The organism is Pseudomonas sp. BE134 (assembly GCF_031456105.1).
Lineage (GTDB): Bacteria > Pseudomonadota > Gammaproteobacteria > Pseudomonadales > Pseudomonadaceae > Aquipseudomonas.
Map to the genome: position 1 here is coordinate 1 of NZ_JAVDUA010000032.1, position 57671 is coordinate 57671.

Genomic DNA, 57671 nt, shown 5'->3' on the forward strand with positions numbered 1-57671 from the left:
CGCTTCATTCGCTGTGGCCAGCTCAAGAGAGGACTTTCACCTCTAGGATGGCGCCCATGCTGGGCGCACAAGTGAGTCGCCGTAAGGGCGAAACCCTAAGCAGCCATGACCGCAGCAACGGATATACACCAAATTTTATAGACAACAAAAAGGCGCCCGAAGGCGCCTTTTCGCTTTACAGCCGTCAGGCCATTTCAGCCGTGGTCTCGAACTCGAAGGTCAACTCGCCGTCCTTCAGATCGATATGCACCACACCGCCATGGTCGGCCAGTTCGCCAAAGAGGATCTCTTCGGCCAGCGGACGCTTGATCTTGTCCTGAATCAAACGCGCCATTGGACGAGCACCCATTGCCGAGTCGTAGCCACCTGCTGCCAGCCAGCTGCGCGCCGCGTCCGTCACTTCCAGCTGCACGCGCTTGTCTTCCAGCTGCGCCTGAAGCTCGGTAAGGAACTTGTCCACCACGCTTTTGATGACCTCATGGCTGAGGCGACCAAACTGGATAATGGTGTCCAGACGGTTACGGAACTCTGGCGTGAAGCTCTTCTTGATCACTTCCATCGCATCGGACGAGTGGTCCTGATGGGTGAAACCGATCGAAGCACGCGCTGCTGTCTCGGCACCGGCGTTGGTCGTCATGATGACGATCACGTTACGGAAGTCCGCCTTGCGCCCGTTGTTATCGGTCAGCGTACCGTGATCCATGACCTGCAGCAGCAGGTTGAAGACTTCCGGATGCGCCTTCTCGATCTCATCGAGCAACAGCACGCAGTGAGGCTGCTTGGTGATGGCTTCGGTCAGTAGACCGCCCTGATCGAACCCGACGTAACCTGGAGGCGCACCGATCAGACGCGATACGGTGTGGCGCTCCATGTACTCGGACATGTCGAAGCGAACCAGCTCGATGCCCAACGCCTTGGCCAGCTGACGCGCCGCCTCGGTTTTACCGACACCGGTGGGACCGGCGAACAGGAACGAGCCGACAGGCTTGTCAGGCGACTTGAGGCCGGCACGGGACAGTTTGATCGCCGTCGACAACGAGTCGATGGCGGCATCCTGACCAAATACCGTCAGCTTCAGGTCACGCTCAAGGTTACGCAGCAGTTCTTTGTCGGAACTGGTGACGTGCTTAGGCGGAATCCGCGCGATTTTCGCGACGATGTCCTCGACTTGAGGCACTTCGATGCGCTTCACACGCTTCTCGATCGGTTGCAGACGCTGATAGGCGCCCGCTTCGTCGATAACGTCGATCGCCTTGTCCGGCATGTGCCGATCATTGATATAGCGCGAAGCCAGTTCAGCGGCCGCACGCAGCGCTTCATCACTGTATTCGATGTTGTGGTGCGCTTCGAAACGGCCTTTCAGGCCGCGCAGGATGCCAATGGTGTCTTCCACCGAGGGCTCCGACACATCAACCTTCTGGAAGCGTCGGGCCAAGGCACGATCCTTCTCGAAGATCCCGCGAAATTCCTGGAACGTGGTCGAACCGATGCAACGGATATCGCCCGAGGACAGCAGCGGCTTGAGCAGGTTCGAGGCATCCATGACGCCACCGGACGCAGCACCCGCACCGATAATGGTGTGGATTTCGTCGATGAACAGGATCGCCTGCGGACGTTTTTTCAGCTCATTGAGCAACGCCTTGAAGCGCTTCTCGAAATCGCCACGGTATTTGGTCCCGGCCAGCAAGGCGCCCAGATCGAGGGAGTACACCACGCTGTTGGCCAGCAGGTCCGGCACCTGGTTGTCGACGATACGTTTGGCCAGGCCTTCGGCAATCGCGGTTTTACCCACGCCCGCCTCGCCCACCAGCAGCGGATTGTTTTTGCGACGGCGCGCCAGAATCTGTGCAACGCGTTCGACTTCCAGCTCACGGCCTACCAATGGATCGATTCGACCCTGGCGCGCGAGTTCGTTGAGGTTGCTGGCATAAGCATCCAGAGGATTGCCTGAAGAAGAAGACTCACCGCCCTCGTCGTCCTGCATATCTTGCTCACCTTCAGAGTGATCGCCATGCCCGGGCACTTTGGAGATGCCATGAGCGATGTAGTTGACGACATCAATGCGCGCAACGCTCTGCTGTTTCAGCAGGAACACTGCCTGACTCTCTTGCTCACTGAAAATGGCGACCAGCACGTTGGCGCCAGTCACTTCACGCTTGCCCGAGCTCTGTACGTGAAAAACAGCACGCTGCAGTACACGCTGGAAGCCCAGGGTTGGCTGGGTTTCGCGATCCTCATCATGAACAGGGATCAGAGGTGTGGTGGAGTCGATGAACTCCTGCAGGTCATGCTTGAGTTTGTCGAGGTTTGCGCCGCAGGCACGCAAAACGGTGGCGGCAGCCTCATTGTCCAATAGGGCCAGCAGGAGGTGCTCGACGGTCATGAACTCATGACGCTTCGAACGGGCCTCCTTGAAGGCAAGATTGAGGGTGACTTCGAGCTCGCGGTTTAACATAGCTTCACCTCATACCCAAGTGGTCGGCGATTAACCGTCCTTCTCGATTTCACAGAGTAGCGGATGCTGGCTTTCCCTGGCGTACTGGTTGACCTGCATGGCCTTTGTCTCGGCGATGTCGCGGGTAAACACGCCACATACTGCCCGCCCTTCTGTATGGACGGCCAGCATGACCTTGGTCGCCAGCTCGCGATTCAGGTTAAAAAACACCTCGAGCACTTCGACGACGAAATCCATCGGTGTGTAGTCATCATTGAACAAAACCACCTTGTACATCGGCGGTGCCTGTAACGCAGGCTTCGCCTCCTGAACAGCAATGCCTGCGGAATCGTCGTCGTGTTCCTCCGGGCGATCTTTCTGGAGAGTCGGGCGATCCTGATTGAATGTTAGTCGAATCTGGCTGATTGCATGCATGGAAAGAAAGGTTCGTCAGTTGTGCTAATACAGTGATGGGGGCGCTCATGGACGATTTCAACACCGACCGCCCGGTCACCTTGACTATCGGGAAAACGGTGTTACAACCAATAGAGCCCACAGTGGGTAAAAAAGGTCCGCGGAGTCAATATTAATTATAGAGACCGGCTGCGGATGTACTGGATGATACTCCAGTGATGGAGTCTGTAGCAGAGGGATATGAGCATGTCAGTGGGCAAGGTGAAATGGTTCAACAATGCCAAGGGATTCGGTTTCATCAACACCGACGCCAGAGAAGGCCGTGACGAGGATGGCAAGGAAATCGATTTTTTTGCCCACTTTTCGGCCATCGAGATGGACGGCTACAGGACCCTCAAGGCCGGGCAGATCGTCAATTTCGAGATCGTTCAGGGCCCCAAAGGCTTGCATGCAGTGAAGATTACGTCTGCCACGCTCCCGAGCGAACAGACAGCGCCCGTCATCCAGCAAGAATCAGTAACGAGCTGACGCACCCCGTCATCCAGGCATGAAAAAACCGCCCGTCTCAACGTATTGAGGCGGGCGGTTTTTGTGTGGCTTCGATTTGCTTACAAACGCCACTTACATATGCGAAATGAGCGCATCACCGAACGCAGACGAAGACAGCAGTGTCGCGCCTTCCATCAAACGTTCGAAGTCATAGGTCACGGTCTTGGCGGAAATCGCGCCGTTGGTGCCCTTGATGATCAGATCGGCCGCTTCGGTCCAGCCCATGTGGCGCAGCATCATTTCAGCGGACAGAATCAGTGAACCCGGGTTGACCTGGTCCTTGCCGGCGTATTTCGGCGCGGTACCGTGGGTGGCTTCGAACATGGCCACGGTGTCGGACAGGTTCGCGCCCGGCGCAATACCGATACCGCCCACTTCTGCCGCCAGTGCGTCGGAGAGGTAGTCGCCGTTCAGGTTCAGGGTCGCGATCACATCGTATTCGGCCGGGCGCAGCAGGATCTGCTGGAGCATGGCGTCGGCGATGGCGTCCTTGACGATGACATTCTTGCCGGTTTTCGGGTTCTTGAACTGCATCCACGGACCACCATCGAGCAGGGTCGCGCCGAACTCTTCAGCGGCCACTTCGTAGGCCCATTCCTTGAAGGCACCTTCGGTGAACTTCATGATGTTGCCTTTGTGCACGATGGTCAGCGAATCGCGGTCGTTGTCGACCACATATTGCAGGGCCTTGCGTGCCAGACGCTTGGTGCCTTCCAGGGACACCGGCTTGACGCCGATACCGCAGTTTTCGTCGAAACGGATCTTGGTGACACCCATTTCTTCTTTCAGGAACTTGATGACTTTGGTCGCTTCCGGCGAACCGGCTTTCCACTCGATACCGGCGTAGATGTCTTCCGAGTTCTCGCGGAAGATCGTCATGTCGACGTCACCTGGCTTTTTCACCGGGCTCGGCACGCCTTCGAACCAGCGCACAGGGCGCAGGCACACATACAGGTCGAGTTGCTGACGCAGGGCCACATTCAGGGAACGAATGCCGCCACCGACCGGGGTGGTCAGAGGGCCCTTGATGGAAACCACGTAATCCTTGACCGCGTCCAGGGTTTCCTGAGGTAGCCAGGTGTCCTGATCGTAAACCTGAGTCGCTTTCTCCCCGGCGTAGACTTCCATCCAGGAAATTTTGCGCTCGCCGCCGTAAGCCTTCTTAACAGCAGCATCGACAACCTTGATCATGACCGGGCTGATATCAACGCCAATACCATCGCCTTCGATGAAGGGAATGATCGGGTTGTTAGGAACATTGAGAGAATGGTCCGCGTTGACGGTGATTTTGTCGCCGACGGCTGGAACCTGAATCTTCTTGTATCCCATGCTGAACTCCATTGTTTGGATTGAACATCTGGCTTCGTTCGAGCGTAACCCAGTTAAATCGGCGCGCAAACCCTATGTTCCATCCATCTGCCGCAAAGCTGCATGACTCGCGGGCTACAAGCCTGAATTCAAAGGGAAAAGCGCCAAACTCAAGCACGACGAACGACTCTACGCCCCACTCGCCCCTGCGACCTTTAGACCAATGGACGAGAATTGTCATGCATGAACCATCGGCAGATTGCCAGCTACCTATGTATAATGCCGCCGCTGACTAAAGGGTCACGAACGCTGGACGGCTCTATGATGAGCCTTTCCGCCGGAAAAGCCGGTCTGTTACCGCAGCCTGACGCTTGACGCCCTACTGATGCACCCAACATCACAGCAACGAAATCTCGATATTCGGCTCATGGATGACTTTGAACGAACGCGCTTACCCGGCGCCCCTCGAGTTTCTGCGCACGCTTTAGCAAAGAAGAGAGAGTTAATCCGAATATGCCCACCCGCTCGAAGATCATCTATACCTTCACCGACGAAGCCCCAGCCCTCGCCACCTATTCACTGTTGCCTATCGTAGAGGCGTTCACCGCCTCGGCTGATATCGCCGTTGAAACCCGCGATATCTCTCTTGCAGGACGCATTCTGGCCAGCTTCCCCGAGCAACTGGGTGACAAAGCCGTAGCCGACCACCTCGCCGAACTGGGCGACCTGGCCGTTACGCCAGAAGCCAACATCATCAAGCTGCCAAACATCAGTGCTTCTGTTCCGCAGCTGCAAGCCGCAATCAAGGAACTGCAAGCCCAAGGCTTCGCACTTCCTGACTACCCGGAAACCGTGACCAGCGACGCCGACAAGCTCGCCAAGTCGCGCTACGACAAGATCAAGGGCAGTGCCGTGAACCCGGTTCTGCGCGAAGGCAACTCCGATCGTCGTGCACCGCTGTCGGTCAAGAACTACGCGCGCAAGCACCCGCACAAAATGGGCGCCTGGGCTGCTGACTCCAAGTCCCACGTCGCTCACATGAGTACCGGCGATTTCTACGGCAGCGAAAAAGCCGCCCTGATCGACGCTGCTGACGCCGTCAAAATCGAATTGATCGCTCAAGACGGCACCACCACCGTCCTGAAAGAAAAAACCACCGTACAAGCCGGTGAGATCCTCGATTGCGCGGTCATGAGCAAAAACGCTCTGCGCAGCTTCATCGCTGCCGAAATCGAAGACGCCAAAGCCAAGGGCGTACTGCTGTCGGTTCACCTCAAAGCCACCATGATGAAGGTCTCCGACCCGATCATGTTCGGCCAGATCGTTGCCGAGTTCTATAAAGACGCACTGGCCAAGCACGCTGACGTGCTGGCACAGATCGGCTTCAACCTGAACAACGGCATCGGCGACCTGTACGCTCGCATCAAAGCCCTGCCGGCTGAACAGCAAGCCGCCATCGAAGCCGACATTCAGGCGGTCTACGCCGTTCGTCCGTCGCTGGCCATGGTCAACTCCGACAAAGGCATCACCAACCTGCACGTGCCGAGCGACGTCATCGTCGACGCCTCGATGCCGGCAATGATCCGTGACTCCGGCAAAATGTGGGGCACTGACGGCCAGCTGCACGACACCAAGGCCGTGATCCCGGACCGTTGCTACGCGACCATCTACCAGGCGGTCATCGAAGACTGCAAGGCAAACGGCGCTTTCGACCCGACCACCATGGGCAGCGTGCCAAACGTCGGTCTGATGGCGAAAAAAGCCGAAGAGTACGGTTCGCACGACAAGACCTTCCAGATCAAGGCCAACGGCGTTGTCCGCGTTACCGACAGCAAAGGCACCCTGCTGCTGGAGCAATCGGTTGAAGCCGGCGACATCTTCCGCATGTGCCAGACCAAAGACGCTCCGATCCAGGACTGGGTCAAACTGGCCGTCAACCGCGCTCGCGCAAGCAGCACCCCGGCGATTTTCTGGCTGGACCCGATGCGCGCTCACGACGGCGTAGTGATCGAGAAAGTTCAGGCTTACCTGAAGGATCACGACACTGCCGGCCTGGACATCCAGATCATGGCGCCAGTTGACGCGATGAAGTTCACCCTGGACCGCACTCGTGAAGGCAAGGACACCATCTCGGTGACCGGCAACGTATTGCGCGACTACCTGACCGACCTGTTCCCGATCATGGAACTGGGCACCAGCGCCAAGATGCTGTCGATCGTTCCGCTGATGAATGGCGGCGGTCTGTTCGAAACCGGCGCTGGCGGTTCGGCTCCGAAGCACGTTCAACAGCTGCTGGAAGAAAACTTCCTGCGCTGGGATTCCCTGGGCGAGTTCCTGGCCCTGGCCGCTTCCCTTGAACACCTGGGTGTGACCTACAACAACCCTAAGGCGCTGGTTCTGGCCAAGACCCTGGATCAGGCCACCGGCCAGTTCCTGGACAACAACAAGTCGCCATCGCGTAAAGTCGGCAACATCGACAACCGCGGCAGCCACTTCTACCTGGCGCTGTACTGGGCTCAAGCCCTGGCTGCCCAGACTGAAGACGCTGCTCTGCAAGCGCAGTTCACGACTTTGGCCAAAACCCTGACCGAGAACGAAGCAACCATCGTTGCCGAGCTCAACGCCGTTCAGGGCAAGCCAGTGGATATCGGTGGTTACTACCACGCCGATGCCGAGCTGATCAGCAAGGCCATGCGCCCTAGCGCAACCTTCAACGCGGCCGTTGCTGCGCTGGTCTAATGTTGTAAGGATGCAAAGAAGCCCCGGCCCCGTGCCGGGGTTTCTGTTTCCGGGCTTCACACAAATTTATCTATCAGAACCGGACCCTGTGGGAGCGAGCCTGCTCGCGATAGCGATATATGATTCAACATTTATTTGCCTGACCTACCGCTATCGCGAGCAGGCTCGCTCCCACAGGGAAAGTATTTCAACATTCAAAATTGAGGGCATTTCATGGATTGGCTACCCCACATCACCGTCGCCACCATCGTCGAAGACAACGGTCGCTTCCTGATGGTTGAAGAACTCAAACATGGCCGTGTCGTGCTCAATCAACCCGCCGGTCATCTGGACCCGGAGGAAACGCTGACCGAAGCCGCCATTCGCGAAACCCTCGAAGAAACCGGCTGGGACGTCGAGCCGACCGGCGTCACCGGCATTTACCTGTACACCGCCCCCAGCAACGGCGTGACTTACCAGCGAGTGTGCTTCATCGCAAAACCGCTCAAACACCACCCGGACTATCAGCTGGATGACGGCATCGTTGGCGCGAAGTGGCTGACGCGTGACGAATTGCTGGAACAGCGCGCAAACTGGCGCAGTGAGCTGATCATCCGCTGCATCGATGATTATCTGGACGGAAATCACTTCAGCCTCGAACTGATCCGCCCTTCTCTTTAGCCTTGCGGGCTCCGGCCTGTTAGAATCGCGTCCTTTTTCAAGACACTCATTGAATCCCTATGCGTGATCCAGCCCCTTCTGACACACAAAAGAAGCGCGTCATTGTCGGTATGTCCGGCGGCGTGGACTCTTCCGTTTCCGCCCTCCTGCTGATCGAGCAGGGTTACGAGGTGGAAGGCCTGTTCATGAAGAACTGGGAAGAAGACGATGGAACGGAATACTGCACCGCCATGGACGACCTGGCGGACGCTCAGGCCGTGTGCGACAAAATTGGCATCAAGCTGCACACCGCCAACTTCGCCGCCGAGTACTGGGACAATGTGTTCGAGCACTTCCTGGCCGAATACAAGGCCGGACGCACGCCGAACCCGGACATCCTGTGCAACCGCGAGATCAAGTTCAAGGCGTTCCTCGACTACGCCATGATGCTGGGCGCCGACCTGATCGCCACCGGCCACTATGTGCGCCGCCGCGATATCGACGGTCGCACTGAATTGCTCAAGGGCCTGGACGCGAACAAGGACCAGAGCTACTTCCTGCACGCCGTCGGCGGCGAACAGATCGCCAAGACCCTGTTCCCGGTCGGCGAACTGGAAAAGCCCGAAGTGCGTGCGATTGCCGAGAAATACGAGCTGGCGACCGCGAAGAAAAAAGACTCCACCGGGATCTGCTTTATTGGCGAACGCCGCTTCAGCGACTTCCTCAAGCAGTACCTGCCCGCACAGCCCGGCGAGATCAAGACCACCGAAGGCGAAGTGATCGGCCGTCACCACGGCTTGATGTACCACACCATCGGCCAGCGCCAGGGCCTGGGCATCGGCGGTTTGAAAGACGCCAGTGACGAGCCGTGGTACGTGCTGATCAAGGACCTGGAACACAACGAACTGATCGTTGGTCAGGGCAATGACCACCCGTACCTGTTCTCCCGCGCCCTGCTCGCTTCGGACATTTATTGGGTCAATCCGATTGATTTGACCGAGCCACGCAAGTTGACCGCAAAAGTCCGCTATCGCCAGAGCGACCAGCCGTGCACGCTGGAAAAAACCGCCACCGGCTACCGCGCAACCTTTGATGACCCGCAACGCGCGGTCACCCCAGGCCAGTCCGTGGTGTTTTACGACGGCGAAATCTGCCTGGGTGGCGGCGTGATCGAAATTGCCGAGCCGTGGACCAGCAAAGGCCAGCAGCAATGAGCCCGACCCAGGAGCAATTGACGGCGCTGGGCGGCGTGTTTCTCGCCGCCGTCCTCGTCGACAAGATTGCCAAGAGCGGCCAGACCTCTGAAGCCGGCCTGACTTGCATGCTCGGCAGCCTGCTGATTCGCGACCCCAAGGACACGCTGGAAGTTTACGGCGGTGATGACCTCAATCTGCGCGAAGGCTATCGCGCCCTGGTCGGCGCACTGGAACGCGACCCGAGTGCCCTTCAGCGCGAACCCTTGCGTTACGCACTGGCGATGCTGGGTCTGGAGCGTCAACTGGCCAAGCGCGGCGACATGCTGGAAGTGATTGGCAAGCGTTTGCCGCAGATCCAGTCTCAGGTCGAGCACTTCGGCCCGGCCCATGAAAACGTGATTGCCGCGTGCGGCGCGCTGTATCAGGACACCCTGAGCACCTTGCGCCAACGGATTCAGGTCCACGGCGACATGCGCAACCTTCAGCAGCCGAGTAACGCCTCGAAAATCCGCGCCCTGTTGCTGGCCGGGATTCGCTCGGCGCGCCTGTGGCGGCAGTTGGGTGGCCATCGTTGGCAGCTGGTGATCAGCCGCCGCAAGTTGCTCAAAGAGCTTTACCCCTTGATGCGTAACGAATAAGTCACGCAGACAACCATTTACTCCGTTTTACGCGTAATACGCCGGTCAGTTGGCGACGGACCGGCGGATTTTTTCATGTATGATACGCGCCCCATTTCGTTGCCCGACTGTCCGAGAACACCCCATGCAGCTTTCTTCGCTCACTGCGGTTTCCCCTGTTGACGGCCGCTACGCCGGCAAAACCCAGGCCCTGCGCCCGATTTTCAGCGAATACGGCCTGATCCGTGCTCGCGTCCTGGTTGAAGTGCGCTGGCTCCAGCGTCTGGCCGCTCACTCTGCCATCAGCGAAGTACCGGCGTTCTCCGCCGAAGCCAACGCTGTATTGAATACCTTGGCAGAAAACTTCTCTCTGGAGCACGCCGAGCGTGTCAAAGAGATCGAGCGCACCACCAACCACGACGTCAAAGCCATTGAATACCTGCTCAAAGAGCAAGCGGCCAAGCTGCCGGAACTGGCTGCCGTCAGCGAGTTCATCCACTTTGCCTGCACCAGCGAGGACATCAACAACCTGTCCCACGCCCTGATGCTGCGCGAAGGCCGTGATGACGTGATGCTGCCGCTGATGCGCCAGACCGCTGAAGCCATCCGCGAACTGGCCATCCGTTTTGCCGACGTACCGATGCTGTCGCGCACCCACGGTCAGCCGGCCTCGCCGACCACTCTGGGTAAAGAGCTGGCGAACGTGGTGTACCGCCTGGAGCGTCAAATCGCTCAGGTCGCTGCCGTTCCGCTGCTGGGCAAGATCAACGGCGCAGTCGGCAACTACAACGCTCACCTGTCGGCCTACCCTGAGATCGACTGGGAAGAAAACGCCCGCGCCTTCATCGAAGACGAGCTGGGCCTGGGTTTCAACCCGTACACCACGCAGATCGAACCGCACGACTACATTGCCGAGCTGTTTGACGCCATCGCGCGCTTCAACACCATCCTGATCGACTTTGACCGCGACATCTGGGGCTATATCTCCCTGGGTTATTTCAAGCAGCGCACCATCGCTGGTGAAATCGGTTCGTCGACCATGCCGCACAAGGTCAACCCGATCGACTTCGAAAACTCCGAAGGCAACCTGGGTATCGCCAACGCACTGTTCCAGCACCTGGCGAGCAAACTGCCAATCTCCCGCTGGCAGCGCGACCTGACCGACTCCACCGTACTGCGTAATCTTGGTGTCGGCTTCGCCCACAGCGTGATCGCGTACGAAGCGAGCCTCAAAGGCATCAGCAAGCTTGAGCTCAACGCGCAGAAAATCGCGGCTGACCTGGACGCCTGCTGGGAAGTACTGGCCGAGCCGATCCAGACCGTGATGCGCCGCTACAACATCGAAAACCCGTACGAAAAGCTGAAAGAGTTGACGCGTGGCAAGGGCATCAGCCCGCAAGCGCTGCAAACTTTCATCGACGGCCTGGACATGCCAGCCGCCGCCAAGGCCGAGCTGAAACTGCTCACCCCGGCGAACTACATCGGTAACGCTGTAGAGCAAGCCAAACGCATCTGATTGACCGCTGGACCTGTTTGAGACGCCCGGCCGCGCCGGGCGTTTTTATTCACGTCTCAAAAGTGCTTTTTTTCAATAGGTTACACATGAATCCTGATATTCCTCTTCAACTTCTGGGCGGCATCACGGCACGCGAATTCCTGCGCGACTACTGGCAGAAAAAACCGCTGCTGATCCGCCAGGCGATTCCTGATTTCGAAAGCCCGATCGACGCCGACGAACTGGCCGGCCTCGCACTGGAAGAAGAAGTCGAATCGCGCCTGGTGATCGAGCACGGCGAGCATCCTTGGGAATTGCGCCGCGGCCCGTTCGCCGAAGACGAATTCAGCAAACTGCCGGAACGCGAGTGGACGCTGCTGGTTCAAGCGGTCGATCAGTTTGTGCCTGAAGTCAGCGAACTGCTGGAACAGTTCCGCTTTCTGCCGAGCTGGCGCGTCGACGACGTGATGATCAGCTTCGCCGCCCCGGGTGGCAGCGTGGGTCCGCACTTCGATAACTACGACGTGTTCCTGTTGCAAGGCCACGGCAAGCGCAACTGGAAAATCGGCCAGATGTGCGACTCCGAGAGCCCGATGCTCAAACACGCCGACCTGCGCATCCTCGCTGACTTCGAAGCCACCGATGAGTGGGTTCTGGAACCGGGCGACATGCTGTATCTGCCACCACGCCTGGCCCACTGCGGCGTCGCGGTCGATGACTGCATGACGTACTCCGTCGGTTTCCGTGCGCCGAGCGCCGCTGAAGTGCTGACCCATTTCACGGACTTCCTCAGCCAGTTCCTGACGGACGAAGAACGCTACACCGACGCCGACGCGGTACCTGCGACGGATCCACACCAGATCCAGCGCGACGCCCTTGATCGCCTCAAAGCCCTGCTGGCCGAGCACATGAGCGACGAGCGCCTGCTGCTGACCTGGTTCGGCCAGTTCATGACGGAGCCACGCTACCCGGAACTCGTGGTAGGCCCGGAAGAAATCGAGGAAGACGACCTGCTCGCCAGCCTTGAACAAGGCGCGATCTTGATCCGCAACCCAAGCGCTCGCCTGGCCTGGTCCGAAGTCGATGACGACCTGCTGTTGTTCGCCAGCGGCCAGAGCCGTTATCTGCCGGGCAAGTTGCGCGAACTGCTGAAAATGATCTGCGCCGCCGACTCGCTGCACATCGACAACCTTGGCGAGTGGCTGGCCGACGAAGACGGTCGTGGCCTGCTGTGCGAACTGATCAAGCAAGGAAGCCTGGGGTTTGCTGATGAATAAAATTCACGTAAGTGTTGCAGACTGGCAAAAGGATAACGCCGAAATCCGGCGCATTCGCGAGACGGTGTTCATCGCCGAGCAATCCGTTCCGCCCGAGCTGGAATGGGATGCCGATGACGCCACCGCGGTGCATTTCCTGGCCTTCGAAGGCGACTTTCCAATCGGCACCGCCCGCCTGCTGCCGGACGGCCACATTGGCCGGGTATCGGTACTCAAGGACTGGCGCGGCCTCAAGGTCGGCGATGCACTGATGCAAGCATTGATCGGCGAAGCCGAGAAGCGCGGGCTGAAGCAGCAGATGCTCAGCGCACAGGTGCAGGCTACGGCGTTCTATGAGCGCCTGGGCTTTCACATTGTCAGTGAGGAATTCCTGGAAGCAGGGATACCGCATGTGGACATGGTGCGTCACTCGACCTGAGTGTCTGCCACTGATCGTTCCCACGCTCCGCGTGGTAATGCCTCCTGGGACGCTCCGCGTCCCATCGCGGCAAGTGACGCAGAGCGTCACAGGCTGCATTCCCACGCAAAGCGTGGGAACGATCACAAACACCACAAAACGCCCCGCCATTTTCGGATGCCGGGGCGTTTTGCTGTCTACGATTCAACTTGCGCCACGCCGGGCCGACAAACTGGCACTATCAAGGCACTTGAAGTCGGAGATAACGGATATGTCCCTACGCACCCTGCTCACCACCCTGCTGCTGACCTGCAGTTTTTCAGCCATGGCCGCTACCGAAATCGTGCCTCTGAACTTCCGCACCAGCGCCGACATGCTGCCCATGGCGCAAGACTTCATTGGCAAGGATGGCCAGGTCAGCGCCTATGGAAATCAACTGATCGTTAACGCGGATCAGCGCAAGATCGACGAACTTAAAGCCCTGATCAGCCAACTCGATGTCGCCGCCAAGCGCCTGCTGATCACCGTCGACACCAGCGACAACAACTACCAGAGCTCCAAGTCGAACCAAACCCGAATCATCCGTCGCAGCACGTCCAGCCGTGACGGCGGCGTCCAGCAGGTTCAGGCCAGCGAAGGTACCCCCGCATTGATTCAGGTCGGCCAGAGCGTCCCGCTTACGAGCGCGCAATCCGATTCTTACGGTGATTTGCGCAGCCAGACTGAATATCGCAACGTCACTCAAGGCTTCTATGTCACCGCCAGCGTCACCGGTGAAATCGTTCACCTGGCTATCAGCACCAATCGTGACCGCATGAGCCAGGAACGTCCCGATGTAGTGAACGTGCAAAGTACCGACACAACTGTCACAGGTCGCCTCGGCGAATGGATTACCCTCGCCGGCGTCAACCACCAGAACCTGACCGACAAACGCGCCCAAACCCGCAACTATGCTACTCAGGGCCGGGAAGACATGACCCTGCGGGTGAAAGTCGATACTTTGGACTAAAGCACCGGGAACTGACTGATTAGTCGTATTAGACCAAAGATGTAGTGGTCGAAAAAAAGCACTACAAAACGTTTGACGATCGAAAAAAGCAAAGGCATGATGGCCTCGCTCCCGCTAATCAGGGGCCCTGGCAAGGGCCTTCGAGGCGATGCTCGCACCTATCCCGCGAGCCGCTTCGTGTCTGTACCGCCCACAAGGTGTGTTTGACGAGGTTGCCGACTGGAACGAAGTTGTCCCGAGGGACGGAAGCTAATTAGGTAACCCGGCACTGCACTGAAGTTCGCACCAAGGCCCACGATGCCCGAATGCGCCCATTAGTTTGCCCTTACCTGCTCACTTCCCCTCGAGCCCATCGTTCATCCCGTCGCTACCCCGCCGAATCCGACTTGACCACCCAAGCTTCTGGTCAGCGAGCGCAGGAATTTTCCACCGCAGTACAACTTTCCGTAAAAGACGCGACGAGGTTTATCTCCATGGCACTGACACGCGAACAGCAAATTGCAGCCCTCGAAAAAGATTGGGCTGAAAACCCACGCTGGAAAGGCGTGACACGCGCTTACTCCGCTGCTGACGTCGTCCGCCTGCGTGGCTCGGTTCAACCTGAGCACACCTTTGCAAAACTGGGCGCCGAGAAGCTGTGGAACCTGGTCACCCAGGGCGCCAAGCCTTCCTTCCGTCCCGAGAAAGATTTCGTCAACTGCATGGGCGCCCTGACCGGCGGCCAGGCTGTACAACAAGTCAAAGCCGGTATCCAGGCGATCTACCTGTCGGGCTGGCAAGTGGCTGCGGACAACAACTCCGCCGAATCGATGTACCCGGACCAGTCGCTGTACCCGGTGGACTCGGTTCCAACCGTGGTCAAGCGCATCAACAACTCGTTCCGTCGTGCTGACCAGATCCAGTGGAAAGCCGGCAAAGGCCCGGGCGACGAAGGCTACATCGACTACTTCGCTCCAATCGTGGCCGACGCTGAAGCCGGTTTCGGCGGCGTACTGAACGCTTACGAGCTGATGAAGAGCATGATCGAAGCAGGCGCCGCCGGCGTTCACTTCGAAGACCAACTGGCTTCCGTGAAAAAATGCGGCCACATGGGCGGCAAGGTACTGGTTCCTACCCAGGAAGCCGTACAGAAGCTGACCGCTGCCCGTCTGGCGGCTGACGTTGCCGGTACTCCGACCATCATCCTGGCCCGTACCGACGCTAACGCAGCTGACCTGCTGACCTCCGACTGCGACCCGTACGACCAGCCATTCGTGACTGGCGAACGTACCCAGGAAGGCTTCTACAAAGTGCGCGCCGGTCTGGACCAAGCCATCGCTCGCGGCCTGGCATACGCTCCGTACGCCGACCTGATCTGGTGCGAAACTGCCAAGCCGGATCTGGACGAGGCTCGTCGCTTCGCTGAAGCGATCAAAAAGGAATACCCGGACCAACTGCTGTCGTACAACTGCTCGCCTTCCTTCAACTGGAAGAAAAACCTGGACGACGCGACCATCGCCAAGTTCCAGCGCGAACTGTCCGCCATGGGTTACAAGCACCAGTTCATTACCCTGGCCGGCATTCACAACATGTGGCACAGCATGTTCAACCTGGCGCACGACTACGCCCGCAACGACATGACTGCCTACGTGAAGCTGCAAGAGCAAGAGTTCGCTGACGCCTCGAAGGGCTACACCTTCGTGGCTCACCAGCAGGAAGTGGGCACCGGCTACTTCGACGACATGACCACTGTGATTCAAGGTGGCTCGTCTTCGGTAACCGCACTGACCGGTTCGACTGAAGAAGAACAGTTCCACTGATCTGCTTCGCTTGAGTAAACGGCCGCTGCGGACCGAGTAGAAACCGCAACGCCGCACATCTGACGCCCCGACTGGTTCGGGGCGTTTTTTTGCCTGCGATTCCTCAAACACCACAAATCCCTGTGGGAGCGAGCCTACTCGCGAAAGCGGCGGATCAGTCAACATCATCGCTGGCTGACCTACCGCTTTCGCGAGCAGGCTCGCTCCCACAAGGGTCCGTGGTGAGACAGGAAAAACATTGATCCAGCGCGGCATCAGGGTCAGAAAAATCCGTTAAAACCGTCGCCTTCACTACTTGCTGTAACGCGCACAAAAGACAACTTCGCGGCCCCAATCCGGATAACCAGTTTAAAAACCACCGCAAACAATATTGATTATCATTTGGCCAATACTATGTTCGTTACATTTCCCACAAAACTATATTGATGAAAAGCCGGCTAATGCCCGCCATGCATGGGCTGCGGGGCTTTGGAGGTGCGCTATGTCCTTATTCCTATAAATAATTTCGCTATAGGAATTTTACTTGCTGGGTGTTTAGCCATAAAATCAGCGGGATTGATTGCTGCGACATATCGTCACTGCGTTGTTACTTTTTCAAGCTCAGAGACCTTTGCTCTCTGTTAAGGATTACCAGCATGCCCGAAGCGACAGGACTCATGGCCCACAACTGGGGCTTTGCCATTTTCCTTCTGGGCGTCGTCGGCCTGTGTGCCTTCATGCTCGGCGTCTCCAGCCTCCTCGGGTCAAAAGCCTGGGGTCGCAGCAAAAACGAACCGTTTGAATCCGGCATGCTGCCTACAGGTGGCGCCCGTCTGCGGCTCTCAGCCAAATTCTATCTGGTCGCGATGCTCTTCGTGATCTTCGATATCGAAGCCCTTTTTCTCTTTGCATGGTCTGTGTCCGTCCGCGAAAGCGGCTGGACCGGATTCGTCGAAGCTCTCGTTTTCATAGCAATTCTGTTGGCAGGCCTTGTCTACCTATTCCGAGTGGGCGCCCTTGACTGGGCTCCGGAAGCTCGTCGTAAGCGGCAAGCGAAGCTGAAACAATGAGGCTTTGGCAATGCAATACAATCTCACCAGGATCGACCCCGATGCTCCTAACGAGCAGTATCCGATTGGCGAACGGGAAACCGTTTCCGATCCGTTAGAAGATCAAGTCCACAAAAACATCTTCATGGGCAAGCTCGAAGACGTGCTTAACGGCACGATCAACTGGGGGCGCAAGAACTCCCTGTGGCCGTATAACTTCGGTCTTTCGTGCTGCTACGTGGAAATGACTACCGCCTTCACGGCGCCCCACGACATCGCGCGCTTTGGCGCCGAGGTTATCCGGGCATCGCCGCGTCAGGCGGATTTCATGGTTATCGCCGGTACCTGCTTCATCAAGATGGCGCCGATCATTCAGCGTCTCTACGAGCAAATGCTCGAACCTAAATGGGTTATCTCCATGGGTTCGTGCGCCAACTCCGGTGGCATGTACGACATCTACTCTGTCGTTCAAGGGGTGGACAAGTTCCTGCCCGTGGACGTCTACGTGCCTGGCTGCCCGCCCCGTCCTGAAGCTTTCCTGCAAGGCTTGATGCTCTTGCAAGAGTCGATTGGACAGGAGCGTCGTCCGCTTTCCTGGGTCGTTGGTGATCAAGGCGTATACCGCGCCGAGATGCCTTCCGAAAAGGAAAAGCGCCGCGAACAGCGAATCGCAGTCACCAACCTGCGCAGCCCCGACGAAGTCTGATCCAGATCTGCTTCTTTAATAGAACGAGACACTGGCTTCATTCTTTACGTTGACCGAAAGCGATAAATAACCATGACTACAGGCAGTGCTCTGTACATCCCGCCTTACAAGGCAGACGACCAGGATGTGGTCGTCGAACTGAACAACCGTTTTGGCCCCGAGGCGTTCACCGCCCAGCCGACCCGCACCGGTATGCCGGTGCTTTGGGTTGCGCGTGCCAAACTCGTCGAAGTCCTGACCTTCCTGCGCAACCTGCCCAAGCCGTACGTCATGCTCTATGACCTGCACGGCGTGGACGAGCGTCTGCGCACCAAGCGTCAAGGGCTGCCAAGCGGCGCCGACTTCACTGTGTTCTATCACTTGATGTCGATCGAACGTAATAGTGACGTGATGATCAAGGTCGCCTTGTCCGAGAGCGACCTCAACGTGCCGACCGTGACCGGTCTGTGGCCGAACGCCAACTGGTACGAGCGTGAAGTGTGGGACATGTACGGCATCAACTTTGCCGGCCACCCGCACCTGACCCGCATCATGATGCCGCCGACCTGGGAAGGTCACCCGCTGCGCAAGGACTTCCCGGCCCGTGCCACCGAATTCGACCCGTTCACCCTGAACCTGGCCAAGCAACAGCTTGAGGAAGAAGCTGCGCGCTTCAAGCCTGAAGACTGGGGCATGAAGCGTTCCGGTGCGAACGAGGACTACATGTTCCTCAACCTCGGACCCAACCACCCTTCCGCGCACGGTGCGTTCCGCATCATCCTGCAGCTGGACGGTGAAGAGATCGTCGATTGCGTACCGGACGTTGGCTACCACCACCGTGGTGCCGAGAAGATGGCCGAGCGTCAATCCTGGCACAGTTTCATCCCGTACACCGACCGTATCGATTACCTCGGCGGCGTGATGAACAACCTGCCGTACGTGCTCTCGGTCGAGAAGCTGGCCGGCATCAAGGTGCCGGACAAGGTCGACGTCATCCGCATCATGATGGCCGAGTTCTTCCGGATCACCAGCCATCTGCTATTCCTGGGTACCTACATCCAGGACGTCGGCGCCATGACCCCGGTGTTCTTCACGTTCACCGACCGTCAGAAGGCGTACACGGTGATCGAAGCCATTACCGGTTTCCGTCTGCATCCGGCCTGGTACCGCATTGGTGGCGTCGCTCACGACCTGCCGCGCGGCTGGGGAAAACTGGTGAAAGACTTCGTCGAGTGGATGCCAAAGCGTCTGGACGAATACCAGAAAGCCGCCCTGGACAACAGCATCCTGCGTGGCCGCACCATCGGCGTCGCCGCCTACAACACCAAGGAAGCCCTGGAATGGGGCGTCACCGGTGCCGGCCTGCGTTCGACCGGTTGCGACTTCGACCTGCGCAAGGCTCGCCCATACTCCGGTTACGAAAACTTCGAATTCGAAGTGCCGCTGGCCGCCAATGGCGATGCCTACGATCGTTGCATCGTTCGCGTCGAAGAAATGCGCCAGAGCATCAAGATCATCGAGCAGTGCATGCGCAACATGCCGGAAGGCCCGTACAAGGCGGATCACCCGCTGACCACGCCGCCGCCGAAAGAGCGCACCCTGCAACACATCGAGACCCTGATCACGCACTTCCTGCAGGTTTCGTGGGGCCCGGTCATGCCGGCCAACGAATCCTTCCAGATGATCGAAGCGACCAAGGGCATCAACAGTTATTACCTGACGAGCGATGGCGGCACCATGAGCTACCGCACCCGGATTCGTACCCCAAGCTTCCCGCACTTGCAGCAGATCCCTTCGGTGATCAAAGGCAGCATGGTCGCGGACTTGATCGCGTACCTGGGTAGTATCGATTTCGTTATGGCCGACGTGGACCGCTAAGCATGAACAGCACGCTTATCCAGACAGACCGTTTCACCTTGAGTGAAACCGAGCGCTCGGCCATCGAGCATGAGTTGCATCACTACGAAGACCCGCGCGCGGCGTCGATCGAAGCCCTGAAGATCGTCCAGAAGGAACGTGGCTGGGTGCCGGATGGCGCTCTGTACGCCATCGGCGAGATTCTCGGCATCCCGGCCAGCGACGTAGAAGGCGTGGCGACGTTCTATAGCCAGATCTTCCGTCAGCCGGTTGGCCGTCACATCATTCGCGTCTGCGACAGCATGGTCTGCTACATCGGCGGCCACGAGTCCGTGGTCAGCGAAATCCAGAGCAATCTGGGCATCGGCCTGGGTCAGACCACCGCCGACGGTCGTTTCACCCTGCTGCCGGTCTGCTGCCTCGGCAACTGTGACAAGGCGCCGGCGTTGATGATCGACGACGACACTTTCGGTGATGTGCAGCCTGCCGGCGTTGCCAAATTGCTCGAGGGCTACGTATGACCCTGACTTCCTTCGGCCCTGCCAACCGCATCAAGCGGTCGGCCGAGACTCACCCGCTCACCTGGCGTCTGCGTGACGACGGCGAAGCCGTGTGGCTCGACGAGTACCAGGCCAAGAACGGTTACGCCGCTGCGCGCAAAGCCTTCGCCGACATGGCTCAGGACGATATCGTCCAGACCGTGAAGGATTCTGGCTTGAAAGGTCGCGGCGGTGCAGGCTTCCCCACGGGCGTTAAGTGGGGCCTGATGCCCAAAGACGAATCCATCAACATCCGCTACTTGCTGTGCAACGCGGATGAAATGGAGCCGAACACCTGGAAAGACCGCATGCTGATGGAGCAACTGCCCCATCTGCTGATCGAAGGCATGCTGATCAGTGCTCGCGCGCTGAAAACCTACCGTGGCTACATCTTCCTGCGTGGCGAGTACACCACCGCCGCCAAGCACCTCAACCGTGCCGTGGAAGAAGCCAAGGCAGCGGGCCTGCTGGGTAAAAACATCCTGGGCAGCGGCTTCGATTTCGAGCTGTTCGTCCACACCGGCGCCGGGCGTTACATCTGCGGTGAAGAAACCGCACTGATCAACTCCCTCGAAGGCCGCCGCGCCAACCCGCGCTCCAAGCCGCCCTTCCCCGCCGCCGTGGGCGTGTGGGGCAAGCCTACTTGCGTGAACAACGTTGAAACCCTGTGCAACGTGCCGGCGATCATCGCCGACGGCGTGGACTGGTACAAATCGTTGGCTCGGGTCGGCAGCGAGGATATGGGCACCAAGCTCATGGGCTTCTCCGGCAAGGTCAAGAACCCGGGCCTGTGGGAACTGCCATTCGGCGTCACCGGTCGCGAGCTGTTCGAAGACTACGCCGGCGGCATGCGCGACGGCTTCAAGCTCAAGTGCTGGCAGCCTGGCGGCGCCGGTACCGGTTTCCTGTTGCCGGAACACCTGGACGCACAAATGTATGCCGGCGGCATCGCCAAGGTTGGCACCCGTATGGGTACCGGCCTGGCCATGGCGGTGGACGACAGCGTCAACATGGTGTCCTTGCTGCGCAACATGGAAGAGTTCTTTTCCCGCGAATCCTGCGGCTTCTGCACCCCGTGCCGTGACGGTTTGCCGTGGAGCGTCAAGCTCCTGCGTGCGATCGAGAACGGTGAAGGGCAAGCCGGCGATATCGAGACCCTGCTGGGTCTGGTCGGTTTCCTCGGCCCAGGCAAGACCTTCTGTGCTCACGCACCGGGCGCCGTGGAGCCGTTGGGCAGCGCAATCAAATACTTCCGCCATGAGTTCGAAGCCGGCATCGCGCCCACCAGCGCCGTCGTCCCGCCTCTGGCAAGGCCGATCGTAGTCGGCGCGTAAACGCTTAAAAAGGCGAAGGGTCCGTGCCCTTCGCCTTCTCGTGTGATGACGCCTTTAACGGCTGTGTTGATTCACGCGAATACAAGATTCCATTAGCCACGCCCGCTGACACCGGGCCAACGAAGAACTTTGAACCATGGCCACTATCCACGTAGACGGCAAAGAGCTCGAAGTCGATGGGGCAGACAACCTGTTACAGGCGTGTCTGTCGCTAGGCCTCGATATCCCGTATTTCTGCTGGCACCCAGCCCTTGGCAGCGTTGGCGCTTGCCGCCAGTGCGCGGTCAAGCAGTACACCGACGAGAACGACACCCGTGGTCGTATCGTCATGTCCTGCATGACCCCCGCCACCGATGGCACCTGGATCTCCATCGAAGATGAAGAATCCAAGGCCTTCCGCGCCAGTGTTGTCGAATGGCTGATGACCAACCACCCTCACGACTGCCCGGTCTGTGAAGAAGGCGGTCACTGCCACCTGCAAGACATGACGGTAATGACCGGCCATAACGAGCGCCGTTACCGCTTCACCAAGCGTACCCACCAGAACCAGCAACTGGGCCCGTTCATTTCCCACGAAATGAACCGCTGCATCGCTTGCTACCGCTGCGTGCGTTTCTATAAGGACTATGCCGGCGGCACCGACCTCGGTGTGTTCGGTGCCCACGACAACGTGTACTTCGGTCGCGTTGAAGACGGCACCCTGGAAAGCGAGTTCTCCGGCAACCTCACCGAGGTCTGCCCGACCGGTGTGTTCACCGACAAGACTCACTCCGAGCGCTACAACCGCAAGTGGGACATGCAGTTCTCGCCGAGCATCTGCCATGGCTGCTCCAGCGGTTGCAACATCTCCCCGGGCGAGCGCTACGGTGAACTGCGTCGTATCGAAAACCGCTTCAACGGTTCGGTCAACCAGTACTTCCTGTGCGACCGTGGCCGTTTCGGCTATGGCTACGTCAACCGCGAAGATCGCCCGCGTCAACCTTTGCTGGCCAACGGCACCAAGCTGAGCCTCGACGAAGCGCTGGATAAAGCGGCTGACCTGCTGCGCGGTCGCAACATCGTCGGTATCGGTTCGCCGCGTGCCAGCCTCGAAAGCAACTACGCGTTGCGCGAACTGGTGGGTGCCGAGCACTTCTACACCGGTATCGAAGCCGCTGAGCTGGAACGCATTCGTCTGGTCATGCAGGTGCTGAACGACAGCCCGCTGCCGATCCCGAACATGCGCGACATCGAAGACCACGATGCAATCTTCGTCCTCGGTGAAGACCTGACCCAGACTGCGGCCCGTATGGCCCTGTCCCTGCGTCAGTCGGTCAAAGGCAAAGCCGAAGACATGGCCGACGCCATGCGCGTTCAGCCTTGGCTCGACGCCGCCGTGAAGAACATCGGTCAGCACGCGCTGAACCCGCTGTTCATCGCCAGCCTGGCTGAAACCAAGCTCGACGACATCGCTGAAGAATGCGTTCACGCAGCGCCGGACGACCTGGCCCGCATTGGTTTCGCCGTGGCTCACGCCCTCGACGCCAGTGCCCCAGCAGTTGAAGGCCTGGATGCTGAAGCCCTTGAACTGGCCAAGCGCATTGCCGACGCCCTGCTCGCGGCCAAGCGTCCATTGATCATTGCCGGTACCTCGTTGGGTTCCAAGGCGCTGATCGAAGCCGCTGCAAACATCGCCAAAGCCCTGAAGCTGCGCGAGAAGAACGGCTCCATCAGCCTGATCGTGCCAGAGGCCAACAGCCTCGGCCTGGCCATGCTCGGTGGTGACTCGGTCGACGCTGCGCTGCAAGCGGTGATCTCTGGCGGTGCTGACGCCATCGTCGTGCTGGAAAACGATCTGTACACCCGCACCGATAAAGCCAAGGTTGATGCTGCATTAACCGCCGCGAAAGTGGTGATCGTTGCCGACCATCAAAAAACCGCAACCAGCGATCGCGCGCACCTGGTTCTGCCAGCCGCCAGTTTCGCTGAAGGCGACGGTACCCTCGTTAGCCAGGAAGGCCGCGCCCAGCGCTTCTTCCAGGTCTTCGATCCGAAATACATGGACGCCAGCATCCTGGTTCACGAAGGCTGGCGCTGGCTGCATGCCCTGCGCGCCACCCTGCTGAACCAGCCGATCAACTGGACCCAGCTCGATCACGTCACCGCTGCCGTCGCTTCGAGCACGCCGCAACTGGCGCGTATCGTTGATGCCGCACCGTCCGCCGCGTTCCGCATCAAGGGCATGAAACTGGCCCGCGAACCGCTGCGTTACTCCGGTCGTACCGCCATGCGCGCTGACATCAACGTGCACGAACCGCGTACCCCGCAAGACAACGACACCGCGTTCAACTTCTCGATGGAAGGTTACTCGGGCTCGGTCGAACCGCGTCAGCAAGTGCCATTCGCCTGGTCTCCGGGCTGGAACTCGCCGCAAGCCTGGAACAAGTTCCAGGACGAAGTCGGTGGTCACATCCGCGCTGGCGACCCGGGCACCCGCCTGATCGAAAGCACCGGTGATTCGCTGAACTGGTTCGACGCTGTTCCGCGTGCGTTCAACCCGGCTCCGGGCACCTGGCAGGTTGTGCCGTTCTTCCACCTGCTCGGCAGCGAAGAGAACTCTTCGAAAGCCGCACCGGTTCAGGAACGCATCCCGGCCGCCTACGTCGCCTTGGCCAAGTCCGAAGCTGATCGTCTGGGTGTCAACGATGGCGCCATGCTCAGCTTGAACGTGGCTGGCCAGACCCTGCGTCTGCCGCTGCGCATCAATGAAGAGCTGGGTGCCGGTCTGGTTGCATTGCCTGCGGGCATCGCCGGCATTCCGCCAGCGATCTTTGGCAAATCCGTTGACGGTCTGCAGGAGGCAGCGCAATGACTTGGTTCACTCCTGAAGTGATCGACGTGATCATCGCAGTCATTCAGGCCATCGTGATTCTGCTCGCCGTGGTGGTGTGCGGCGCGTTGCTGAGCTGGGTCGAGCGTCGTTTGCTCGCCCTCTGGCAGGACCGTTACGGTCCGAACCGCGTCGGCCCGTTCGGCGCGTTCCAGATCGCCGCCGACATGATCAAGATGTTCTTCAAGGAAGACTGGACCCCGCCGTTCGCCGACAAGATGATCTTCACCCTGGCACCGGTCGTGGCCATGAGCGCCCTGCTGATTGCCTTCGCGATCATCCCGATCACCCCGACCTGGGGCGTGGCGGATCTGAACATCGGTATCCTGTTCTTCTTCGCCATGGCCGGTCTGTCGGTCTACGCGGTGTTGTTCGCCGGTTGGTCGAGTAACAACAAGTTCGCCCTGCTGGGCAGCTTGCGGGCCTCGGCACAAACCGTGTCGTACGAAGTGTTCATGGGCCTGTCGCTGATGGGCATCGTGATTCAGGTCGGCTCGTTCAACATGCGCGACATCGTTGATTACCAGGCCCAGAACCTGTGGTTCATCATTCCGCAGATCTTCGGTTTCCTGACCTTCTTCATCGCTGGCGTCGCCGTGACTCACCGTCACCCGTTCGACCAGCCGGAAGCGGAACAGGAACTGGCCGACGGTTACCACATTGAATACGCCGGCATGAAATGGGGCATGTTCTTCGTCGGCGAGTACATCGGCATCGTGCTGATTTCGGCGCTGCTGGTGACCTTGTTCTTCGGTGGCTGGCACGGTCCGTTCGGCATTCTGCCGCAGATCCCGTTCATCTGGTTCGCGATGAAAACCGCGTTCTTCATCATGATCTTCATCCTGTTGCGCGCTTCGATTCCGCGCCCACGGTATGACCAAGTGATGGATTTCAGCTGGAAGTTCTGCCTGCCGCTGACCCTCGTCAACATGCTGGTGACCGCTGCGATCGTGTTGCTCAACACGCCCGCCGTCGCGGCTCAGTGAGGATAGAGAATCATGAAGTACATATTTGACATCGTGCATGGCTTCTTCACCCAGCTTCGCAGCCTGGTGATGATTTTCGGCCACGCCTTCCGCAAGCGCGACACGCTGCAGTACCCGGAAGAAGCCGTGTACCTGCCACCGCGCTACCGTGGCCGTATCGTCCTGACCCGTGACCCTGATGGCGAAGAACGTTGTGTAGCCTGCAACCTGTGCGCCGTGGCGTGCCCGGTTGGTTGCATCTCGCTGCAGAAAGCTGAAACCGAAGACGGTCGCTGGTACCCGGACTTCTTCCGCATCAACTTCTCGCGCTGCATTTTCTGCGGCCTCTGCGAGGAAGCCTGCCCGACCACCGCGATCCAGCTGACACCGGATTTCGAAATGGCCGAGTTCAAACGTCAGGACCTGGTTTACGAGAAAGAAGATCTGCTGATCTCCGGCCCCGGCAAAAACCCTGATTACAACTTCTATCGTGTTGCAGGTATGGCGATTGCCGGGAAGCCCAAAGGCTCCGCGCAGAATGAAGCCCAGCCGATCAACGTGAAGAGCTTGCTGCCTTAAGGAAGAAAGATGGAATTCGCTTTCTATTTCGCATCGGGTATCGCTGTGGTGTCCACGCTTCGCGTGATCACCAACACCAACCCTGTGCACGCCCTGCTCTACCTGATCATTTCACTGATCGCCGTGGCCATGACGTTCTTCGCCCTCGGCGCACCGTTTGCCGGTGTACTGGAAGTGATCGCCTACGCTGGCGCCATCATGGTGCTGTTCGTGTTCGTGGTGATGATGTTGAACCTGGGGCCCGCCTCGGTTCAGCAAGAGCGCGTCTGGCTCAAGCCCGGTATCTGGCTCGGCCCCGTGATTCTCGGCGCATTGCTGCTGGGTGAACTGCTGTACGTACTGTTCGCTCATCAGAGCGGCCAGGCCATCGGCCACACCACCGTAGACGCCAAGGCCGTGGGCATCAGCCTGTTCGGTCCGTACCTGCTGGTGGTCGAACTCGCCTCGATGTTGCTGCTCGCCGCAGCCGTCACGGCGTTCCACTTGGGCCGCAACGAAGCCAAGGAGCAATGACTATGCCTGCTATCCCTATGGAGCATGGTCTGGCGGTCGCCGGCATCCTGTTCTGCCTCGGTCTGGTCGGCCTGATGGTCCGCCGCAACATTCTTTTCGTGCTGATGAGCCTGGAGGTCATGATGAATGCCTCCGCACTGGCGTTCATCGTTGCCGGTAGCCGCTGGGCGCAGCCGGATGGACAGATCATGTTCATCCTGGTGATCAGCCTGGCAGCCGCCGAGGCCAGTATCGGCCTGGCGATTCTGTTGCAGCTGTACCGCCGCTTCCACACTCTCGATATCGACGCTGCCAGCGAGATGCGCGGATGAATCTTCTCTATCTGACTTTCGTATTCCCCCTCATAGGTTTCCTGCTGCTGGCTTTCTCACGCGGCCGCCTCTCGGAAAACCTGTCGGCGCTGATCGGCGTCGGTTCCATCGGTCTGTCGGCCATCGTCACAGCCTATGTGATCTGGCAATTCAACGTCGCCCCGCCGGAAGGCGGTCACTACACCCAGGTGTTGTGGCAGTGGATGGCGGTGGAAGGCTTTAAGCCGAACTTCGCGCTGTACCTCGATGGCCTGTCCGTGACCATGCTCGGTGTGGTCGTGGGTGTCGGCTTCCTGATCCACCTGTTCGCGTCCTGGTACATGCGCGGTGAAGCCGGTTACTCGCGCTTCTTCGCCTACACCAACCTGTTTATCGCCAGCATGCTGTTCCTGGTCCTGGGCGATAACCTGTTGTTCCTGTACTTCGGCTGGGAAGGCGTGGGCCTGTGCTCGTACCTGTTGATCGGTTTCTACTACAGCAACCGCAACAACGGTAACGCGGCACTCAAGGCGTTCATCGTGACCCGTATCGGCGACGTGTTCATGGCCATCGGCCTGTTCATCCTGTTCGCTCAACTGGGTACGCTGAACGTCCAGGAACTGCTGGTGCTGGCACCGCAGAAATTCCAGGCCGGCGATTTCTGGATGGTCATGGCCACTCTGATGCTGCTGGGTGGCGCTGTCGGTAAATCCGCGCAACTGCCGCTGCAAACCTGGCTGGCGGATGCGATGGCCGGTCCTACCCCGGTTTCGGCACTGATCCACGCCGCAACCATGGTGACCGCCGGTGTGTATCTGATCGCCCGTACCCACGGCCTGTTCACCCTGGCGCCGGAAATCCTGCACCTGGTCGGCCTGGTCGGCGGTGTGACCCTGGTCCTGGCGGGCTTCGCCGCTCTGGTACAGACCGACATCAAGCGTATCCTCGCCTACTCGACCATGAGCCAGATCGGCTACATGTTCCTGGCCCTGGGCGTGGGTGCCTGGGACGGCGCGATCTTCCACCTGATGACCCACGCCTTCTTCAAGGCCCTGCTGTTCCTTGCATCCGGTGCGGTGATCGTTGCCTGCCACCACGAGCAGAACATCTTCAAGATGGGCGGTCTGTGGAAGAAACTGCCGCTGGCCTACGCCAGCTTCATCGTCGGTGGTGCCGCTCTGGCAGCCCTGCCACTGGTGACCGCAGGCTTCTACTCCAAGGACGAAATCCTCTGGGAAGCGTTCGCCAGCGGCAACCACGGTCTACTGTACGCAGGTCTGGTCGGCGCGTTCATGACGTCGCTGTACACCTTCCGCCTGATCTTCATCGCGTTCCACGGTGAAGCGAAGACCGAAGCGCACGCCGGTCACGGCATTGCTCACTGGCTGCCACTGTCGGTGCTGATCGTATTGTCCACCGCCATCGGCGCGATGATCGTTCCGCCACTGCACGGTGTGTTGCCGGAAAGCGTCGGCCATGCCGGCGGCGAAGCCAAGCACAGTCTGGAAATCGCTTCGGGTGCCATCGCCCTGGCCGGTATCCTGCTGGCCGCGCTGCTGTTCCTCGGCAAGCGTCGTTTCGTCACTGCAATCGCCAACAGCGGCATCGGCCGATTCCTTTCGGCCTGGTGGTTCGCTGCCTGGGGCTTCGACTGGATCTACGACAAACTGTTCGTCAAGCCATACCTGGCGATCAGCCACGTACTGCGCAGAGACCCGCTCGACCAGACCATCGGTCTGATCCCGCGTATGGCCAAAGGCGGTCACACCGCCCTGAGCCGTACCGAAACCGGTCAACTGCGTTGGTACGCGGCATCGATGGCAGCCGGCTCCGTGCTGGTCATCGGCGCCATCGTGCTGGTAGCGGTCTGAATATGAACCTTGCGAACTTGCGAAAGGAATTGAGCCCGTCATGATTCTGCCTTGGCTAATCCTGATCCCCTTCATCGGCGGCCTGCTGTGCTGGATGGGTGAGCGCTTCAGCTCCACCCTCCCGCGCTGGATTGCGCTGATCACCATGTCCCTGTTGCTCGCCCTCGGCCTTTGGCTGTGGGCCAACGGTGACTATTCATTAGCCCCGGCGCCTGGCGCCGATCCGACCTGGGCGCTTGAGTTCAAGCACATCTGGATCCAGCGTTTCGGCATCAGCGTGCACCTGGCCCTCGATGGCCTGTCGCTGCTGATGATCATGCTGACCGGTCTGCTGGGCGTTCTCTCGGTCCTCTGCTCGTGGAAAGAGATTCAACGTCACGTTGGCTTCTTCCACTTGAACCTGATGTGGATCCTGGGCGGTGTCGTCGGCGTGTTCCTCGCCCTCGACCTGTTCATGTTCTTCTTCTTCTGGGAAATGATGCTGGTGCCGATGTACTTCCTCATCGCGCTCTGGGGTCACAGTTCTTCGGACGGCAAGAAAACCCGGATCTATGCGGCGACCAAGTTCTTCATCTTCACTCAGGCGTCCGGCCTGATCATGTTGGTGGCGATCCTGGGTCTGGTCCTGGTCAACTTCAACGACACCGGCGTGATTACTTTCAACTACGCCGACCTGTTGAAAACCAAGATGTCGATGACCACCGAGTACATCCTGATGCTCGGCTTCTTCATCGCCTTCGCGGTGAAGCTGCCAGTCGTACCGTTCCACTCCTGGTTGCCTGACGCTCACGCCCAGGCGCCAACCGCAGGTTCGGTCGACCTGGCCGGTATCTTGTTGAAGACGGCGGCTTACGGTCTGCTGCGTTTCGCCCTGCCGCTATTCCCGAATGCCTCGGCCGAGTTCGCGCCGTTCGCCATGACCCTGGGTCTGATCGGGATCTTCTACGGTGCGTTCCTGGCCTTCGCCCAAACCGACATCAAGCGTCTGATCGCCTACTCCTCCGTTTCCCACATGGGCTTCGTGTTGATCGGTATCTACTCCGGCAGCCAACTGGCGCTGCAGGGCGCAGTGATGCAGATGCTGGCGCACGGTCTGTCGGCGGCAGCACTCTTTATCCTCAGCGGTCAGTTGTACGAGCGCACTCACACCCGCGACATGCGTGAAATGGGTGGCCTGTGGTCGAAGATCGCTTACCTTCCGGCCATCAGCCTGTTCTTCGCGGCTGCGTCCCTGGGCTTGCCGGGTACCGGTAACTTCGTCGGTGAGTTCCTGATCCTGATCGGCACCTTCCCTGCTGCGCCGTGGATCACCGTGATCGCAACGTCCGGCCTGGTGTTCGGTTCGGTCTACTCGCTGATCATGATCCACCGTGCCTACTTCGGCCCGTCCAAGTCGGACGCGGTGATGCATGGCATGGATGGTCGCGAAATGATCATGGTGGTCGGTCTGGCGGCGCTGCTGATTTACATCGGCGTGTACCCGCAACCGTTCCTCGATACCTCTGCCGCGACGATGCATGGCGTGCAGCAGTGGCTCGGCACCGCCTTCACTCAACTCGCTTCGGCCCGGTAAGAGCGCTATGGAATTCACGACTCAACACTTTATCGCGCTAGCGCCGTTGTTGATCACCAGCGCCACGATCATCGTGGTGATGCTGGCGATTGCCTGGCGCCGCAACCACTCGCAGACCTTCCTGATTTCCGTGGCGGGCCTGAACCTGGCGTTGCTGTCGATCCTGCCGGCCCTGAAAGTCGCGCCATTGGCCGTGACCCCGCTGCTGCAAATCGATAGTTTTGCCTGCTTGTACATGGCGCTGATCCTGGTCGCCACCCTCGCGTGTGTGACCCTCGCCCACGCCTACCTCGGCGATGGCGGTTCGGGTTACCCGGGCAACCGTGAAGAACTGTACCTGCTGATCCTGATGTCCGCCGCCGGTGGCCTGGTTCTGGTCAGCGCGCAGCACCTGGCCGGTTTGTTCGTCGGTCTGGAGCTGCTGTCGGTGCCGGTCTACGGTCTGGTGGCCTATGCCTTCTTCAACAAGCGTTCGCTGGAAGCCGGTATCAAGTACATGGTGCTGTCGGCCGCCGGTTCTGCCTTCCTGTTGTTCGGCATGGCGCTGCTGTATGCCGATTCGGGCAGCCTGAGCTTCAGCGGTATCGGCCACGCCCTCGCGGCCACCGGCCTGCCAAGCTCGCTGGCGCAACTGGGCCTGGGCATGATGCTGATTGGTCTGGCGTTCAAGCTGTCGCTGGTACCGTTCCACCTCTGGACCCCGGACGTGTACGAAGGTGCTCCGGCACCGGTGGCCGCGTTCCTGGCGACCGCTTCGAAAGTGGCCGTGTTCGCGGTGATGGTCCGTCTGTTCCAGATCTCGCCAGCGGCAAGCAGCGGAGTGCTGAGCGACGTACTGACAATCATCGCCATCGCGTCGATCCTGTTCGGTAACCTGCTGGCACTGACCCAAAGCAACCTCAAGCGTCTGCTGGGTTACTCGTCCATCGCCCACTTCGGTTACCTGCTGATCGCCCTCGTGGCGAGCAAGGGTCTGGCCGTGGAAGCCATTGGCGTGTACCTGGTCACCTACGTGATTACCAGCCTCGGCGCCTTCGGCGTGATCACCCTGATGTCCTCGCCATACAACGGCCGTGACGCGGATGCCCTGTACGAATACCGCGGCCTGTTCTGGCGCCGTCCGTACCTGACCGCCGTACTGACCGTGATGATGCTGTCCCTGGCCGGTATCCCGCTCACCGCGGGCTTCATCGGCAAGTTCTACATCATTGCCACCGGTGTCGAGTCGCATCAGTGGTGGCTGGTCGGCTCCCTGGTACTGGGCAGCGCCATCGGCGTTTTCTACTACCTGCGTGTGATGGTCACGCTGTTCCTGATCGAACCGAACCTGCGTCGCCACGATGCGCAACTGCACTGGGAACAACGTGCAGGCGGCGTGATGCTGCTGGCCATCGCGGCACTGGCGTTCTTCCTCGGTCTGTATCCTCAGCCATTGCTGGTGCTGGTTCAACAGGCCGGGTTGGCGGGTTGATCGCTTGAGCGGTACTCGGTAGAAAAATAGAAACGGCACCTTCGGGTGCCGTTTTTGCGTTTGGGGGATTTGTTACTGCTGCCCTGCCCTCCTTCTGCAATTCCCGAAAGCTCACGCGGGAATGTCAGGTTCGTCCTACAGCCAGAACTTGGGCAATACCTCTATCTTGAATGCCTGCGGGAACGACCGATATGAGGACGAACAATGAAACGCGATATCTTTTATGAATTGGCAGATGGATTTGAAGTCTTGGCCACTGGGCGTCGGAACGAAATTTCGCCTGCGCGCTCCAGCACCAAATCTATCCTTATGTCATACGTCTGCTCTAAGGCGTTGCGCAACTTTGCAGCCCCACAAGATTCTGGCTATATTTGTCCAGAATATGGGGAGAGGCGAATCATGATCATTGTTCCGTTAGCCGAAGCCAAAAACAATTTATCCAAACTTGTCGATGACGCTGCCGCCGGAAAAGTCATCACGATCGCCAAACACGGCCGGCCACTTGCCCGCCTGGTTCCAGTGGAAAGATCTCGCGGACAACGTATAGGAGCGATGAAAGGCAAACTCATCCTTACCGACGACTTCGACGCCGCTCTGCCGGACGATCTGCTGGATGCATTTGAAGGGCAGCAACCATGAGAGTGTTGCTCGATACCCATGTGCTGCTCTGGACACTCGCCGATGATCAGAAATTATCTGGCAAAGCCCGACAGCTCATTAATAACGCTGCTGAAGTTTATGTTAGCGCCGCGACTTTCTGGGAAATGGCGATCAAGGTCAGCATAGGAAAGCTGAGCGTTGACCTGGAGGAAATCCGGGAATATTGCGTCGAAAGTGGATTCATTGAATTACCTGTTTCATCCGAACACGCTATTGCGGTGAAAGATCTGGAACCTCACCATCGTGACCCGTTTGACCGCCTCATTGTGGCAACTGCTATGACGGAACCGATGAAACTTCTTACGGCGGATCCAATAGTGGCTAAGTACACATCATTGGCCATTTTGATTTAAAACTCGCTACGACGGTTTTGAGGATACTGGATCCTAGGCAGCACAAAAAAACGGTACCTTCGGGTGCCGTTTTTGCGTTTGTGGATCGTAGTTTTCAGACATCGATTTATGCACCGCTTCGCAGGTCAGCCCCACTGCCATCAATGACTCTCCACATTGGGAACACAGGCGAATTGAAGTCAGCAGGGCAAATAGTAAATCGCACTCCTCCCTCCTTTATCGAATGCTCTCACAGCACTGATCGACTCGTCCTACACGTGTTTTCACGACCGCGGTCTACCGTTGAAACGGGAACGAAAAGGATGGCCTGGAGGCCTTGACCGATTCGATTATCGAGACAACACTATACGTAGTTAGCGTACAGAACATGGATGCTCTTTTTATCGAATTACCTATGTTTCAAAAACACCGAGACGATTATCTGGACGACGATCTGTTTCGCAGCTTCCAGCTGGAGTTGCTGAGGAATCCGGAAGCGGGAGATCTCATTGAGGGCACTGGTGGGCTGCGCAAAATTCGCTTTCGCGATCAACGCAGAGGTAAAGGCAAGCGCGGCGGAATACGGGTGATTTATTACTGATGGTCAGGCTTCGATCAATTCTGGCTATTCACCGTGTACAGCAAAAACGAGCAAGACGACTTGTCGCCCTTCCAGAAGAAAATTTTCAGACAAGCACTAGAAAGAGAAATCAACACGAGATCCCACTATGAAACGTGACATTTTTTCCGAACTGATGGATGGCCTCGAATCGCTGGCCGATGAGCGCCAAGGCAAGATCACTCTGCGAACCCACAAGGTTGAGCTACCAAAACTGATGCCCATCACTGCCGAGGAAGTGCTAGCCATCCGCCAACAGCTCAACCTTTCCCGGTCAGTATTTGCCATGTATCTGCGCACCAACACCCGAACCCTCGAGAACTGGGAACAGGGACGGGCAACCCCAAATGCTCAGGCCACGACACTGATCCGCCTGGTTGCACGCTTTCCGCAGACAATCGAACAACTCGCAGCCTTGACCTGAACCATCGAGGTAAAACGGCACCTTCGGGTGCCGTTTTTCGTTTGTCGGAGGCCGAGAGACTAAACCGCGCGTCGCTCCATTATTCCTTCACAACTGTAGGAGCATTCGCCAAATCAAAGGCTAAAGAGAACGTTAAACACATCTATTGCAAATTGACCTCAGCCTCTGGCTGAAACTTCCCACAAGTGACTACGAATAAACCTGAGCACCCCGTCATTTAGAAATGCCGCTCCCGCCAGCTCGCAACGCATTTTCACGCGGTATTCAGTCAATACGTCAATTGTTCTGTACGTATTTCAGCATTACTTCAATACGCTTTCGATACTTTCTGACATTTTTGACGTACTCAACCCATGACTTATACATTTGATCCGTGCTCAACGAAGCACACTCAACTAAATACAAGAGGATTTAATCATGGGTTATATGGCCAGCTGGAACGCCAACAAAGTCATCGATCTTGAACAACAAGAAGCCCCGACTGCCGAACAGATCGAAGCACTTCAATTGACCGAGGAAGAACAGGCAGAACTACAGGCCGAATAAAAAACCGGGGGCAATGCCCCCGGTTTCTCGAGGGAACGAATAATGGACAAGTTCATGGTTACTGAACGGGAGCTGACTCTGGCTCAGGCCGAGCAGCGAATTCTTGCCGAACTGGAGGGATTTGGTCTTCATCTCGACATCCGCACCCTTGGTAGCAAAATCGTTGCGACCCACGTTTCTGTCAGTACCCATAATCCTCGACGCCGCGCCAGAGGTGCCGGTAAAGGCTACGCGGAGCAAGCCCGAGTCGGTGCACTCTATGAAACGCTGGAACATTATCTGAGCGATCATTGTGATACTTCCATCGCTCACTACATTGCGCCGGCCTATTTTCCCCACACACCACTTTTTCACGACGACTCAGCGCTTGCACTTATAACAAAACAAAGCACCTGCACTGCTTGCCGAACTTATATCAATACAATAGACAACTCTTCGTTTTATTACCCAATAGCCTTGTGCACACCCGACTATTCAAGCAATGTTTTTGCACCCGACACAACCAACTATCGTTCCCTGCGCCGTTATGCCAGCAACAGCGGAACCGCCATTGGTGCAACTTACAATGAGGCAGTCCTGCACGCCGTCAATGAATGCATCGAACGCGACGCGGTGTCATTGTTTCTGCTGGACCATTTTTACTACGAAAACCACCCGCCTCTGCGCCGCGTCGTCCGATTACCCGATGACGATGTCCTCGGCCGACTGTGGTCAGACGCCGAGGCAGAAATCGGCGCCGAAATTGTCCTTGTCGATATCAGCACCGAGTTTTTTCCGAAGACTTTTCTCGCCTTTTCCATCGGGCCTTGTGTAACCCCAAGAGTGTTTGGAGCAGGCTGCTCACTCATGGCCCGACATGGCGCATGGCGTGCGCTGACCGAGCTTGTTCAGTTGCATCACGGGGCCAACGAGCCCGAACTGACGCATTGCCTGAGCAACGCGGAACGCCATCTGAAGCAGTTCCCCCGGTTGTTACGCTGTTTGCGATTCGACCTCAATCCGTTGTTCAACCAGTCCGAGCAACAGTACGTGGCGTTGCCCCACGCACATGATCAAAAGCCACTGGCTGAGCAGATCGATCTGCTGGCCAAGGACCTGCAACAACAAGGACGAACGCTGGGTATTTCAACGCTGCATCAAAACAGGTTGGGAACCACTCTGGTCAATGTCGTGATACCGGGGCTGGAGCGTTTTTTTGTTGTTTCCAGCGGCAACGTGGTGGTTCCGCAAGCGCGGGGGCGACGCCTGGAACGTCCTCAAGGAGTGAGCGTATGAACCCTCGGTTCAATCCGGTCGATCCCCGACGAGAAGTATTGCTGGCTCAAACCTTCGTCCAGCCTTCCACCCCCTCGCTCGCACTCAATTGCCACGTAGAACCCTTCGGTGGCGGATTCCATCACCTCTTCTTCTTGCGCGTGAATGGCTGCCATTGGGCAGGTCGAAAAATGCTGCAGCAGGCTGAAAGCGGCGGTTGGTACATCAGCAGTCTGCTCAAGCCCTGGATGCTGCTCGGGCCGCTGGCCGAGATGCAATGGGAGAATGTCGGTATCGCACTCTATTATCACGGTGCGTCCATGGAGCAAAAGCAAGCGGCCTTCAACCTTGCACAGGCTCGACCCGACAGTGAAGTCCACTTCCCGTTTCCTGCCATCGATGCCAAGGGTCTGGAATTCGTTTGCCCGACCGATTACTGGCAGTGCGACGACACGCTCGCCACGCAGCTGGATGCTGACGAAGGCCATCTACGAGAGCATTGCGCTACCCTGCTTGAAACCCTGTCGAGCCCCGGAACCGTGATCCTGGATCCGGCCTGTTCGACGGGCGAGTTCATAACGCACCTGTCCCGTGCGCTTCCCGAGCGCCACTGCCTGGGTTCCGACCGTTCGGCCTCGATGATTGATCACGCCAGGTGCCGTCATGCCACCGGTGCGGTGGAGTTCTTTGTGGCCGATGCCCGAGACGTTGTTTCTTCCGGCCTCAAATGCGATGTGCTGATCCTGCGTTTTCTCAATGCCGAAGTGATGACTCGCGCGGATGCCCGGCAGACCTTTCACGATATTGTGGCCTGTGTGAATCCGGGGGGCACGGTTCTGGTTTTCGGTCATACCCCGGTGCTGGTGCCGGTGCCATACATGGCCCAATTGCTGAAACTGGAGCTTCTTTCAAGCGTCGCGGCCCGCCCTGAGCAAATGGAACTGTTCCAGTTCTACCGGCTGAGGGTCCCTCTGACATGACGCCTTCATTGAAAACCGGCTACTTCCCGACCTGCGACGGGCACTTGATCTATTGGGAACGACACGGCACCCCTGGCACCGAACCGATATTTTTCCTGCATGGCGGGCCGGGTGGGTGCAGCAGTCGTCATCATCTGGAGTTCTTCGATCTCCTCGGTTTCGACATCGTCCTGTATGACCAGCGCGGCTGCGGACGCTCTTACCCCCACGGTGAACTCCGGCGCAATAACACAGGGTTGTGCGTGGAAGACATCGACAGACTGCGTCAGCATTTGGGCTTCGAAAAAATCAGCCTGTTGGGGGTTTCCTGGGGAAGCTGGCTGGCGATCCAGTACCAGCAGCGTTATCCCCAAACCGTGCTGAAAACCACCTTGGTCTCAGTGTTTGTACCCTTTGCCGCCAACGTCAGTGCCTATGACCAAAAGTTAAGCGAAGGTCTGGCGGGTGTAGGTCATGGGACTGATGGCAGCAGTGCGCGGCAGATCTATCAAATACTGAGCAACGGCTGTACAGCGCAGCAGCGTCAGGCCGCCACCCACTGGTTAAAAGCCATTTTTCAGTTGAACGGTCAGTCTATGCGCCAAGGCACAATCGAAGATTTCGCCGATGAAGAAGCCGTCCACGCTATCCGCCTGGAGTTGCACTACCACCTCAATCAATACTTCTTCACCCGCAGGCAGGAAAAACTGACCCTCGATTCCAATACCCAGGTGATACAAGGCATTAAGGATACGTTTGGTATGACCAGCCTGCGCTGGCTTCGTCAACGTCTGACCATGCAGTGCCAGTTGCTGCATGCCGGACACGATGCTTTTGACAGTGCCATGCTGAAAGCCGTGCGCCGCACACTGAAACGAAGCCTGTGCCCGTAACAAAAACGGTACTTCTGTCAGAGTTGGTTCGGCTGGAAAAATCTGTGTCTGGAAAGACCCCATCGCGAGCAGGCTCGCTCCCACAATGGACTGCGAGTGCCCATGCAACACCAATCTCCTGTGGGAGCGAGCCTGCTCGCGATAGCGGACTATCAGGCACAAACAAAAACGCGGTCCTTCTAGCGCCGCGTTTTTTTTGTGCCGCTCAGTCTCATTGGTCAGCCAGCGGGGTCGACGTTATCCAACGCCTTGTTCACTGCCAGTTCGCCCAACATCACCACCTGCGCAATCCCCAACAGAGTCTTGCGATGCGTGCCTTCCAGCAGCGCGGCAAAGTCACCGAGCATGACCGTGGCCGAGGCCAGGGATTCGCAGGCATTGGCCAGCAAGGATTCGGTGTCGGCTTGGGGGTTGACGAAGAACATCTCGTTGGGGGTGTATGGCGTGGCCATGATGTGGGCACCGGGGTTGAGGTAGTCGTCGAGGGCGCGGTCGGCGGCTTCGTGGAGTTTCCGGGTGTCGATGGAGGCGTAGGGGGATGTTGGGTCTGAGTCTGAAGCGTTGTCTGCTTCGGGAGGGTTTGGTGTTGGTTTTTTCATGATGTATTTCCGGTGAGGCGGTGGAGCTGGCCCATTCGGTTCCACGCAAATGGGTGGCAGCTGTACGCAGGTTGGAACCCGGGCCACCGAAAAACCCGACAGACTCGAAGTCTCCCGCGCACAGCCGCCATAACGGAATGCACACCATCAAGGCGCGCAAGCATACGTCATGAAAGCCACTTTTGCGCTTTCGGGGTTCCGGGGTTCCAATCCCGATCGCTGAATTGGCAGCGACCAGCACAGGCTAGAGACCGAACGTCCGACGGACAACCTGAAAACATTGTGGGAAGGTTCTGCTCATCCACCTAAACGCTTAAACATCCCGAATTGAAATACGAACTGTGATGCACGGAATTGTTTGGCCAGCTCAGGCTTGCCCGCGAAGGGGCCGGCCCACCCAGCATCTTCATCGACTGACCCACCGCTATCGCGGGCAAGTCGAATCGTCGCACCGCCGCTCCCACAGGTTTGGCGGTGTACACAACCTATGCTGGCACTGCGCAATACTGTGGGAGCGTGGCTTGCCCGCGATTGCGGACTATCAAGCAATCGAGTAGGAGGCGGTTTGAGTCCTCCCGCAGAATCTCATTCATATCCAGCAAGCTGACCAGTGTCATGTCGAAGCGTTCGCAAGCAGCTTGTACATCCATGGGCATACGCACCCCTCTCTGATTACAGTGCACCAGTAAGCGTAGCGGTATGCGATTAGCTGCGGCTTTATGGCCATCAGAAATGCGATCAATTACACCTAAGGCGTAGCTGATAGTTTTGTACACACAAGCGCCCGCCATTGAGCGGGCTTTTCATATCTGTAGGATTTTGGTGTTTTAGGCCACGTTTGCACTCTGTAGGAGCGTTCACATTGCCCAGTGAAAACGAAGCCTATATTTTGTGAACGTTCTGAAGAAATCCAAGACAACAAAAAAGGGCCCACCTTTCGGTGAGCCCTTCTAGACCGCCCAGCAGAGCGGATTTTGTTTGGTAGGCGCGATTGGACTCGAACCAACGACCCCCACCATGTCAAGGTGGTGCTCTAACCAACTGAGCTACGTGCCTGCTGTGAGGCGGCATTCTACGGAATTCCGGAGGGGTGTCAACACCTTTTTTCGAGCTAACCCTATGAATATGCAAAATATTTAATTTTGCGGCTACGAAGAAGATTTTCCGGCGGCTGGCGGTCGATTTTTAACTCGAGTAGGATCGTTGCACTCGTAAAATATATTAAACAGAGGCAGCAGAATGGCGAACATTCCGTACCCAGAGTCCTATTACGCCGCATCGGCCAATGCGGCTCCGCCGCGGCCGGCCCTGCAGGGTGATGTAGAGACTGATGTCTGCGTGATCGGCGCCGGCTACACCGGTCTGTCCTCTGCCCTGTTTCTGCTAGAGAACGGTTTTAAGGTAACGGTACTGGAAGCGGCCAAGGTGGGTTTTGGCGCTTCGGGCCGTAACGGTGGTCAGATCGTCAACAGCTATAGCCGCGATATCGATGTGATCGAGCGCAGCGTCGGCCCCAAGCAGGCACAGTTGTTGGGGCAGATGGCGTTCGAGGGTGGGCGGATCATTCGCGAGCGGGTCGCCAAATATAATATCCAGTGCGACTTGAAGGACGGTGGGGTGTTCGCGGCCATCACTGCCAAGCAGATGGGCCATCTCGAATCCCAGAAGCGACTGTGGGAACGTTTTGGTAATACGCAGCTTGAACTGTTGGATCAGCGTCGCATCCGTGAAGTCGTGAACTGTGACCAGTACGTCGGCGGCATGCTCGACATGAGTGGCGGGCACATTCATCCGCTCAATCTGGCGCTGGGCGAAGCCGATGCCATTGAGTCACTGGGCGGCACTATTTATGAACAATCGCCAGCGGTGCGCATCGAGCGCGGCGCGAACCCGATGGTGCATACGCCACAAGGCAAGGTCAGGGCCAAATTCGTTATCGTCGCCGGGAATGCTTACCTGGGCAACCTGGTGCCGGAACTGGCGGCCAAGTCGATGCCCTGCGGGACTCAAGTCATCACCACCGCACCGTTGGGCGGGGAATTGGCGAACAGCCTGCTGCCGCAGGATTACTGTGTCGAGGACTGTAATTACTTGCTCGACTACTACCGCCTGACGAGCGACAAGCGCCTGATCTTCGGCGGCGGTGTGGTGTATGGCGCGCGGGATCCGGCGAACATTGAGGCGATCATTCGGCCGAAGATGCTCAAGGCGTTCCCACAGCTCAAGGATGTGAAAATTGACTACGCATGGACCGGTAATTTCCTGCTGACCCTGTCGCGTCTCCCACAAGTCGGACGACTGGGCGACAACGTCTACTACTCCCAAGGCTGCAGTGGTCATGGCGTCACTTACACGCACCTGGCAGGCAAGGTGCTGGCCGAAGCGCTGCGAGGTCAGGCCGAGCGTTTCGACGCGTTTGCCCACCTGCCCCATTACCCTTTCCCCGGCGGACAATTGCTGCGCACACCGTTCGCGGCGTTGGGCGCCTGGTATTACGGGCTACGGGACAAGTTCGGATACTGATACAAAAAAGGGACCGCTGAATGCGGTCCCTTTTTGTATCAGCCTGGCAAGGACACCACTATTCCCTGTGGTAGTGAGCCTGCTCGCGATTGCGGTGTGTCAGCCTATGAAGCACTGACTTGAAGACCGCTATCGCCGGCAAGCCGGTCTCGCTCCCACAGGGGGATAGTGGTTAGAGCCGGTCTCGTGCGATGCCGCTACGAATTCGCAGAATGTCGGCGAGTACGGCAAGTGCAATCTCGGCAGGTGTCTTGCTGCCCAGGTTCAAACCGATGGGCGCGTGAATCCGCGCCAGCTCGGCCTCGCCCAAACCACCAATCCTGCGTAAACGCTCGAAGCGTTTTTGCGACGTCTGCACGGAACCCATCACACCGATGTAAAACGCGTCGGTGCGCACTGCTTCCATCATCGCCAGATCATCAATGCGCGGATCGTGGGTCAATGCCACCACTGCTGTGTCGCTGTGACAACCGCCGTCAGCAATGAACACCGAAGGCAGTTGACGACGAATCTCGACGTTTTCCAGCACCACGCCTTCCAGCACCTCGTCACGCGGGTCGCACAGAATAACTTCGAAACCCAGCCCGACGGCAAACTCTGCACACGCCTGAGCGACTGAGGAATACCCCGCCAACAACAAGCGTTGCGCTGCGCCGATCCGAACGCGCACCCGATCAATCTCACGCTCGATTCGCACACCCTGCTCGCGATCATCGAACAGGCTGCGCGCGCCGCTGGCCAGATCGACCTCGCGAATCAGCCGACGCTGCCCTGACAGCGCCGACTCCAGCTCCCGCAGATGCGCCTGAACCTCGCAAACCGGTTCAAGCTTCTCCACCAGCACATCGAGCACGCCGCCACAGGGCAGACTCACCCGGGAGCGCGGATCGTCGCCCTCGCCATAACGAACAACGCTGACCGCTTCAAGAAACGCCCCCTCGGCGACCCGTTCGAGAAAATCCTCCTCGACACAGCCGCCCGACAGCGAACCGATCCATTGCCCGTCGGCGTTCACCGCCAGCAGCGAACCCGGCGCACGAGGCGCCGAGCCGTAGGTGGCGAGCACCGTGCAGAGCCAGAGGCGCTGGCCGGCCGTCGACCACTCCAGCGCCCGGCGCACCACTTGCAGATCGAGATGCTGCATGTCAGTGCGCCTTGTGCTCGAGCGGCGGCGCATCGGCACGCAACGTCTGCACAGCGTTCACCGACAAATCACCCGGCTGACCACCCCAGCTTTGACGCAGGTAGTTCAGCAGATCAGTGAGCTGCTCGTGACTGAGCTTCTCAGCGAACCCTGGCATCGGCTGCATGTGTTCGAATCCGGAAAACTTCTGCTCACCGATACCGTCATCAATCACCCGCACCAGATTTCGCGGATCTTCCAGGCGCAGCGTGGTATTGCCGCGCATGGCCACAGCGATGTGCGGCTTACCGTCCCCACCAACCTCATGACAACCGGCGCAGACGTTGAGGTATTCCTGACGGCCACGCTGGGCACTTGCAGTGAGTTTGTCGAACGGTACGTCAGTCAGCACTTTCGCCGCTGGTGGTTGATCGCCCAGCAGGTAAGTCGCCATCGCCGCCAGATCCGGGTCAGTCAGGCCCTGGGTGCTGTTGTGGAACACCGGGAACATCTCGTTGAACATCGTGCCCTGAGCGCTCATGCCGTGCTTGAGGAATGAACTCAGGTCTTGATGGTTCCAGCCGCGAGCCGCCAGGTCATCGGCTAACAGGCTAGGTGCCAGATAGCCATTGAGCACGCCGCCGGTCATGCGCTTGTCCTGCTGCATCGCACCCGGCAAACCGCGCGGGGTGTGGCATTCGCCGCAGTGCCCCAGCACGTCGACCATGTACTGGCCACGTTTGAAGGCTTCGCTTTTACCCTCGGTCGGCGTCAGCTTCACATCCTTGCCATAAAGCATGTTCCAGCCCATCAGGCCCAGACGCACGTTGAAGGGGAAGCTCAGGCTGGTAACCGGCGCCGCACGCTCGATCGGCTCGAACGTTTTCAGGTACGCGTGAATCGCATCGGAGTCGTCGCGTGGTATCAGGTGATACGAGGTGTACGGCATGGCCGGGTACAGGTTGGCGCCATCACGGCGCTTGCCTTCGGTCAGCGCGGCGAAAAATTCGTCATCGTTGTAGAGGCCGATGCCGTGCTCCTTGCTCGGGGTGATGTTGGTGCCGTAGATCGTGCCAAACGGCGAGACAATCGGCAGACCACCCGCGTACGGCGCGCCACCCGGCGCGGTGTGGCAAGCCATGCAGTCAGCGGCACGAGCGAGGTATTCGCCGCGCTTGACCTGATCGTCAGCATGAGCCAGCAACACCGGCGCACTCAGGCCAACCGCCAATGCCAGGCGGGAAAGTAGTTGCTTCATGCTTAACCCTCCTTGACCAGGCCGAGATCGGTCAGCACATTGCGCGTCGCGCTGTAGTAACGCACGTAGCCGGTGCAGCGGCAGATGTGGTGACCGAGGCTGTCCTCGATGACTTTTTCCAGCTGGCTTTTGACGATGGGCTGACGTTGCAGCCTTTCCACCAACACAGTCGCGGCATTCACGAAACCCGGCGCGCAGTAGCTGCACTGGAAGGCGAATTCGTCGACGAAACGCTGCTGGATCGGGTTCAGCTCAGTGACTTTGCCCTGCTCGTCGCGTTTCGCATGGCCTTCGATGGTGCGTACTTTTTTGCCTTCAAAGTAATGCGCGCCGGTGATGCAGGTGCGCACTTCTTCGCTGGTGCCGTCCGGGTTATCGACGATCACCACGCACGCATGGCAAATACCCTGTCCGCAACCCAAACGCGAGCCAGTGAGGTTTTTGTATTCGTGCAGGTAATCGATCATCGGCAGGTCATCAGGGATGTCCACCGGGCCGACGGTTTGACCGTTGAGGGTCAGTTGGAGCGGACGGTTAGCCATTGAGGGCCTCCTTGATGCGTGCAGAAGTGATAGGCAGGTCGCGGACCCGTTTGCCAATGGCGTGTGCCACGGCGTTACCGATGGCACCGACCACCGGGATCATCACCACTTCGGCAATGCCCTTCGATGGATCGCTCGGCGACAGCGGCGGCAGGATTTCAGACGTCTGCTTCCAGACCGCCACATGACGCGCCATCGGCAAACGGTAACGGTTGAAGTTCCAGTCACCCTCCCCCGGCCCGCCTTCGTACAGCGGCATCTCTTCCATCAACGCATGACCAATGCCCATGGCGATTCCGCCTTCGACCTGGCCCTTGACCAGCTCTTCCACCAGCACCCGACCGCACTCAACCCATGAATGATGGTTGAGCACTTGCACTTCGGCCGAGCCTTTGTTGACTTTCAGTTCCACCAGCGTCGCGACCGGGCTGTAGTAAGTCACTGCCGCGTTGTTCAGCTGAGTGTCGGGGTAATGCACGTTCTGGCGATCCAGCAGATGGAAACCGGCGCTGTTCATCTGCGCCTTTTTCACGCTTGGAGCGCCGTCACCGTACTTGACCGCCAGGCCATCGAGCGGCAGACGTTCGCGCACGCCGTCGATGCTGAACTCGGCAACGGCCCAGCTCCAGCGGTTGAAACCGTGCACGGTTGCGCCAGTGACCAGACCACGCTCGTGGGCGTGCTTGGCCAGTTGCTCAAAGCTCAGTGGCTGCATGCCGTTGGCGGTGAGTTTACCGTCGACCCAATGCGCATCTTCGCGACGCACCACATAAGGGTTGGCCGCACCACCATAAGGACCCTGACTCCAGATCTGCATCGCCGCCGGCCACAAGCCGTGGTTGAACAGCACGCGCGCCGCTTCACGGGTGGCGTGGCTGAAGTAGTAGGCCGAGTTGGTCGCAGACGAAGCCGAGGCGATCTTGCCGACCCAGCGAGGATTGCGCAGAAAACCGTCTTGCTCGGCCTGACTCATGATGTAAGGGTTGCCGCCACTGATCAGCTGCAACTCTTTCCATTCGGTCTCGCCGGTCTTCACTTCTGTTGCCGCAACACCGAGGAAATCCGCTACGACCAACGCTTGCGAGGTCGACATGCCCGTGCCGAGTTCGATACCGATGTGACGCAGGGTAACGTGCCCCTGCGCGGTGAACTCGACGCTCGCCATCGGCGCTTCGGAACCGGTGCCGAAGTCTTTTTGGCAAATCGCGAAACCAATGCCGTACCAGTTATCCGGATCCTGCGCTTCGCGTTGTTTTTTGATCGCGTCGCGATTTTTCCAGACGTCGTGAACGGCGGCCTTGTCGAGAATCTCGTGCAGGCGCAACGCACCCGCAGGCACTGCGCCCTGGGTGTTTTTCATGCCCGAGACCATGGCGTTTTTCTTGCGCAGATCAATGGCATCGATGCCGAGGCGATCGGCTATTTCGTCGACCATCATCTCGGTGGACGCCATGCTTTGCAGGGTGCCGTAACCTCGCATCGAGCCGGCTTCAACGGCGCGAGAATGATAGGCCGTGACCTGCAAATCGTTCTGCGGCATGTAGTAGATCGACTGCGCGGCCGTGGCGCCAACTGCCGCTACGGATGGGCTGTAGTTGACCCGGCCACCGCCGTCGACACTCATTTCGGCGCGGAAAATCTTGAAGCTGTGATCGTTCTTGTCTACCGCCAATTGGTAGCGGATGTCGAACGGGTGACGCTTGATGCCGCTCTGGAACTGCTCGTAGCGATCGTTGGCCAGACGCACTGGCACACCGGCCCCATACAACGCCGCGAGGGCTGCGTAGTAGACGAAAATGTTGTGGTCTTTGGAGCCGTAGCCGACGGTGTAACCCGGGTGCATGTTCAGGTGCGCCAGGCCGAAACGCGACGGGGCGATCATTTTCGCGGTTTCAGTCGCGGTTTCCAGCGGACACTGGGTGGCCACGACGAAATGCAGGGTCTTGGTCGCCGGGTCGTACCAGCCGTTGCCGTTGTCCGGCTCCAACGCGGCCGGCTCGATCGACGGGGTTTTGTAACGCTCGTCGAACACCAGCCAGTTGTCCGGTGGGGTGTCGATCTGTTGCTTCATGCGATCGGCGTAGAACAATCCGCGCTCGGTAAGGTTGCCGTGCAGGTTGGGCTGGGAATTCCACACCGGGCGACGGTTTTTCAGCATCGGGAACAGGATCGAGTCCTTGAGGCTGGCGAATTCATCTTCGTCCGCCGAGGTCGCACCGCCTACACGCACATAGCGGAAGCTGCCGTAGGGATCGCCCTCGTAGAACGGCACTTGGGCACCGTAACGAATAGCTTTGTCATTGAATTTGAGTTTGGCCTTGGCCTGACGGAAACGCTCGAAGTCGTTCCAGATCAGGATCGCCACCGGGTGACCGATGAACATAGGCACCTTGCCTTCCGGCAACAGCGGATCTGGCGCGTGTTCCTCCGGAAAGGCGATGCCGTCTTTCTCCAGGTCAGCAGCGGTGACGATGCGGTCAGGCTGCAACTCGGCGCCGAGCCACGCCAGGTCCATGCCCGCGTAGATGCGATCGGCCTTGATGGTTTTCAGCAGCATGGCGTGGCCTTGCTGCTGCGGCCAGCCCGGCATGTCCTTGGCGCGGATGTCGCGGGCAAAGACTTTGCTGCCGCAGACTTTCGACAAGGCATCGTTACGCGAGCGCGCCTTGCCGTTGTTGCCGAGCCATTGCTCGGACGGCACGGTCACGCTGTTTTCCATCAAGGCGGCAAGCGCCTGACTGCTGAGCGGTGTGAGCGTCACGCTCACACCTGCCACCAGCCCGCCCTGAAGGAACGAACGCCGGGATATATCACGGTTGGACATGGATCATCCTCTGAGCGGTTAGGAACCCGCCCTTTTGATTATGTACTGGGAATCTCGAGTCGTGCAGAAACCCTTATTGACGAAACAAAGGGCTGAAATAACAGTGCAAAGCTGACCGAAAGGTTAAGTTTATAGGCTTATGCGCTCGCGGCAAACAGCCCAATACAAAAAACTGACCAGCGAATCAAAATATTGTGATTTTTTATGGCACGGATAGAGGAGTTCCGCGGGGGAAAGGTATTCAGGGAAGGCCCGGCAACGGCGAGAGGATGAAAAGCCAAATTTCAGACACAAAAAACCCCGGCCTTTCGACCAGGGTCTTTGCTATCGACTCGAAGTAAACACCGGTATAACCAGCAGTTTTCTTCGTAGCTCCAAGGCGTTCAGTGGGCCTTGTAGCAGATATGGCGCAGCGGACGGGACTCGAACCCGCGACCCCCGGCGTGACAGGCCGGTATTCTAACCGACTGAACTACCGCTGCGTATCGCTTTGGACTTTCGCCCAAGTAACTCGTCTGATTGAAAACTCAGAAGCTTTTCAATCTCGAACCAGATAAATCTGATCCGGAAAATATGGCGCAGCGGACGGGACTCGAACCCGCGACCCCCGGCGTGACAGGCCGGTATTCTAACCGACTGAACTACCGCTGCGCGTCGGTGGAGGCTTTTAACAGCTTCCATCTTGCTTTCGCAAGACTCTCGGAAGTGGTGGGTGATGACGGGATCGAACCGCCGACATTCTGCTTGTAAGGCAGACGCTCTCCCAGCTGAGCTAATCACCCGTTTGCATCTCCGAGGCCGCGAAATTTACGCAGGTACCGAACCTAAGTCAATAGCAGGATTGAAGTTTTTTCAAAACAGCTTCAAGTCACAAGCTTCAAGCGGCAAGTAAAAGCAGGATTGCGTATTCGGGAGTGCACGGGCTCGCATTTACTTGCGGCTTGTAGCTTGAGACTCGCAGCTTACTTGTAGACCATCTTCTTGGTCATGCCGCCATCGACCACAAACTCCTGGCCCGTGACAAAACCGGCATTCTTCGACAGCAGCCACGCCACCATCGCCGCGACGTCCTCGACCGTCCCTACCCTGCCCGCCGGATGCTGGGCATGATCGGCATCGGTCAGTGGCTCGGCACGCCGCAAAGAAGGGTCTCGCGTGTCGATCCAACCTGGGCTGACCGCATTCACACGGATTTCCGGCCCAAGACTGATCGCCAGAGCGTGAGTCAGCGCTAACAAACCGCCCTTACTCGCAGCGTAAGCCTCCGTGTCGGGTTCCGACTGCCCGGCGCGGGTCGAGGCCAGGTTGACGATCGCACCGCTGTGCGCGCGCAGGTACGGCGCACAGTGTTTGGCCAACAGCATCGGCCCACTGAGGTTCACCGCCAACACGCGGTTCCAGTAGGCCAGATCGAGGCTTTCCAGCGTAATGTTATGCGGATCGGCCACCGCCGCGTTGCACACCAACGCATCCAGGCGCCCGAATTGTCCCAGCACCTCGGCGACACCCAGCGCCACCTGCCCTTCGTTCGAAACGTCCATGGCGATAAACCAGGCATTGTCACCCAGCACCTTCGCCACTTTCGAACCGCGCACCCGATCCAGATCGCTCAGCACCACCTGCCAGCCTTCGCTGATCAACCAGGCCGCGATCCCCAACCCAATGCCGCGTGCCGCACCGGTGACCAGTGCAACACGGCCCCTGGACCCGACTGTCGGCGTGGACAACTCGATCACAAGGCTGCCAACCCGCGCGCCAGGTCGGCTTGCAGGTCAGCCACATCTTCCAGGCCGACCGCAATGCGAATCAGACTGTCACGAATGCCCGCTGCTTCCCGCTCTTGCGGCGCCAGACGACCGTGAGAGGTGGTGCTCGGATGGGTAATGGTGGTCTTGGTATCACCCAGGTTGGCCGTGATCGAAATCAGGCGGGTCGCATCGATAAAGCGCCACGCGCCCTCTTTGCCGCCCCTGACCTCAAAACTGACCACCGCACCGAAACCTTTCTGCTGACGCTGGGCCAGCTCGTGCTGAGGATGGCTTTTCAGGCCAGCGTAATGGACTTTCTCGATGCCATCCTGCTGTTCCAGCCATTCGGCCAGTTGCTGGGCGTTGGCGCAATGCGCCTTCATCCGCAGGTTCAGGGTTTCGAGGCCCTTGAGGAAAATCCAGGCGTTGAACGGGCTGAGGGTTGGCCCGGCAGTGCGCAGGAAACCGACTACTTCTTTCATCTGCTCGCTACGACCGGCCACGACACCACCCATGCAACGGCCCTGGCCGTCGATGAACTTGGTTGCCGAGTGCACGACGATGTCCGCGCCCATTGTCAGCGGCTGCTGCAATGCCGGGGTGCAGAAGCAATTGTCGACCACCAGCATCGCGCCTTTGACGTGAGCGATTTCTGCCAGCGCGGCGATGTCTACCAGCTCGGCCAACGGGTTCGACGGCGATTCGACAAAGAGCAATTTGGTGTTGGTCTTGATTGCCGCGTCCCAACCGGACAGGTCCGCCAGAGGCACGTAATCGACTTCGATGCCGAAGCGCTTGAAGTACTTTTCGAACAGGCTGATGGTCGAACCGAACACGCTGCGCGAAACCAGCACATGATCGCCAGCGCTGCACAGGCTCATCACCACCGCCATGATCGCAGCCATGCCGGTGGCAGTGGCCACGGCTTGCTCGGCGCTTTCCAGCGCAGCAATACGCTCTTCGAACGCACGCACGGTCGGGTTGGTGTAGCGCGAGTAGACGTTGCCCGGCACTTCACCGGCAAAGCGTGCCGCCGCGTCGGCAGCGGTACGAAATACGTAGCTGGAGGTGAAGAACATCGGATCACCGTGCTCGCCTTCCGGCGTGCGGTGCTGACCGGCGCGTACGGCCAGGGTATCGAACGCTACGCCTTCAAGGTCGCTGTCCAGCCGACCGGCATCCCAATCCTGACTCATGCTCTCACTCCTTGCCTTACTCGTTTAGTAGATACAAAACCGGCCCCTCAGGGCCGGTAGAAACTCAGTTGTTGTACAGATCGATGATCGCACTGACTGCCTGCGTCTTGACCTTGGAGGCATCGTTACGTGCCTGCTCGATCTTGTTCAGGTAAGCCTCGTCGACGTCGCCGGTGACGTATTGGCCATCGAACACCGCGCAATCGAACTTGTCGATCTTGATCTTGCCGCCACCGACCGCCTCGATCAAGTCAGGCAAGTCCTGATAGATCAACCAGTCAGCGCCGATCAGGTCAGCCACGTCCTGGGTCGAACGGTTGTGGGCGATCAGCTCGTGAGCGCTCGGCATATCGATACCGTAGACGTTCGGGTAGCGAACGGCCGGTGCGGCGGAGCAGAAGTAGACGTTTTTGGCGCCAGCTTCGCGAGCCATCTGGATGATCTGTTTGCAGGTCGTGCCGCGAACGATCGAGTCATCCACCAGCATGACGTTCTTGCCACGGAATTCCAGCTCGATTGCGTTGAGCTTCTGGCGTACGGATTTTTTACGTGCTGCCTGGCCCGGCATGATGAAAGTCCGGCCGATGTAGCGGTTCTTCACGAAACCTTCGCGGAACTTGACGCCCAAGTGGTTCGCCAGCTCCAGGGCCGCGGTGCGGCTGGTGTCCGGGATCGGGATGACCACATCAATGTCGTGGTCCGGACGTTCCCGCAGGATCTTCTCGGCGAGTTTCTCGCCCATGCGCAGACGGGCTTTGTAGACCGAAACACCGTCGATGATCGAATCCGGACGCGCCAGGTAGACATGTTCGAAGATGCACGGGGTCAGGGACGGGTTGGTTGCGCACTGACGGGTGTGCAGCTTGCCATCTTCAGTGATGTAGACCGCTTCGCCCGGTGCCAGGTCGCGAATCAGGGTGAAACCGAGCACGTCCAGGGAGACGCTTTCGGAAGCGATCATGTACTCGACGCCTTCGTCGGTGTGACGCTGACCGAAGACAATCGGGCGGATGCCGTGCGGGTCACGGAAACCGACGATGCCGTAACCGGTCACCATCGCCACGACCGCGTAGCCGCCGACGCAACGGTTGTGCACGTCAGTAACAGCGGCGAAAACGTCTTCTTCTGTCGGCTGCAACTTGCCACGCTGGGCCAGTTCGTGAGCGAACACGTTCAGCAGAACTTCCGAATCGGAGTTGGTGTTGACGTGGCGCAGGTCAGATTCGTAAATCTCCTTGGCCAGCTGTTCAACGTTGGTCAGATTGCCGTTATGCGCCAAGGTGATGCCGTACGGCGAGTTGACGTAAAACGGTTGAGCTTCGGCCGAGGTCGAGCTGCCTGCGGTCGGATAACGCACATGGCCAATGCCCATGTGGCCGACCAGGCGCTGCATGTGACGTTGATGGAACACGTCACGCACAAGCCCGTTGTCCTTGCGCAGGAATAACCGGCCATCATGGCTGGTCACGATACCGGCAGCGTCCTGGCCGCGGTGCTGGAGCACGGTTAGCGCGTCATACAGCGCCTGATTGACGTTCGACTTACCGACGATACCGACGATGCCACACATGCGACGCAACCCCTACTTAATGGATCTGAACTGAACAACACTCACTGAGGCGTTTTGGCCATCGGCAAGAGTTGCTCCTTGAACGGTATCTCAGCGGGTACGCTGATACCGCTGGCAAGCCACTGACTGCTCCACCCGAGAATCAGGTTTTTGGACCAGTCTGCGACCAATAGAAATTTTGGCACGAGCTGTGACTCTTTCCACCACCCGTCCTGCTGTACCGGCCCCAGACTCAACAGCCCGACCGCCACGACCACCAGCAACACGCCACGCGCGGCACCGAAGGCCATGCCGAGGAATCGATCGGTCCCGGAAAGCCCGGTGACGCGAACCAACTCGCCGATAAGATAATTGATCATTGCGCCTACGATTAACGTGGCGACAAACATGATGGCACAGCCCGTGATCACACGAGCCGACGGTGTTTGAATGTATCCGGCGAGGTACTCGGACAATGAACCACCGAACATCCAGGCAACGGCTCCTGCAATGACCCAGGTCACTAGCGACAACGCTTCTTTGACGAAGCCGCGGCTCAGACTGATCAATGCGGAGATGGCGACGATTGCAACGATCGCCCAGTCAACCCAGGTAAATGGCACAGTGCAGCCTACAGACGGATAAGGCGGCGCATTTTAGCAGAGCCCATGCTGATCGGTAAGCGGCGATTGTCAGTGCATTTCAAATCGGGGCGATAGTTTTTAACCACGCTCAGGCTGGAAGCGCACAACAAAACCCTTGAGGTTATGTTGGCGACTCAACAAGTCGCGCAGACGATCGGCTTCGGCACGCTCGATCAGCGGCCCGACGAACACTCGATTCTTGCCATCGGCCGAGCGGATATAGGCGTTATAGCCTTGACTGCGCAGGGTTTTCTGCAAGCTTTCCGCACTTTGGCGATTCGACAGGCTGGCCAGTTGAATCGACCAGCTGATCGACAGGCCATTGGCATCGATGCGACTTTGCGTGGTATCCGGCCTGGCCGCTGCAGCCGCGATTGGCTGAGCGGGCGGCGTCGTAGACTTGGCGACTGGCGCAGGTACCGGGACGACTGGCTTGGCGACAGGCGCCGGCGCGACAGGGGCAACTGGTGCAACGGGCGTCAACGGCGCTTCCTGCTGAGCGATCTCATCATCGCTCGGCACAGGTTCTTGAGGCAGCACCTGCGGCTCAGGCACCGCTACTGGTTCAACCTGGACTTGCGGCAACTCAGGAGCATGCGGCATCGCGGGTGCATCGACCGTCACCTGACGCTGCTCATCCTGACGGGAAAACAGCATCGGCAGGAAAATCACCGCCAGCGCTACCAGCACCAGAGCGCCGACCATGCGTTGTTTGTAGGCCTTATCCAGCAATGCCATTTGCCGCTTCCTCCGTGGAGCGCCGGGCCAACCATTCAAGGGCCTCGGCGACACAATAAAATGATCCGAACAACAGTATCTCGTCGTCGCTCGTCGCCAACGCGCTCTGCCCTTCCAGGGCTGCCGCCACGCTGTCATAGGATGTTACCGACGCATCAAGGTTCTGCAGCGCAGCCTGCAAATCGGCAACCGGTCGCGCACGCGGTGAATCCAGCGGCGCGACAGCCCAATGCTGGACACTAGCACTCAATTCACTGACAACACCATCCAGATCCTTGTCAGCCAGCAAACCGAACACCGCCAGGCGCTTGCCGGTCAGCGGTCGAGTGGCCAAGCGGCGCGCCAGGTATTCGGCGGCATGCGGGTTATGTCCCACATCCAGCAAAAGGTTCAGGCGCTTGCCCTGCCAGTCGAACTGACGACGGTCGAGACGCCCCACCACCCGCGTCGATTTCAGCGCATCAATAATCTGTGCATCCACCCAAGGTAAACCGAGCAGCAGATAGGCCTGCAGGGCCAATGCGGCGTTTTCCATCGGCAGATCGAGCAACGGCAGATCGTGCAACTCGACCACTCGCCCTTGCGCGTCGAGCCCGCGCCATTGCCAGTCGTGATCAGTCACGCCGAGATCAAAATCGCGACCACGCAGGAAAAACGGACAAGCCAGCTCCCGCGCCTTGTCCAGCAGCGGTTGTGGAGGACTCAGATCACCACAGAGCGCGGGCGCGCCCTGACGGAAGATGCCGGCTTTTTCGAAGGCCACAGACTCACGGGTATCACCCAGATAATCTGCATGGTCGACGCCGATGCTGGTGACCAGCGCCATGTCGGCATCCACCACATTGACCGTATCCAGACGCCCGCCCAGGCCGACTTCCAGCACAACGGCATCGAGACCGGCCTGTTGAAACAGCCAGAACGCCGCCAGGGTGCCCATTTCAAAATACGTCAGGGACGCATCACCACGACCGGCCTCGACTGCGGCGAACGCCTCGCACAGCGCGGCATCCGTGGCTTCGACGCCATTGACCTGCACGCGCTCGTTGTAACGCAGCAGGTGCGGAGAATTGTAGACACCAACGCTCAGGCCCTGCGCTCGCAGCAACGAGGCCACGAATGCGCAGGTTGAACCCTTGCCGTTGGTGCCGGTGACCGTGATCACCCGAGGCGCCGGCTTGCCCAGCCCCATGCGGGACGCTACCTGTTGCGAACGCTCCAGACCCATGTCGATGGCCGAAGGGTGCAACTGTTCAAGGTAGGCGAGCCACTCGCCAAGGGTGCGCTCGGTCATAGGTTCGCAGGTACCGGCGGAACCACGATTGGCTCGATTGGCGCAGCGACGAATTTCGGCGTCGGCAACCCCATCATTTGCGCCAGCAGGCTGCCCAGACGCGGACGCAGCTCCTGACGGTGAATGATCATGTCGATGGCACCGTGCTCCAGCAGGAATTCACTGCGCTGGAAGCCTTCCGGCAGTTTTTCACGCACGGTTTGCTCGATCACGCGCGGGCCAGCGAAGCCGATCAGGGCTTTTGGCTCGCCGACGATGACATCACCCAGCATCGCCAGGCTGGCGGAAACGCCGCCGTAGACCGGGTCGGTCAGCACCGAGATAAAGGGAATGCCTTCTTCACGCAGACGCGCCAACACCGCAGAGGTCTTGGCCATTTGCATCAGGGAGATCAGGGCTTCCTGCATCCGCGCACCACCGGAAGCGGCAAAGCAGATCATCGGGCATTTCTTTTCCAGCGCGTAATTGGCGGCGCGAACAAAACGCTCACCAACGATGGCACCCATCGACCCCCCCATGAAGGAGAATTCGAAGGCCGCCACCACAACCGGCATGCCCAGCAAGGTGCCACTCATGGAGATCAGTGCGTCTTTTTCGCCGGTCTGCTTCTGCGCAGCGGTCAGGCGATCCTTGTACTTCTTGCCGTCACGGAATTTCAGACGGTCAACCGGCTCCAGGTCCGCGCCCAGTTCGGCACGGCCTTCAGCGTCGAGGAAGATATCAATGCGGGCGCGGGCGCCGATACGCATGTGATGGTTGCACTTGGGGCAAACATCCAGGGTCTTTTCCAGCTCTGGACGGTACAGCACAGCCTCGCAAGACGGGCATTTGTGCCACAGACCCTCAGGCACCGAGCTCTTCTTGACCTCGGAACGCATGATCGAAGGGATCAGTTTGTCTACTAACCAGTTGCTCATGCTTTCTTTCTCCAGTACCGGCGGCCCGAACGCTCTGGTTCGCAGCCCCGCGTATGCCCTTGAGCTAAATTCATATGTGTGGCGATGATTGATCGGGTGGCCGGGTCAGCTAAAGCGACCTGCGTACAACCCATAAATCCTCAGCCATGCCTGTGGACGGCGGCAGTCTGCCAGCCGTCACATCAAGGTATGTACCGCCTTGATGAATGCCTGAATCTTTGCGTGATCCTTGATGCCCTTGCTCGCCTCTACCCCACCACTGACATCCACGGCATACGGCCGGACCCGGGCAATCGCCCCGGCGACGTTATCGGGGGTCAAACCGCCCGCCAGAATGATCGGCTTGCTCAAGCCTTGTGGTATCAGAGACCAGTCGAATGCTTCGCCAGTTCCGCCCGGTACACCTTCTACATAGGCGTCGAGCAGGATGCCGCTGGCGCTGGGAAACGCATCGCAGGCTGCCGCAATGTCATCACCCGCCTTGACCCGCAACGCCTTGATGTACGGCCGGTGCCAGCCTTCACACTCGGCGGCCGTTTCGTCACCATGGAACTGCAGCAAGTCCAGCGGCACGGCATCGAGCAACTCGCCCAGCTCGCAACGACTGGCATTGACGAACAACCCCACGGTGGTGACGAACGGCGGCAGCGCCTTGATGATGTCGCGCGCCTGCTGAAACGTCACGGCCCGGGGGCTTTTGGCGTAGAACACAAACCCGATGGCATCGGCCCCGGCCTCGACCGCCGCCAACGCATCTTCTATGCGGGTGATCCCGCAAATCTTGCTGCGAACGGCTGACATGTCGATAAATCCTCAGCGTAAATCCCGGAAAGTCCCGGATGGTAACAAATGCGTTCGAGGGCGTCAGCCGTCAAGTTCCGTGAAACCGGTCAGGAAGTGTGGGCCAATGTAACGCTCGGGCAATTGGAACTCATCGCGATACTCGACCTGCACCAGATACAGGCCGAACGGATGCGCCGTCACACCGCCGGAACGGCGAATGCGGCTTTCCAACACCTCTTTCATCCATTCCACCGGTCGCTCGCCGGTACCGATGGTCATCAGCACACCGGCAATGTTGCGCACCATGTGGTGCAGGAACGCACTGGCGCGGATGTCCAGCACGATCATCTTGCCGTGACGCGTGACGCGCAGGTGATGCAATTCCTTGATCGGCGATTTCGCCTGGCACTGCCCGGCGCGGAACGCACTGAAATCATGGGTTCCCACCAGGTACTGCGCCGCTTCGGCCATACGTTCGACGTCCAGCGGGCGGTGATTCCAGGTGATTTCTTCGTTGAGGTGCGCCGGACGAATCTGATCGTTGTAGATCACATAGCGGTAGCGCCGCGCAATGGCTTTGAACCGCGCATGAAAATGCGCCGGCATGACCTTGGCCCAACTGACGCTGACGTCGTGGGGCAAATTGATATTGGCGCCCATGACCCAGGCCTTCATCGAACGCTCGACCTGCGTATCGAAATGCACCACCTGGCCACACGCATGAACACCGGCGTCCGTTCGTCCGGCGCACAGCAACGATACCGGCGAATCGGCGACTTTGGACAAAGCTTTCTCAAGGGTTTCCTGCACGGTGAGCACGCCGGAGGCCTGGCGTTGCCAGCCACGGTATCGCGAGCCTTTGTATTCAACGCCCAATGCGATCCGGAAAAAGCCCTCGGCCGCCATTTCGGCAGCCGGATTATCTATATTTGCCAAGGGGTGACAGCCTGCTGATGTGCGCAAAGGCGGGCATTATAAGGCCGATGGACCGGGATGCCAGAGGCCTGTGTCTTTTGTTGATTGCCCCCCCACATTGAAATGCATACCCCTGTGGGAGTGAGCCCGCTCGCGATGGCATTAGACAGAACACCGCCGACTCACCGCGAAAACAAAAACGGCAGCCTCAATGGGCTGCCGTTTTGTTTACTGCCGAGGGATCACTCAAGCCAGATGCGAAAGCATTTCCTTGGCTTCTGTCCTTTGCCCGTCATCGCCCTCGGTCAGCACCTCTTTGAGAATGTCCCGAGCACCGTCGTTGTCGCCCATGTCGATGTAGGCCTGGGCCAGATCGAGCTTGGTCGCGACTTCATCCGTACCTGAGAGGAAGTCGAAGTCCGGCTCGTCAGCCGCCGAAGCCATGGCGTCTTCTGCGGTAAAACTCGGCTCGCCAATGCTCTGGGACAAACGATCCAGTTCGGCGTTGACGTCATCCAGCTCAGCTTCAAAGTCGTCCGGAATGTCAGCAACCCGAGGCTCGGTCGGAATCACGTCCATTTCATCAGCCAGCGACAGATCAAAATCGGCAGGCAGCTCCAGATCGTCTTGTAGCACTTCAGGCACGACAGGCAAATCCTTCACGCCTTCGTCCAGATCCAGCAAGAAGTCGTCTTCAGCGAGGATGGCCGGTGACGGCTCTGCGCCCAGATCCATATCCAGATCGAAATCCGCCAGGTCGTCGAGGTTTTCCTTGATTTCGGTTTGCTGCTGCAACACCGATTCAAAGCTCAAATCGTCATCCAGCGGGAACTCGTCCAGTTCGGTCGACGTGTCTGCCTCTGGCGCAACCGCAGCCGGCGAAGCGGCTTCCAGATCGTCCAGGCTCAAGTCGAACGCGCTGTCGAAGTCGTCATCGGCAGGCGCCGGGGCTTGCGGCTCGTCCAGCAGCAGGTCTTTGACGTACTGAGCGTCCAGTTCTGCGGCAATGGCCGCAGCGCCCAGACCACTTGCAGCGACCACGACCATGGCCGGAAAGCGCGCCTTGAGTTTTTCGACCTGGGCGAAGTTGTCGCCGTTGGCGACCAGCTGGCGCTCCTGGCCCACGAACGCATCACGATCGCCCTGCTGACCGTAAACCTCCATCAGCTTCAAACGTAGCTCACTGCGTTGTGGTTCTTGCTTGATGCCGTCTTCCAGCAACGCGGCAGCCTGGTTCAGGCGACCGGCCGTGATGTGCGACTGCGCTTTGCTCAAGACATCCTCATCACGCTCGGCGGCAGGTGACACCAGGGGCGCCGCTATTGGCGCAGTCACTACAACCGGCGCAATCACGGGTGCTGGCGCTGGCGCAGGTGCTGGAGCCGGCGCAGTGGCGAGTTTTACGCTCGGAGGTGGCACTTCCAGGCCGTCGAAGCTGGTTTCCGGCAGGTCGCTGTCAAAGGAAAAATCCTGCCCTTCGGACAAGGCACGGGCCATGCGCAGGTGCTTCTCGGCTTCTTGCTGAGCTTTGCGGCGACGTGCCAGCAACAGCAGCAAGAGCGCCAGAACCACCGCACCGCCACCGATCAATCCCACCAGGATCGGGTTGGACAGCAGCTCGTTGAATTTCTGGTCGTCGGAGACCGCCGGTGCTGGCTCGGTTGTCGGGTCGACAGGCGCCGCGGCTGCTTCTGGCGCCGGTGCTGCCGGAGCCGGTGCTGCGTCAGCCGGAGCCGTCGCAGGGTTGGCGGCCAACTCAGCCGATAGAGCCGGAGCAGCCGTTGCAGCAGGTGCTCCCGCCGCCCCTTCGGCCTGCAACTTGGCCAATTGATTGTTCTTCAGTTCGATCAGGCGTTGCAGCTTGTCCATCTGACTTTGCAAATCAGT

General features: G+C 58.7%; 49 protein-coding genes, 4 tRNA genes and 1 pseudogene (1 of these 54 running past the window's edge). 32 read left to right on the forward strand and 22 right to left on the reverse strand.

Annotated features, from left to right (window positions below; genetic code table 11):
* Positions 1–184 precede the first annotated feature (184 nt).
* Together clpA and clpS are read right to left on the reverse strand one after the other, a co-directional pair.
* Positions 185–2455 (reverse strand): ATP-dependent Clp protease ATP-binding subunit ClpA, encoded by a 2271-nt coding sequence (gene clpA, locus J2Y56_RS23270; protein ID WP_007946437.1) that lies wholly within the window; start codon positions 2453–2455, stop codon positions 185–187.
* A gap of 30 nt (positions 2456–2485) precedes the next feature.
* Positions 2486–2869 (reverse strand): ATP-dependent Clp protease adapter ClpS, encoded by a 384-nt coding sequence (gene clpS, locus J2Y56_RS23275; protein WP_020799529.1) that lies wholly within the window; start codon positions 2867–2869, stop codon positions 2486–2488.
* A 225-nt stretch (positions 2870–3094) separates the two neighbouring features.
* Between clpS and J2Y56_RS23280 the strand changes: the two genes are divergently transcribed.
* Entirely contained in the window at positions 3095–3376 is a 282-nt protein-coding gene (locus tag J2Y56_RS23280) for a cold shock domain-containing protein (protein WP_007946436.1), read from the forward strand.
* Positions 3377–3469: 93 nt separating this feature from the next.
* Here the strand turns inward: J2Y56_RS23280 and icd are convergent, their stop codons facing one another.
* Positions 3470–4726 (reverse strand): NADP-dependent isocitrate dehydrogenase, encoded by a 1257-nt coding sequence (gene icd / locus J2Y56_RS23285; protein ID WP_310352947.1) that lies wholly within the window; start codon positions 4724–4726, stop codon positions 3470–3472.
* Positions 4727–5218: 492 nt separating this feature from the next.
* Between icd and J2Y56_RS23290 the strand changes: the two genes are divergently transcribed.
* The 30 genes and pseudogenes from J2Y56_RS23290 to J2Y56_RS23440 all read left to right on the forward strand — a co-directional run bounded on the left by J2Y56_RS23290 (position 5219) and on the right by J2Y56_RS23440 (position 37134).
* Positions 5219–7444: an NADP-dependent isocitrate dehydrogenase gene (locus J2Y56_RS23290; protein ID WP_007946434.1), complete on the forward strand. Its 2226-nt coding sequence runs from the start codon at positions 5219–5221 to the stop codon at positions 7442–7444.
* Positions 7445–7657: 213 nt separating this feature from the next.
* Positions 7658–8104: an NUDIX hydrolase gene (locus tag J2Y56_RS23295; RefSeq protein ID WP_310352949.1), complete on the forward strand. Its 447-nt coding sequence runs from the start codon at positions 7658–7660 to the stop codon at positions 8102–8104.
* A 59-nt stretch (positions 8105–8163) separates the two neighbouring features.
* Complete coding sequence (gene mnmA / locus J2Y56_RS23300) at positions 8164–9297, forward strand: tRNA 2-thiouridine(34) synthase MnmA (RefSeq protein WP_007946432.1); 1134 nt, start codon at positions 8164–8166, stop codon at positions 9295–9297.
* Positions 9294–9917: a high frequency lysogenization protein HflD gene (hflD, locus tag J2Y56_RS23305; RefSeq protein WP_007946431.1), complete on the forward strand. Its 624-nt coding sequence runs from the start codon at positions 9294–9296 to the stop codon at positions 9915–9917. Before mnmA ends, hflD begins: the two co-directional genes overlap by 4 nt.
* A gap of 124 nt (positions 9918–10041) precedes the next feature.
* Positions 10042–11412: an adenylosuccinate lyase gene (gene purB / locus J2Y56_RS23310; protein ID WP_007946430.1), complete on the forward strand. Its 1371-nt coding sequence runs from the start codon at positions 10042–10044 to the stop codon at positions 11410–11412.
* 86 nt (positions 11413–11498) lie between these two features.
* Positions 11499–12668 carry a cupin domain-containing protein gene (locus J2Y56_RS23315; RefSeq protein WP_007946429.1) on the forward strand — a complete coding sequence of 390 codons (1170 nt, stop codon included), beginning with the start codon at positions 11499–11501 and terminating at the stop codon, positions 12666–12668.
* Entirely contained in the window at positions 12661–13086 is a 426-nt protein-coding gene (locus J2Y56_RS23320) for a GNAT family N-acetyltransferase (RefSeq protein WP_033049312.1), read from the forward strand. Before J2Y56_RS23315 ends, J2Y56_RS23320 begins: the two co-directional genes overlap by 8 nt.
* A 250-nt stretch (positions 13087–13336) precedes the next feature.
* Positions 13337–14074 carry a secretin N-terminal domain-containing protein gene (locus tag J2Y56_RS23325; RefSeq protein WP_007946427.1) on the forward strand — a complete coding sequence of 246 codons (738 nt, stop codon included), beginning with the start codon at positions 13337–13339 and terminating at the stop codon, positions 14072–14074.
* Positions 14075–14547: 473 nt separating this feature from the next.
* On the forward strand, positions 14548–15873 hold the full coding sequence (gene aceA / locus J2Y56_RS23330) for an isocitrate lyase (protein WP_007946425.1): 1326 nt from the start codon (positions 14548–14550) through the stop codon (positions 15871–15873).
* Between the two features lie 635 nt (positions 15874–16508).
* Complete coding sequence (locus J2Y56_RS23340; RefSeq protein WP_003223812.1) at positions 16509–16922, forward strand: NADH-quinone oxidoreductase subunit A; 414 nt, start codon at positions 16509–16511, stop codon at positions 16920–16922.
* A gap of 10 nt (positions 16923–16932) precedes the next feature.
* On the forward strand, positions 16933–17607 hold the full coding sequence (locus J2Y56_RS23345; RefSeq protein ID WP_007946424.1) for an NADH-quinone oxidoreductase subunit B family protein: 675 nt from the start codon (positions 16933–16935) through the stop codon (positions 17605–17607).
* Between the two features lie 72 nt (positions 17608–17679).
* On the forward strand, positions 17680–19464 hold the full coding sequence (gene nuoC, locus J2Y56_RS23350) for an NADH-quinone oxidoreductase subunit C/D (protein ID WP_310352955.1): 1785 nt from the start codon (positions 17680–17682) through the stop codon (positions 19462–19464).
* A gap of 2 nt (positions 19465–19466) precedes the next feature.
* Positions 19467–19964, forward strand: coding sequence for an NADH-quinone oxidoreductase subunit NuoE (nuoE, locus tag J2Y56_RS23355; protein ID WP_007946422.1), 498 nt, complete (start codon positions 19467–19469; stop codon positions 19962–19964).
* Positions 19961–21316, forward strand: coding sequence for an NADH-quinone oxidoreductase subunit NuoF (gene nuoF, locus J2Y56_RS23360; RefSeq protein WP_007946421.1), 1356 nt, complete (start codon positions 19961–19963; stop codon positions 21314–21316). Before nuoE ends, nuoF begins: the two co-directional genes overlap by 4 nt.
* Before the next feature lie 136 nt (positions 21317–21452).
* A complete protein-coding gene (gene nuoG, locus J2Y56_RS23365; protein WP_310352960.1) occupies positions 21453–24167 on the forward strand; it encodes an NADH-quinone oxidoreductase subunit NuoG in 2715 nt (904 codons plus the stop codon).
* On the forward strand, positions 24164–25171 hold the full coding sequence (gene nuoH, locus J2Y56_RS23370) for an NADH-quinone oxidoreductase subunit NuoH (protein WP_007946419.1): 1008 nt from the start codon (positions 24164–24166) through the stop codon (positions 25169–25171). The genes nuoG and nuoH overlap by 4 nt, the downstream gene beginning before the upstream one ends.
* A gap of 12 nt (positions 25172–25183) precedes the next feature.
* Positions 25184–25729 carry an NADH-quinone oxidoreductase subunit NuoI gene (nuoI, locus tag J2Y56_RS23375; protein WP_007946418.1) on the forward strand — a complete coding sequence of 182 codons (546 nt, stop codon included), beginning with the start codon at positions 25184–25186 and terminating at the stop codon, positions 25727–25729.
* A 9-nt stretch (positions 25730–25738) separates the two neighbouring features.
* Positions 25739–26242, forward strand: a complete 504-nt coding sequence (gene nuoJ / locus J2Y56_RS23380) for an NADH-quinone oxidoreductase subunit J (RefSeq protein ID WP_007946417.1) — start codon at positions 25739–25741, stop codon at positions 26240–26242.
* A 2-nt stretch (positions 26243–26244) separates the two neighbouring features.
* A complete protein-coding gene (nuoK, locus tag J2Y56_RS23385) occupies positions 26245–26553 on the forward strand; it encodes an NADH-quinone oxidoreductase subunit NuoK (RefSeq protein ID WP_007946416.1) in 309 nt (102 codons plus the stop codon).
* Positions 26550–28403: an NADH-quinone oxidoreductase subunit L gene (nuoL, locus tag J2Y56_RS23390; protein WP_310352962.1), complete on the forward strand. Its 1854-nt coding sequence runs from the start codon at positions 26550–26552 to the stop codon at positions 28401–28403. Before nuoK ends, nuoL begins: the two co-directional genes overlap by 4 nt.
* Before the next feature lie 40 nt (positions 28404–28443).
* Positions 28444–29976, forward strand: coding sequence for an NADH-quinone oxidoreductase subunit M (gene nuoM, locus J2Y56_RS23395; RefSeq protein ID WP_310337599.1), 1533 nt, complete (start codon positions 28444–28446; stop codon positions 29974–29976).
* Positions 29977–29983: 7 nt separating this feature from the next.
* A complete protein-coding gene (gene nuoN / locus J2Y56_RS23400) occupies positions 29984–31447 on the forward strand; it encodes an NADH-quinone oxidoreductase subunit NuoN (protein ID WP_007946413.1) in 1464 nt (487 codons plus the stop codon).
* Positions 31448–31756: 309 nt separating this feature from the next.
* Positions 31757–32086 (forward strand): type II toxin-antitoxin system Phd/YefM family antitoxin, encoded by a 330-nt coding sequence (locus J2Y56_RS23405; protein WP_405046881.1) that lies wholly within the window; start codon positions 31757–31759, stop codon positions 32084–32086.
* On the forward strand, positions 32083–32460 hold the full coding sequence (locus J2Y56_RS23410) for a type II toxin-antitoxin system VapC family toxin (protein WP_007946411.1): 378 nt from the start codon (positions 32083–32085) through the stop codon (positions 32458–32460). Before J2Y56_RS23405 ends, J2Y56_RS23410 begins: the two co-directional genes overlap by 4 nt.
* Positions 32461–32827: 367 nt before the next feature.
* Positions 32828–33178, forward strand: a pseudogene (locus tag J2Y56_RS23415) (toxin).
* Positions 33168–33482, forward strand: a complete 315-nt coding sequence (locus J2Y56_RS23420) for a DNA-binding transcriptional regulator (RefSeq protein ID WP_007946408.1) — start codon at positions 33168–33170, stop codon at positions 33480–33482. The pseudogene J2Y56_RS23415 and the gene J2Y56_RS23420 overlap by 11 nt, the downstream one beginning before the upstream one ends.
* A gap of 417 nt (positions 33483–33899) precedes the next feature.
* Entirely contained in the window at positions 33900–34028 is a 129-nt protein-coding gene (locus J2Y56_RS23425; protein ID WP_007946407.1) for a hypothetical protein, read from the forward strand.
* 42 nt (positions 34029–34070) lie between these two features.
* A complete protein-coding gene (locus J2Y56_RS23430; protein ID WP_310352968.1) occupies positions 34071–35303 on the forward strand; it encodes a YcaO-like family protein in 1233 nt (410 codons plus the stop codon).
* Entirely contained in the window at positions 35300–36262 is a 963-nt protein-coding gene (locus J2Y56_RS23435) for a class I SAM-dependent methyltransferase (RefSeq protein WP_310352971.1), read from the forward strand. The genes J2Y56_RS23430 and J2Y56_RS23435 overlap by 4 nt, the downstream gene beginning before the upstream one ends.
* Positions 36259–37134, forward strand: coding sequence for an alpha/beta fold hydrolase (locus J2Y56_RS23440; protein WP_007946402.1), 876 nt, complete (start codon positions 36259–36261; stop codon positions 37132–37134). Before J2Y56_RS23435 ends, J2Y56_RS23440 begins: the two co-directional genes overlap by 4 nt.
* A gap of 218 nt (positions 37135–37352) precedes the next feature.
* On the opposite strand, the gene J2Y56_RS23445 is transcribed toward J2Y56_RS23440, so the two are convergent.
* Positions 37353–37733: a DUF6124 family protein gene (locus J2Y56_RS23445; RefSeq protein ID WP_007946401.1), complete on the reverse strand. Its 381-nt coding sequence runs from the start codon at positions 37731–37733 to the stop codon at positions 37353–37355.
* 979 nt (positions 37734–38712) lie between these two features.
* Positions 38713–38789, reverse strand: a tRNA-Val gene (locus tag J2Y56_RS23450).
* Between the two features lie 183 nt (positions 38790–38972).
* Here J2Y56_RS23450 and J2Y56_RS23455 point away from each other — a divergent pair.
* Positions 38973–40256: an FAD-binding oxidoreductase gene (locus tag J2Y56_RS23455; protein WP_007946389.1), complete on the forward strand. Its 1284-nt coding sequence runs from the start codon at positions 38973–38975 to the stop codon at positions 40254–40256.
* A gap of 172 nt (positions 40257–40428) precedes the next feature.
* On the opposite strand, the gene J2Y56_RS23460 is transcribed toward J2Y56_RS23455, so the two are convergent.
* The 17 genes from J2Y56_RS23460 to J2Y56_RS23540 all read right to left on the reverse strand — a co-directional run.
* Positions 40429–41400: an XdhC family protein gene (locus tag J2Y56_RS23460; RefSeq protein WP_007946388.1), complete on the reverse strand. Its 972-nt coding sequence runs from the start codon at positions 41398–41400 to the stop codon at positions 40429–40431.
* Position 41401: 1 nt separating this feature from the next.
* On the reverse strand, positions 41402–42637 hold the full coding sequence (locus tag J2Y56_RS23465; protein ID WP_310352975.1) for a cytochrome c: 1236 nt from the start codon (positions 42635–42637) through the stop codon (positions 41402–41404).
* Positions 42638–42639: 2 nt separating this feature from the next.
* Complete coding sequence (locus J2Y56_RS23470) at positions 42640–43179, reverse strand: (2Fe-2S)-binding protein (protein WP_007946386.1); 540 nt, start codon at positions 43177–43179, stop codon at positions 42640–42642.
* Complete coding sequence (locus tag J2Y56_RS23475; RefSeq protein ID WP_310352978.1) at positions 43172–46003, reverse strand: xanthine dehydrogenase family protein molybdopterin-binding subunit; 2832 nt, start codon at positions 46001–46003, stop codon at positions 43172–43174. Before J2Y56_RS23475 ends, J2Y56_RS23470 begins: the two co-directional genes overlap by 8 nt.
* 405 nt (positions 46004–46408) lie before the next feature.
* Positions 46409–46485: transfer RNA gene (locus J2Y56_RS23480), tRNA-Asp, on the reverse strand.
* 92 nt (positions 46486–46577) lie between these two features.
* Positions 46578–46654, reverse strand: a tRNA-Asp gene (locus J2Y56_RS23485).
* 55 nt (positions 46655–46709) lie between these two features.
* Positions 46710–46785, reverse strand: a tRNA-Val gene (locus tag J2Y56_RS23490).
* Between the two features lie 180 nt (positions 46786–46965).
* Entirely contained in the window at positions 46966–47739 is a 774-nt protein-coding gene (locus J2Y56_RS23495; RefSeq protein WP_007944102.1) for an SDR family oxidoreductase, read from the reverse strand.
* A complete protein-coding gene (locus J2Y56_RS23500; RefSeq protein ID WP_007944103.1) occupies positions 47736–48947 on the reverse strand; it encodes an O-succinylhomoserine sulfhydrylase in 1212 nt (403 codons plus the stop codon). The genes J2Y56_RS23495 and J2Y56_RS23500 overlap by 4 nt, the downstream gene beginning before the upstream one ends.
* 64 nt (positions 48948–49011) lie before the next feature.
* Entirely contained in the window at positions 49012–50517 is a 1506-nt protein-coding gene (gene purF, locus J2Y56_RS23505; protein WP_007935163.1) for an amidophosphoribosyltransferase, read from the reverse strand.
* A 41-nt stretch (positions 50518–50558) separates the two neighbouring features.
* The gene (locus J2Y56_RS23510) at positions 50559–51119 is read right to left on the reverse strand and encodes a CvpA family protein (RefSeq protein ID WP_007944104.1); all 561 of its coding nucleotides are present in this window, start codon (positions 51117–51119) and stop codon (positions 50559–50561) included.
* A gap of 99 nt (positions 51120–51218) precedes the next feature.
* Positions 51219–51878, reverse strand: a complete 660-nt coding sequence (locus tag J2Y56_RS23515; RefSeq protein ID WP_310352982.1) for an SPOR domain-containing protein — start codon at positions 51876–51878, stop codon at positions 51219–51221.
* Positions 51862–53169 carry a bifunctional tetrahydrofolate synthase/dihydrofolate synthase gene (gene folC, locus J2Y56_RS23520; RefSeq protein ID WP_310352984.1) on the reverse strand — a complete coding sequence of 436 codons (1308 nt, stop codon included), beginning with the start codon at positions 53167–53169 and terminating at the stop codon, positions 51862–51864. Before folC ends, J2Y56_RS23515 begins: the two co-directional genes overlap by 17 nt.
* Positions 53166–54086 carry an acetyl-CoA carboxylase, carboxyltransferase subunit beta gene (gene accD / locus J2Y56_RS23525; protein ID WP_310352987.1) on the reverse strand — a complete coding sequence of 307 codons (921 nt, stop codon included), beginning with the start codon at positions 54084–54086 and terminating at the stop codon, positions 53166–53168. The genes folC and accD overlap by 4 nt, the downstream gene beginning before the upstream one ends.
* Positions 54087–54263: 177 nt before the next feature.
* On the reverse strand, positions 54264–54887 hold the full coding sequence (locus J2Y56_RS23530) for a phosphoribosylanthranilate isomerase (protein ID WP_007944108.1): 624 nt from the start codon (positions 54885–54887) through the stop codon (positions 54264–54266).
* A gap of 63 nt (positions 54888–54950) precedes the next feature.
* A complete protein-coding gene (truA, locus tag J2Y56_RS23535; protein ID WP_033048943.1) occupies positions 54951–55775 on the reverse strand; it encodes a tRNA pseudouridine(38-40) synthase TruA in 825 nt (274 codons plus the stop codon).
* A gap of 255 nt (positions 55776–56030) precedes the next feature.
* Positions 56031–57671 carry the 3' portion of a FimV/HubP family polar landmark protein gene (locus J2Y56_RS23540; RefSeq protein WP_310352990.1) on the reverse strand. The gene runs 975 nt beyond the window's last position, so the window shows 1641 of its 2616 coding nt (coding positions 976–2616); its start codon lies off the right edge, out of view; the stop codon is at positions 56031–56033.

Excerpts from the sequence above, each read along its gene's own strand:
- clpA (WP_007946437.1), bottom strand. The coding sequence starts at position 2,455 with ATGTTAAACCGCGAGCTCGAAGTCACCCTCAATCTTGCCTTCAAGGAG.
- clpS (WP_020799529.1), bottom strand. The coding sequence starts at position 2,869 with ATGCATGCAATCAGCCAGATTCGACTAACATTCAATCAGGATCGCCCG.
- J2Y56_RS23280 (WP_007946436.1), top strand. The coding sequence starts at position 3,095 with ATGTCAGTGGGCAAGGTGAAATGGTTCAACAATGCCAAGGGATTCGGT.
- icd (WP_310352947.1), bottom strand. The coding sequence starts at position 4,726 with ATGGGATACAAGAAGATTCAGGTTCCAGCCGTCGGCGACAAAATCACC.
- J2Y56_RS23290 (WP_007946434.1), top strand. The coding sequence starts at position 5,219 with ATGCCCACCCGCTCGAAGATCATCTATACCTTCACCGACGAAGCCCCA.
- J2Y56_RS23295 (WP_310352949.1), top strand. The coding sequence starts at position 7,658 with ATGGATTGGCTACCCCACATCACCGTCGCCACCATCGTCGAAGACAAC.
- mnmA (WP_007946432.1), top strand. The coding sequence starts at position 8,164 with ATGCGTGATCCAGCCCCTTCTGACACACAAAAGAAGCGCGTCATTGTC.
- hflD (WP_007946431.1), top strand. The coding sequence starts at position 9,294 with ATGAGCCCGACCCAGGAGCAATTGACGGCGCTGGGCGGCGTGTTTCTC.
- purB (WP_007946430.1), top strand. The coding sequence starts at position 10,042 with ATGCAGCTTTCTTCGCTCACTGCGGTTTCCCCTGTTGACGGCCGCTAC.
- J2Y56_RS23315 (WP_007946429.1), top strand. The coding sequence starts at position 11,499 with ATGAATCCTGATATTCCTCTTCAACTTCTGGGCGGCATCACGGCACGC.
- J2Y56_RS23320 (WP_033049312.1), top strand. The coding sequence starts at position 12,661 with ATGAATAAAATTCACGTAAGTGTTGCAGACTGGCAAAAGGATAACGCC.
- J2Y56_RS23325 (WP_007946427.1), top strand. The coding sequence starts at position 13,337 with ATGTCCCTACGCACCCTGCTCACCACCCTGCTGCTGACCTGCAGTTTT.
- aceA (WP_007946425.1), top strand. The coding sequence starts at position 14,548 with ATGGCACTGACACGCGAACAGCAAATTGCAGCCCTCGAAAAAGATTGG.
- J2Y56_RS23340 (WP_003223812.1), top strand. The coding sequence starts at position 16,509 with ATGCCCGAAGCGACAGGACTCATGGCCCACAACTGGGGCTTTGCCATT.
- J2Y56_RS23345 (WP_007946424.1), top strand. The coding sequence starts at position 16,933 with ATGCAATACAATCTCACCAGGATCGACCCCGATGCTCCTAACGAGCAG.
- nuoC (WP_310352955.1), top strand. The coding sequence starts at position 17,680 with ATGACTACAGGCAGTGCTCTGTACATCCCGCCTTACAAGGCAGACGAC.
- nuoE (WP_007946422.1), top strand. The coding sequence starts at position 19,467 with ATGAACAGCACGCTTATCCAGACAGACCGTTTCACCTTGAGTGAAACC.
- nuoF (WP_007946421.1), top strand. The coding sequence starts at position 19,961 with ATGACCCTGACTTCCTTCGGCCCTGCCAACCGCATCAAGCGGTCGGCC.
- nuoG (WP_310352960.1), top strand. The coding sequence starts at position 21,453 with ATGGCCACTATCCACGTAGACGGCAAAGAGCTCGAAGTCGATGGGGCA.
- nuoH (WP_007946419.1), top strand. The coding sequence starts at position 24,164 with ATGACTTGGTTCACTCCTGAAGTGATCGACGTGATCATCGCAGTCATT.
- nuoI (WP_007946418.1), top strand. The coding sequence starts at position 25,184 with ATGAAGTACATATTTGACATCGTGCATGGCTTCTTCACCCAGCTTCGC.
- nuoJ (WP_007946417.1), top strand. The coding sequence starts at position 25,739 with ATGGAATTCGCTTTCTATTTCGCATCGGGTATCGCTGTGGTGTCCACG.
- nuoK (WP_007946416.1), top strand. The coding sequence starts at position 26,245 with ATGCCTGCTATCCCTATGGAGCATGGTCTGGCGGTCGCCGGCATCCTG.
- nuoL (WP_310352962.1), top strand. The coding sequence starts at position 26,550 with ATGAATCTTCTCTATCTGACTTTCGTATTCCCCCTCATAGGTTTCCTG.
- nuoM (WP_310337599.1), top strand. The coding sequence starts at position 28,444 with ATGATTCTGCCTTGGCTAATCCTGATCCCCTTCATCGGCGGCCTGCTG.
- nuoN (WP_007946413.1), top strand. The coding sequence starts at position 29,984 with ATGGAATTCACGACTCAACACTTTATCGCGCTAGCGCCGTTGTTGATC.
- J2Y56_RS23405 (WP_405046881.1), top strand. The coding sequence starts at position 31,757 with ATGTCATACGTCTGCTCTAAGGCGTTGCGCAACTTTGCAGCCCCACAA.
- J2Y56_RS23410 (WP_007946411.1), top strand. The coding sequence starts at position 32,083 with ATGAGAGTGTTGCTCGATACCCATGTGCTGCTCTGGACACTCGCCGAT.
- J2Y56_RS23420 (WP_007946408.1), top strand. The coding sequence starts at position 33,168 with ATGAAACGTGACATTTTTTCCGAACTGATGGATGGCCTCGAATCGCTG.
- J2Y56_RS23425 (WP_007946407.1), top strand. The coding sequence starts at position 33,900 with ATGGGTTATATGGCCAGCTGGAACGCCAACAAAGTCATCGATCTTGAA.
- J2Y56_RS23430 (WP_310352968.1), top strand. The coding sequence starts at position 34,071 with ATGGACAAGTTCATGGTTACTGAACGGGAGCTGACTCTGGCTCAGGCC.
- J2Y56_RS23435 (WP_310352971.1), top strand. The coding sequence starts at position 35,300 with ATGAACCCTCGGTTCAATCCGGTCGATCCCCGACGAGAAGTATTGCTG.
- J2Y56_RS23440 (WP_007946402.1), top strand. The coding sequence starts at position 36,259 with ATGACGCCTTCATTGAAAACCGGCTACTTCCCGACCTGCGACGGGCAC.
- J2Y56_RS23445 (WP_007946401.1), bottom strand. The coding sequence starts at position 37,733 with ATGAAAAAACCAACACCAAACCCTCCCGAAGCAGACAACGCTTCAGAC.
- J2Y56_RS23455 (WP_007946389.1), top strand. The coding sequence starts at position 38,973 with ATGGCGAACATTCCGTACCCAGAGTCCTATTACGCCGCATCGGCCAAT.
- J2Y56_RS23460 (WP_007946388.1), bottom strand. The coding sequence starts at position 41,400 with ATGCAGCATCTCGATCTGCAAGTGGTGCGCCGGGCGCTGGAGTGGTCG.
- J2Y56_RS23465 (WP_310352975.1), bottom strand. The coding sequence starts at position 42,637 with ATGAAGCAACTACTTTCCCGCCTGGCATTGGCGGTTGGCCTGAGTGCG.
- J2Y56_RS23470 (WP_007946386.1), bottom strand. The coding sequence starts at position 43,179 with ATGGCTAACCGTCCGCTCCAACTGACCCTCAACGGTCAAACCGTCGGC.
- J2Y56_RS23475 (WP_310352978.1), bottom strand. The coding sequence starts at position 46,003 with ATGTCCAACCGTGATATATCCCGGCGTTCGTTCCTTCAGGGCGGGCTG.
- J2Y56_RS23500 (WP_007944103.1), bottom strand. The coding sequence starts at position 48,947 with ATGAGTCAGGATTGGGATGCCGGTCGGCTGGACAGCGACCTTGAAGGC.
- purF (WP_007935163.1), bottom strand. The coding sequence starts at position 50,517 with ATGTGTGGCATCGTCGGTATCGTCGGTAAGTCGAACGTCAATCAGGCG.
- J2Y56_RS23515 (WP_310352982.1), bottom strand. The coding sequence starts at position 51,878 with ATGGCATTGCTGGATAAGGCCTACAAACAACGCATGGTCGGCGCTCTG.
- folC (WP_310352984.1), bottom strand. The coding sequence starts at position 53,169 with ATGACCGAGCGCACCCTTGGCGAGTGGCTCGCCTACCTTGAACAGTTG.
- accD (WP_310352987.1), bottom strand. The coding sequence starts at position 54,086 with ATGAGCAACTGGTTAGTAGACAAACTGATCCCTTCGATCATGCGTTCC.
- J2Y56_RS23530 (WP_007944108.1), bottom strand. The coding sequence starts at position 54,887 with ATGTCAGCCGTTCGCAGCAAGATTTGCGGGATCACCCGCATAGAAGAT.
- truA (WP_033048943.1), bottom strand. The coding sequence starts at position 55,775 with ATGGCGGCCGAGGGCTTTTTCCGGATCGCATTGGGCGTTGAATACAAA.